46 protein-coding genes, 1 tRNA gene and 1 riboswitch (2 of these 48 only partly in view) are annotated in these 57,671 nt (G+C 68.9%); of the genes, 16 read left to right on the forward strand and 31 right to left on the reverse strand.

Going from position 1 to position 57,671, the window contains the following annotated elements; all coding sequences use genetic code 11:
- The 10 genes from AB0M73_RS15345 to cobM all read right to left on the reverse strand — a co-directional run.
- A protein-coding gene (locus tag AB0M73_RS15345; protein WP_363891236.1) for an EAL domain-containing protein crosses the window boundary here: on the reverse strand, positions 1 to 1,635 show its 5' portion. It extends 474 nt beyond the left edge of the window; the window shows 1,635 of its 2,109 coding nt (coding positions 1-1,635); the start codon lies at positions 1,633 to 1,635; its stop codon lies beyond the left edge, outside the window.
- A gap of 51 nt (positions 1,636 to 1,686) precedes the next feature.
- Positions 1,687 to 2,508 carry an SAM-dependent methyltransferase gene (locus AB0M73_RS15350; protein ID WP_363891283.1) on the reverse strand — a complete coding sequence of 274 codons (822 nt, stop codon included), beginning with the start codon at positions 2,506 to 2,508 and terminating at the stop codon, positions 1,687 to 1,689.
- Between the two features lie 7 nt (positions 2,509 to 2,515).
- Positions 2,516 to 3,322 carry an SAM-dependent methyltransferase gene (locus tag AB0M73_RS15355; protein ID WP_363891237.1) on the reverse strand — a complete coding sequence of 269 codons (807 nt, stop codon included), beginning with the start codon at positions 3,320 to 3,322 and terminating at the stop codon, positions 2,516 to 2,518.
- 90 nt (positions 3,323 to 3,412) lie between these two features.
- Positions 3,413 to 4,495 (reverse strand): hypothetical protein, encoded by a 1,083-nt coding sequence (locus tag AB0M73_RS15360; RefSeq protein ID WP_363891238.1) that lies wholly within the window; start codon positions 4,493 to 4,495, stop codon positions 3,413 to 3,415.
- Positions 4,496 to 4,499: 4 nt separating this feature from the next.
- The gene (locus AB0M73_RS15365) at positions 4,500 to 6,206 is read right to left on the reverse strand and encodes a CbiX/SirB N-terminal domain-containing protein (protein ID WP_363891239.1); all 1,707 of its coding nucleotides are present in this window, start codon (positions 6,204 to 6,206) and stop codon (positions 4,500 to 4,502) included.
- Positions 6,191 to 6,967: a cobalt ECF transporter T component CbiQ gene (gene cbiQ / locus AB0M73_RS15370; RefSeq protein ID WP_363891240.1), complete on the reverse strand. Its 777-nt coding sequence runs from the start codon at positions 6,965 to 6,967 to the stop codon at positions 6,191 to 6,193. Before cbiQ ends, AB0M73_RS15365 begins: the two co-directional genes overlap by 16 nt.
- Positions 6,968 to 7,037: 70 nt before the next feature.
- Positions 7,038 to 7,700 (reverse strand): energy-coupling factor ABC transporter permease, encoded by a 663-nt coding sequence (locus AB0M73_RS15375; protein WP_363891241.1) that lies wholly within the window; start codon positions 7,698 to 7,700, stop codon positions 7,038 to 7,040.
- Entirely contained in the window at positions 7,687 to 8,433 is a 747-nt protein-coding gene (gene cobA, locus AB0M73_RS15380; RefSeq protein ID WP_363891242.1) for a uroporphyrinogen-III C-methyltransferase, read from the reverse strand. Before cobA ends, AB0M73_RS15375 begins: the two co-directional genes overlap by 14 nt.
- Positions 8,430 to 9,197 carry a precorrin-3B C(17)-methyltransferase gene (gene cobJ, locus AB0M73_RS15385; RefSeq protein WP_363891243.1) on the reverse strand — a complete coding sequence of 256 codons (768 nt, stop codon included), beginning with the start codon at positions 9,195 to 9,197 and terminating at the stop codon, positions 8,430 to 8,432. The genes cobA and cobJ overlap by 4 nt, the downstream gene beginning before the upstream one ends.
- The gene (cobM, locus tag AB0M73_RS15390; protein ID WP_363891244.1) at positions 9,194 to 10,030 is read right to left on the reverse strand and encodes a precorrin-4 C(11)-methyltransferase; all 837 of its coding nucleotides are present in this window, start codon (positions 10,028 to 10,030) and stop codon (positions 9,194 to 9,196) included. The genes cobJ and cobM overlap by 4 nt, the downstream gene beginning before the upstream one ends.
- A gap of 52 nt (positions 10,031 to 10,082) precedes the next feature.
- A riboswitch (cobalamin riboswitch) is annotated at positions 10,083 to 10,256 on the reverse strand.
- 79 nt (positions 10,257 to 10,335) lie between these two features.
- Between cobM and AB0M73_RS15395 the strand changes: the two genes are divergently transcribed.
- Positions 10,336 to 10,872 (forward strand): precorrin-8X methylmutase, encoded by a 537-nt coding sequence (locus AB0M73_RS15395; protein ID WP_363891284.1) that lies wholly within the window; start codon positions 10,336 to 10,338, stop codon positions 10,870 to 10,872.
- Positions 10,873 to 10,953: 81 nt separating this feature from the next.
- The gene (locus AB0M73_RS15400; protein ID WP_363891245.1) at positions 10,954 to 11,703 is read left to right on the forward strand and encodes an SIS domain-containing protein; all 750 of its coding nucleotides are present in this window, start codon (positions 10,954 to 10,956) and stop codon (positions 11,701 to 11,703) included.
- A 41-nt stretch (positions 11,704 to 11,744) separates the two neighbouring features.
- Here the strand turns inward: AB0M73_RS15400 and AB0M73_RS15405 are convergent, their stop codons facing one another.
- Entirely contained in the window at positions 11,745 to 12,737 is a 993-nt protein-coding gene (locus AB0M73_RS15405; RefSeq protein ID WP_363891246.1) for a YafY family protein, read from the reverse strand.
- 15 nt (positions 12,738 to 12,752) lie between these two features.
- Positions 12,753 to 13,847: a crosslink repair DNA glycosylase YcaQ family protein gene (locus AB0M73_RS15410; protein ID WP_363891247.1), complete on the reverse strand. Its 1,095-nt coding sequence runs from the start codon at positions 13,845 to 13,847 to the stop codon at positions 12,753 to 12,755.
- Positions 13,848 to 13,933: 86 nt separating this feature from the next.
- Here AB0M73_RS15410 and AB0M73_RS15415 point away from each other — a divergent pair, with 86 nt between their 5' ends.
- Entirely contained in the window at positions 13,934 to 14,542 is a 609-nt protein-coding gene (locus AB0M73_RS15415; RefSeq protein WP_363891248.1) for a methyltransferase, read from the forward strand.
- On the opposite strand, the gene AB0M73_RS15420 is transcribed toward AB0M73_RS15415, so the two are convergent.
- Entirely contained in the window at positions 14,543 to 15,259 is a 717-nt protein-coding gene (locus tag AB0M73_RS15420) for an MgtC/SapB family protein (RefSeq protein WP_363891249.1), read from the reverse strand.
- A gap of 3 nt (positions 15,260 to 15,262) precedes the next feature.
- Positions 15,263 to 16,222, reverse strand: coding sequence for an RNA methyltransferase (locus AB0M73_RS15425; protein WP_363891250.1), 960 nt, complete (start codon positions 16,220 to 16,222; stop codon positions 15,263 to 15,265).
- Between the two features lie 72 nt (positions 16,223 to 16,294).
- On the opposite strand from AB0M73_RS15425, the gene AB0M73_RS15430 reads away from it, so the two are divergent.
- On the forward strand, positions 16,295 to 17,506 hold the full coding sequence (locus tag AB0M73_RS15430) for an alpha-hydroxy acid oxidase (RefSeq protein WP_363891251.1): 1,212 nt from the start codon (positions 16,295 to 16,297) through the stop codon (positions 17,504 to 17,506).
- A gap of 5 nt (positions 17,507 to 17,511) precedes the next feature.
- Positions 17,512 to 20,295, forward strand: a complete 2,784-nt coding sequence (locus AB0M73_RS15435) for a BTAD domain-containing putative transcriptional regulator (RefSeq protein ID WP_363891252.1) — start codon at positions 17,512 to 17,514, stop codon at positions 20,293 to 20,295.
- A gap of 4 nt (positions 20,296 to 20,299) precedes the next feature.
- Here the strand turns inward: AB0M73_RS15435 and AB0M73_RS15440 are convergent, their stop codons facing one another.
- Together AB0M73_RS15440 and AB0M73_RS15445 are read right to left on the reverse strand one after the other, a co-directional pair.
- Positions 20,300 to 21,769 (reverse strand): ketol-acid reductoisomerase, encoded by a 1,470-nt coding sequence (locus AB0M73_RS15440; protein ID WP_363891253.1) that lies wholly within the window; start codon positions 21,767 to 21,769, stop codon positions 20,300 to 20,302.
- A gap of 14 nt (positions 21,770 to 21,783) precedes the next feature.
- Positions 21,784 to 23,076, reverse strand: coding sequence for an MFS transporter (locus AB0M73_RS15445; RefSeq protein ID WP_363891254.1), 1,293 nt, complete (start codon positions 23,074 to 23,076; stop codon positions 21,784 to 21,786).
- A gap of 221 nt (positions 23,077 to 23,297) precedes the next feature.
- Here AB0M73_RS15445 and AB0M73_RS15450 point away from each other — a divergent pair, with 221 nt between their 5' ends.
- Positions 23,298 to 26,021 carry an AAA family ATPase gene (locus AB0M73_RS15450; protein ID WP_363891255.1) on the forward strand — a complete coding sequence of 908 codons (2,724 nt, stop codon included), beginning with the start codon at positions 23,298 to 23,300 and terminating at the stop codon, positions 26,019 to 26,021.
- Between the two features lie 294 nt (positions 26,022 to 26,315).
- Here the strand turns inward: AB0M73_RS15450 and AB0M73_RS15455 are convergent, their stop codons facing one another.
- A complete protein-coding gene (locus AB0M73_RS15455; RefSeq protein ID WP_363891256.1) occupies positions 26,316 to 27,149 on the reverse strand; it encodes an alpha/beta hydrolase in 834 nt (277 codons plus the stop codon).
- Between the two features lie 185 nt (positions 27,150 to 27,334).
- Here AB0M73_RS15455 and AB0M73_RS15460 point away from each other — a divergent pair, with 185 nt between their 5' ends.
- The gene (locus tag AB0M73_RS15460) at positions 27,335 to 28,168 is read left to right on the forward strand and encodes an enoyl-CoA hydratase/isomerase family protein (RefSeq protein ID WP_363891257.1); all 834 of its coding nucleotides are present in this window, start codon (positions 27,335 to 27,337) and stop codon (positions 28,166 to 28,168) included.
- Positions 28,169 to 28,172: 4 nt separating this feature from the next.
- Positions 28,173 to 28,631 carry a helix-turn-helix domain-containing protein gene (locus tag AB0M73_RS15465; RefSeq protein ID WP_363891258.1) on the forward strand — a complete coding sequence of 153 codons (459 nt, stop codon included), beginning with the start codon at positions 28,173 to 28,175 and terminating at the stop codon, positions 28,629 to 28,631.
- Positions 28,632 to 28,706: 75 nt separating this feature from the next.
- On the opposite strand, the gene AB0M73_RS15470 is transcribed toward AB0M73_RS15465, so the two are convergent.
- The 4 genes from AB0M73_RS15470 to AB0M73_RS15485 form a co-directional block, all read right to left on the reverse strand.
- Positions 28,707 to 28,901: a hypothetical protein gene (locus AB0M73_RS15470; RefSeq protein ID WP_363891259.1), complete on the reverse strand. Its 195-nt coding sequence runs from the start codon at positions 28,899 to 28,901 to the stop codon at positions 28,707 to 28,709.
- Between the two features lie 429 nt (positions 28,902 to 29,330).
- Positions 29,331 to 29,495 carry a hypothetical protein gene (locus AB0M73_RS15475; RefSeq protein ID WP_363891260.1) on the reverse strand — a complete coding sequence of 55 codons (165 nt, stop codon included), beginning with the start codon at positions 29,493 to 29,495 and terminating at the stop codon, positions 29,331 to 29,333.
- Between the two features lie 980 nt (positions 29,496 to 30,475).
- Positions 30,476 to 30,548 (reverse strand) — tRNA-Arg (locus tag AB0M73_RS15480).
- 147 nt (positions 30,549 to 30,695) lie between these two features.
- Positions 30,696 to 31,778: a LacI family DNA-binding transcriptional regulator gene (locus tag AB0M73_RS15485; protein WP_363891261.1), complete on the reverse strand. Its 1,083-nt coding sequence runs from the start codon at positions 31,776 to 31,778 to the stop codon at positions 30,696 to 30,698.
- A 94-nt stretch (positions 31,779 to 31,872) separates the two neighbouring features.
- On the opposite strand from AB0M73_RS15485, the gene AB0M73_RS15490 reads away from it, so the two are divergent.
- The gene (locus AB0M73_RS15490) at positions 31,873 to 33,075 is read left to right on the forward strand and encodes an MFS transporter (protein ID WP_363891262.1); all 1,203 of its coding nucleotides are present in this window, start codon (positions 31,873 to 31,875) and stop codon (positions 33,073 to 33,075) included.
- 90 nt (positions 33,076 to 33,165) lie between these two features.
- Positions 33,166 to 35,142 carry a cytochrome c oxidase assembly protein gene (locus AB0M73_RS15495; protein ID WP_363891285.1) on the forward strand — a complete coding sequence of 659 codons (1,977 nt, stop codon included), beginning with the start codon at positions 33,166 to 33,168 and terminating at the stop codon, positions 35,140 to 35,142.
- Between the two features lie 156 nt (positions 35,143 to 35,298).
- On the opposite strand, the gene AB0M73_RS15500 is transcribed toward AB0M73_RS15495, so the two are convergent.
- From AB0M73_RS15500 to AB0M73_RS15525, 6 genes are all read right to left on the reverse strand, one after another.
- Positions 35,299 to 36,150 (reverse strand): ABC transporter permease, encoded by an 852-nt coding sequence (locus tag AB0M73_RS15500; RefSeq protein WP_363891263.1) that lies wholly within the window; start codon positions 36,148 to 36,150, stop codon positions 35,299 to 35,301.
- Positions 36,151 to 36,172: 22 nt separating this feature from the next.
- Positions 36,173 to 37,114: an ATP-binding cassette domain-containing protein gene (locus AB0M73_RS15505; protein ID WP_363891264.1), complete on the reverse strand. Its 942-nt coding sequence runs from the start codon at positions 37,112 to 37,114 to the stop codon at positions 36,173 to 36,175.
- The gene (locus tag AB0M73_RS15510) at positions 37,111 to 37,746 is read right to left on the reverse strand and encodes a helix-turn-helix domain-containing protein (protein WP_363891265.1); all 636 of its coding nucleotides are present in this window, start codon (positions 37,744 to 37,746) and stop codon (positions 37,111 to 37,113) included. The genes AB0M73_RS15505 and AB0M73_RS15510 overlap by 4 nt, the downstream gene beginning before the upstream one ends.
- Before the next feature lie 88 nt (positions 37,747 to 37,834).
- Positions 37,835 to 39,232 carry a HAMP domain-containing sensor histidine kinase gene (locus AB0M73_RS15515; protein WP_363891266.1) on the reverse strand — a complete coding sequence of 466 codons (1,398 nt, stop codon included), beginning with the start codon at positions 39,230 to 39,232 and terminating at the stop codon, positions 37,835 to 37,837.
- On the reverse strand, positions 39,229 to 39,909 hold the full coding sequence (locus AB0M73_RS15520; protein WP_363891267.1) for a response regulator transcription factor: 681 nt from the start codon (positions 39,907 to 39,909) through the stop codon (positions 39,229 to 39,231). The genes AB0M73_RS15515 and AB0M73_RS15520 overlap by 4 nt, the downstream gene beginning before the upstream one ends.
- A 60-nt stretch (positions 39,910 to 39,969) precedes the next feature.
- Entirely contained in the window at positions 39,970 to 41,028 is a 1,059-nt protein-coding gene (locus tag AB0M73_RS15525; RefSeq protein WP_363891268.1) for a hypothetical protein, read from the reverse strand.
- Between the two features lie 287 nt (positions 41,029 to 41,315).
- Here AB0M73_RS15525 and ssb point away from each other — a divergent pair, with 287 nt between their 5' ends.
- From ssb to AB0M73_RS15555, 6 genes are all read left to right on the forward strand, one after another.
- Entirely contained in the window at positions 41,316 to 41,765 is a 450-nt protein-coding gene (gene ssb, locus AB0M73_RS15530; RefSeq protein ID WP_363891269.1) for a single-stranded DNA-binding protein, read from the forward strand.
- A 287-nt stretch (positions 41,766 to 42,052) separates the two neighbouring features.
- On the forward strand, positions 42,053 to 43,729 hold the full coding sequence (ettA, locus tag AB0M73_RS15535; RefSeq protein WP_043718115.1) for an energy-dependent translational throttle protein EttA: 1,677 nt from the start codon (positions 42,053 to 42,055) through the stop codon (positions 43,727 to 43,729).
- Positions 43,730 to 43,743: 14 nt separating this feature from the next.
- Positions 43,744 to 46,761 (forward strand): diguanylate cyclase, encoded by a 3,018-nt coding sequence (locus AB0M73_RS15540; RefSeq protein WP_363891270.1) that lies wholly within the window; start codon positions 43,744 to 43,746, stop codon positions 46,759 to 46,761.
- A gap of 166 nt (positions 46,762 to 46,927) precedes the next feature.
- Entirely contained in the window at positions 46,928 to 51,898 is a 4,971-nt protein-coding gene (locus AB0M73_RS15545) for an NAD-glutamate dehydrogenase (protein WP_363891271.1), read from the forward strand.
- Positions 51,899 to 52,039: 141 nt separating this feature from the next.
- Positions 52,040 to 52,471, forward strand: a complete 432-nt coding sequence (locus AB0M73_RS15550; protein WP_043718107.1) for a thioesterase family protein — start codon at positions 52,040 to 52,042, stop codon at positions 52,469 to 52,471.
- Positions 52,464 to 53,099, forward strand: a complete 636-nt coding sequence (locus tag AB0M73_RS15555; RefSeq protein ID WP_363891272.1) for a hypothetical protein — start codon at positions 52,464 to 52,466, stop codon at positions 53,097 to 53,099. The genes AB0M73_RS15550 and AB0M73_RS15555 overlap by 8 nt, the downstream gene beginning before the upstream one ends.
- Positions 53,100 to 53,150: 51 nt before the next feature.
- On the opposite strand, the gene AB0M73_RS15560 is transcribed toward AB0M73_RS15555, so the two are convergent.
- From AB0M73_RS15560 to AB0M73_RS15575, 4 genes are all read right to left on the reverse strand, one after another.
- Positions 53,151 to 54,986: a LamG-like jellyroll fold domain-containing protein gene (locus AB0M73_RS15560; RefSeq protein WP_363891273.1), complete on the reverse strand. Its 1,836-nt coding sequence runs from the start codon at positions 54,984 to 54,986 to the stop codon at positions 53,151 to 53,153.
- A 100-nt stretch (positions 54,987 to 55,086) separates the two neighbouring features.
- Positions 55,087 to 56,682, reverse strand: a complete 1,596-nt coding sequence (locus AB0M73_RS15565; RefSeq protein WP_363891274.1) for a glycoside hydrolase family 13 protein — start codon at positions 56,680 to 56,682, stop codon at positions 55,087 to 55,089.
- A gap of 102 nt (positions 56,683 to 56,784) precedes the next feature.
- Positions 56,785 to 57,168 (reverse strand): globin, encoded by a 384-nt coding sequence (locus AB0M73_RS15570; protein WP_363891275.1) that lies wholly within the window; start codon positions 57,166 to 57,168, stop codon positions 56,785 to 56,787.
- Positions 57,169 to 57,184: 16 nt separating this feature from the next.
- Positions 57,185 to 57,671 carry the 3' end of a mechanosensitive ion channel family protein gene (locus AB0M73_RS15575; RefSeq protein WP_363891276.1) on the reverse strand. Its footprint extends 503 nt past the window's final position, so only the last 487 of its 990 coding nucleotides appear in the window; the start codon falls outside the window, past its right edge — the gene reads right to left on this strand; it ends in the stop codon at positions 57,185 to 57,187.

A 57,671-nucleotide genomic window follows, 5' to 3' on the forward strand; every position in this document is an offset into this window, starting at 1 on the left:
CATCTTCACGCTCACGACCGGGGCGCGCTCGCCGAACTCCAGCTGCCATTCGCGCGCCTGCCGGCACACCTCCAGCAGCAGCCACTCGGACAGCCGCACCACCAGCCCGGTGCGCTCGGCCAAAGCCAGGAACTCCGCCGGCGGCAGCACGCCGTGCTCCGGGTGATCCCAGGCCAGCTGCGCCTCGACGGCCATCAGACGGTTGTCGCCGAGGGCGCGAATCGGCTGGTAGATGACGGTGAACTCGCCGTTGTCCAAGGCCACGGGCATGGTCAGCGCCAGCTGAAGCTGCGCGCGGTCACGGTCGCAGCGCTGCTTGTCGAACAGGGCCCACTGCGCCTTGCCGCCCTGCTTGGCCCAGTGCAGCGCCATCGTGGCGTCCCGCAGCAGTTCCGCCGGCTGTTCCCGACCGACCGCCCGCTCCACGATGCCCGCGCTGGCGTGCACGGACAGCCGGTGCCCGAGCACCGTCACCGGCTCGTTGATCAGCCGCATCGCCTCCTCGACGAGCGGCGTCACGGTCCGGGTGCCCTCGGACTCCTCGATCAGCAGCGCGAACTCGTCGCCGCCGAGCCGGGCGGCCAGCATCTTGTTGTCTTCGGCGTGATAGCGCAGCTTGGTGCCCAGCTTGAGCAGCACCTCGTCGCCGACCTCGGGGCCGAGCCCGTCGTTGATGGCGGCGAACCCGTCAATGCCGAAGACGCACAGCGCGACCCGCCGCGGCCGGTCCACACGTCCGAGCACGCTGTCCAGCCGGGCCATGAACGCCGTCCTGGTCGGCAGGCCGGTCAGCGGGTCCTGCATGCCGAGCGTGGCCATCGCCTGGTTCGCGTAGTGCAGCTCGGTGGCGTCCTCGACCATCGCCACCTGGTACGTGGCCACGCCCGTGGAGTCACGCACCGCGGACACGGTGACGTTGGCCCACAGCATGTCGCCGTCCTTCTTCAGCAGCCGCTGCCGGCTGCGGAACGACGGGTACTCGCCGCGGAACAGGCGGTCGTAGCGCTGGAGGGTGTCGGGGATGTCGTCCGGGTGCAGGATGTCCGCGCCGGTCAGCCCGTTGAGCTCCTCACGGCTGTAACCGAGCAGCTCCTGCAGCGCCTGGTTGGACTCGAGGATGTTGGAGTCGAAGTCCCCGATGGCCAGCCCGATCGGCGCCGAGTCGAACACGGCCAGGAAGCGGGACTCGCTGTCCTGTAGCCGCCGCTGCGCCACATCCGTGGCCAGCCACATGGCCTGCTTGATGACCTCCTGCTCCTCGAAGGTGCGCTCGCGCAGCGCCTCCGAGTAGCCGGTGCTGAGCCGTCCGAGCAGCTGGACGACCCGGTCCAGCAGCTTGAGGTCCTCGCTGGAGATGCCGGCCGGCCGCACCAGGCCGGTGCCGAGCAGCTGCAGTGTGCGGCCGAGCGCCTCCGGGGCGGTGAAGTGGGCGTTGACCAGCCGGGCCCCGACCTCGATCGCCGGCTCGGGGTCGAACGGCTCGCTGACCAGCGCGGTCAGCAGGTTGCCGGACAGGTCCAGCAGGAAGTCCTCGATCTCGCGCCGGGACATCGGCACGTAGCTGGTGTCGATGATGGCCGCGGCCCAGCCCTCGGCGAACTCGCGCAGTTGGGCGCTGCGACCGTCCTCGGTCATCGCCACCTCGCTCGTTCCGGCATCCCGGCCGGTAAGTGTATTCGGCATCGGCTACGGCTTCGCCGCCACCACTCCGTAGACGAGCGAACTCTCCGGGTGACGGCCGACGTCCGCGGCGGAGTCGGGCCGCCACAGCGGCAGATGGACCACACCGGGCGGCACCGGCTCGAAGCCGGCGATGATGCGCAGCAGGTCGTCGGCGGTGCGCAGGTGCAGCGGCTCCATGGTGTCCTGCACGATGTCGCCGACCGTCTGGGCCTCGGCGAGCAGCGCGCCGTCCGCGCCGGTGAAGCTCGGATGGGACAGCGCGACGTGGCTGCCGGGCGCCAGCGCGTCCCGGTAGCGGCCCATCAACCGCGCCGGGTCGGCGCTGTCCGGGACGAAGTGCAGCATCAGCAGCGTCAGCACGGCGACCGGCCGGTCGAAGTCGATCAGCGCCCGGACCTCCGGCGCGCCCAGCACCCCCTCCGGCGAGCGGAAGTCGCCCAGCACCGCCGTGGCCAGCTCGTTCTCTTGCAGCAGTGGCTCCGCGTAGGCGATGGCGATCGGGTCGTTGTCCACGTACGCCACGCGGCACTTCGGATCGAGGCCCTGGGCGATCTGGTGCACGTTGCCCACGGACGGGATGCCCGAACCGATGTCCAGGAACTGCGTGACGCCCTGGCCGACCAGATAGGTCACCGCCCGGCGCAGGAAGCTCCGGTTCAGCCGCACGGTGGCGCGCACCTGCGGCATCACCTCGATCAGGCGCTTGGCCAGCTCCCGGTCGGCCGCCGTGTTGCAGCCGCCGCCGAGCAGATAGTCGTACACCCGCGCCCCGCTGGGCCGGGTGAGGTCGATGCGTTTGGGCGCCCATTTCGGTCTGTCCAGCATCGGCACGTCAGCGCTTCCTCGCCACCACGCCGTACATGGCGGCCTCCTCGTCATGGTCGGCGTCCTCGGGGAACTCCGGTCGCCAGCGTGGCACGTACACGATGCCCGGCTCCAGTGGTTCGAAACCTTCGACCAGTGTGGCGACGTCGGCCAGGCCGCGCAGCGTGATCGGCGTCTGGTTGGCGGCGTACAGGTCGTAGACGGTGAGGATGTGGTCGGTGACGGATTCGTGGGTGGGGTGCGACAGGGCCACATAGCTGCCCTCGGGCAGCGCCTCGCGGTACACCGACATCAGCTCGGCCGGCTCGTCCTCGTCGGGGATGTGGTGCAGCAGCGCGAACAGCAGCAGGCCCACCGGCTGGTCGAAGTCGATCAGGTGCTGCACTTCCGGTGACGACAGGACGGCGCCCGGGCGGCGGAAGTCCTCCTGCACCACGGCGGCGAAGTCGTTGTTCTGCAACAGGAGTTCACTGTGGACGACTGCCGTCGGCTCGCGGTCGACGTAGACGACGCGGCAGCGCGGGTCGCGCGCCTGCGCCACCTCGTGCACGTTGCCGACGGTCGGGATGCCGGAGCCGATGTCGATGAACTGGTGGACACCCAGATCGACCAGATGGCGCACGGCGCGGCGCAGGAACGCGCGATTGGCCCTCGTCAGGTACTGCACCTCGGGCATCGCCTTGATGACCTGGCGTGCCAGCTCGCGGTCGGCCTCGGAGTTGGTGGCCCCGCCGAGAAGGTAGTCGTAGATCCGGGCCGCGTTGGGCGTGTCCAGATCGATGTAGGTGTGAGCCCAGCTCGTGTGGTCAAGCACGGCGCACCTCGTGGTCCGGTGCTGCGAACGGCGCGCACCCTGGCGTTTCGGTGGTAGCCCTCGGGAGTGTAGTGATCGGGGCCGGAACGTCTACCTGCCTTGAGGTGAAACCCCGTCCACACGGGCAGGGTCGTCTCCCTGCGTTGCCGTTACAGCGTCCGATCGGGTGATGTTCGGTGTCCGAAGCACCGTGATCACCACGCCCACGGCGACACCCGCTGTGATCGACACCAGCGCGCGGTCCAGTTCGACGGGCAGCGCCACGATGCTGGTCGAGCTCCACCACTCCGGCAGATCCTGGAGAAAGGCGAGGGCGCCCAGGCCCACCGCGGCCAGCGCCGCGAACCATCGTCCGGTGCTCCGATCGGCCGCCAACAGGGCCACCGCCGCTGCCCCGACCAACCAGGCGAGCACGACCGGCAGGTACTCGTGCGAAAGGACAGTCCACTGATTCTCGGCCTGACGACCGAGAATTGTGGCAATTCCGTGGGTGGCGGCGGCCAGCACCAGCACGGCCGTCGCGACGGCCAGCGGGCGCTGGCTGCGGCGGACAAGGCCCAGCAGCGAGGCGGCGATCGCCAATGACGCCGTGACCAGGATCCACGGTGCGGGCGACGGTCCCGGGATCCAGCGCAGCTCGCCGCGCACCTGGTAGGTCCTGCCGTCCGAGACGAGATCGACCTGCCAGGCCCGGATCAGGTGCTCGTGGCCCGGATCCGACACAACCTGCGACGGAAGTGTTGCGTCACCCCAGTGCGCGTAGTGATCGTGCCACTGCACCGCCGGATCGGCGGAGATGCGTTGCCAGCGCGGCGCCTTGGCCGCGTCGCCGGTCGGCTTCTCCGGGTCCTCGCTGATGTCGCCCGACGGCGTCGGCTCGGCCGGGAGGGCGGCGTTGACCGCCGCGCCGTCGGGTCCGATCTGGTAGCGCTGCGCGCCGTCCGGGTCGAGAACGACGACATCCGTTCGAGTGGAATTGCGCAGCCACAGGGCTTCGCCGTTCTGCAACACCTGGAACTGCACGCCCGACGGCAGCTCCTGGCTGGACTGGATCAGGGCGCTGCGCAGGTCTCCAACGCGGTCCGGCGGCGTGTGCGCGTCGGCCTCATGGGCGGACGCGGGCGCGGCCAGCGCCAGCAGCAGCACAGCGACCAGGGCGACAAGGCGGGCCACTTCGTCAGCCTCCCAAGGGATTGAAGCCGGCCGGCAGCTCCAGCCGGTGCGCGCTCATGAAGCCGGAATCGGCGAGGATCTCCCGGATCGCGCCGTCCGCGACGACCTGGCCGTGGTCCAACACCACGGCGCGGTGGCACAGTTCCAACGCGTACGGCAGGTCGTGGGTGACCAATAGCGTGGTCATGCCCAGTCGTTTCACCAGATCCGCGAACTCGCGGCGGGCCGCCGGGTCCAGATTGGACGATGGCTCGTCGAGCACGAGGACCTCGGGGTGCATGGCCAGCACGGTCGCGACCGCCGCGCGCCGGCGCTGGCCGAGGGAAAGCCGGTGCGGCGGACGATCGGCGAGATCGGCAAGGCCCACATAGGACAGTGCCTCGGTCACGCGCTCCTTGAGCTCGTCGCCCTTGAGGCCGAGATGGGCCGGCCCGAATGCGACGTCCCGGCCGACCGTCGGTGTGAACAGCTGGTCGTCGGGATCCTGGAAGACGACGCCGACCTTGCGGCGCACCTCCTTGAGCGTCTTCGGGCCGACGGCGGTGCCGCTGATCAGGACCTCGCCCGCCGACGGCGTGAGGACGCCGTTGAGTTGCAGCACCAGGCTCGTCTTGCCGGCCCCGTTCGGTCCGAGCAGCGCGACCCGTTCACCACGGTGGACAGTTAGGTCCACAGTGGACAAAGCGGACGTGCCGTCGGGGTAGTCGAAGCTGACGCCGCGGATCTCGATCGCGGCCCGCTCGTTCGAGGCCGTGGTGGAGGGCATGAACCGGCCGCGACGGACCTCGACCGTCGGCGCGAGGGACGGGGTGCGGATCGCCCGGCGGGCCTTCCGCTTGCCGCGCGCGGGCTCGTCGCCGTGCGGGGTAAGGGAAATCGGCAGCCCGACCTTGTCCTCGTAACCCGGCAGCTGGACCCGGTACGTGCACAGGTCGCAGTTCATCCGGACGTCCCCGTGCAGCGCCTCGCGGTAGCGCTCCAGGACGATTCGCGCCAGCCGCGGATCGGGGCCGAGGTGGCCGCCGCCGCGGACCATGATCTCCGGGTGCTCGGCCGCCCATTCGCCGGCCTGCTGGTGGATTCGCGGCACCAGCATGCCCGTGAACAGGAAGAACGGGCTGACCACGATGGTGGTCGCGCCGAGCAGACGGCAGCGTTCCATCGCCTCGGCGACGTTCGGGCGGGCGACGGACACGAAGCCCGGCTCGATCGTGCCGAGACCGCGCTTGTCGGCCAGCAGCCGGCCGACCTTCCACAGGTCGGAGCAGGCATCGGGGTCCGACGAGCCGCGCCCGATCAGCGCGACGCCGAGCTTCTCCGGATCCGCGTCGCCCGCGGCGTCGCGGATCCGCTCCTCGGCGATCGACAGGATCGTCGGCTCGATGCCCAGGTCCCGGGCCAGTCTGAAGTGGACGGACGGGTGTCGTTGGCGGGCACGGGCCATCGAGGCCGGGCCGTCGTTCTTGAGGTGTCCGGCGGCCAGCAGGACCAGCGGCACCACCACGATCTCGTGGGCGCCGTCCGCGACCAGGCGGTCGATGGCCTCGTCCACGCCCGGTTCGGCCAGTTCGACGAAACCGCAGCCGATCCGGAGATCCGGCGCGCTGGCCTTCACCGCCTCGGCCAGCGCCCAGTACTCGTCGACACCGTCCGCGTCACGGCTGCCGTGGCCCAGCAGCACCATCGCCGGCGCGGTCATGTCGTCGCCCACGCTGTCGCCGTCAACGCGGCAAAGATCGTCGGAACGGTCAGCGCCGCCGCCCAGGTCCCACGCTTGGCCGGCTCCCCGGTCAGCGTCGCCGGCAGCGATCCCTCGTAGCCGCGGGACGCCATCGCGAGGTAGACCCGTTCGCCCCGTTCGAAGGCGCGGACGAACAACGCGCCCACGCACAGGGCTGTGTCCCTGGCCTGCCACAGCCATCGCGGATCCGCGCCGCGGCAGGCCCGAGCCGTGCGCAGGCGGTTGAGCTCCGAGTTCAGCACCTCGACGTACCGGATCATGAACGACGCCACCGCGGTGAAGATCTTCGGCACCCGGAGCCGCTCCAGACCCGTGATCACCTCCGGCAGTGGCGTGGTCGCCGCCAGCACACCCGTGGCCAGCAGGCCGAAGCTGGCCTTCAGCACGATCGACGCCCCGGACTGCAGGCCCGCGATCGCCAGCGGAACGCCCAGGACGTGGATTGCCGGGCCGGTCGCGAGGAACGGCAGCAGCACCACGAAGAACACGAACGGGATCTCCACGACCAGCCGCCGCAGCAACATCGCCGCCGGGATCTGGGCGATGTACGCCGCCACGGCCAGCGCCAGGGCGTAGCCGAGGTACGGCCAGTACGTGTCCCGTGGCGTGCAGGCCACCAGCAGGATGCACAGCGCCGTCGCCGCCACCTTGCACTGCGGCGCCGCCCGGTGCAGCGGCGTGTCCGCCGGGATCAGCAGGTCCGCGCCCGGATTGTGGGCGGCTCCGCTCACTGCGACACCTCGCTAGCGCTCGGTGTCGGCGTTCGCGGACGCACTGCGTTGAATTCGCTCGTAAGCCCGCTCATGCGCTCGCCCGCGTCAGATGCCGGCCCACACGCACCAGATCCGGCCTCAGCCGCAGCAGCGCCGCCACGATCAGGCCCGTCACCAGGCCCTCGAACACCGCGATCACCGTGTAGGTGCCGATCGTCGTCACCGCCACCGTCACCGGCGGCACCGCCGTCGCGCCGCCTACCGCGTACTCCAGGCTGTACAGGACGGCGCCCGCAGTGACCGACACGAAGCCCGCCAGCCCGCAGGCGATCGCCACCCAGAGCTTCGTCTTCGGCAGCACCTTCCGCAGGCCCAGAATCAGCGGATAGCCCACCACAGCCGGGATCAACGCCATGTTCACGGCGTTGACCCCCAGCGCAGTCACTCCTCCGTCGCCGGCGAACAAGGCTTGCACCACCAGGACCACCGAGATCACCACCGGACCCAGCCAGGGCCCCAGCAGCGCCACCGCCAGCGTCCCGCCCAGCAGGTGACCGCCCGTGCCCACCCCGATCGGGAAGATCGGCGCCTCCAGCACCAGGAAGAACGCCGCCGCCAGCCCGGCGAGGGGGATGTCCCGGTCCCGCAGCGACGGCCCCAGGTTCCGGCTGCACAGCGCCAGCCCCGCCACCGCCACCACCCCGCCCGCGATGGAGACCGGCGCGTTCACGAACCCGTCAGGAATGTGCATCGGATCCCTCCACCGGTCCGTTGATGGCCAACAGGTCGAGCGCGGCCACCTCGCCGATCACGAAGGTCACCGGCGGGCGGAGCCGCGGGTTGGGCAGCGCGGCGAGGGTGCCGAGCTCGGTGCGCTGGTGCGGACGGCTCGCGGCGCTGATGGCCGCGACGGGGGTGTCGGCGGGCAGACCGCCGGCCATCAGCTGGGCGGCGATGTCCCGCAGCGCGGACCGACCGGTGAGAACGACGATCGTGCCGCCGACACGGGCGATGGCGCCCCAGTCGATGTGCTGGCGGTACTCGGGGTCGTCGTTGCCGGCGACGACCGTCAGCGTGGTGGCGACCTGCCGGACCATCACCGGAATACCGGCGAGCGCCGGTGCGGCGATGGCCGCCGAGATGCCCGGCACGATGTCGAACGGCACGCCGGCGGCAGCCAGTGCGACGGCTTCCTCGCCGCCGCGCGAGACGACGAACGCGTCGCCGGCCTTCAGCCGGACCACCTCGCGGCCGGCCCGTCCGAGTTCGACGAGAAGCTCGTTCACGTCGGCCTGGGGCCACGCCGGACGACTTCCTGCTTTGCCGACGCAATGCACAACTTCGGCGGAACTCGCGATGTCGACGATGTCGACCATCGACGGGCGGTCGTAGACGACAACTTCGGCGGACTTGAGAAGTTCGGCCGCACGGCAGGTGAGCAGACCGGGATCACCGGGGCCGGCGCCCACGAGGTGCACGGTCACCCGGCACTCCGCCCAGCACTCTGTCCGGCCGCCGAACGGGGCGTCACCAGCCAGTCGCCGAACCGCCGCGTGCTCGACGAACCGATCAGCACGGTGGTGGTCATGCCGACTTTGTCGCAGTCGAGGTCGGCGAGCGTGGTGAGCTCGACGCGCTGCCCGTCGCGGGCGATGTCGGCGACCAACGCCACCGGGGTAGTAGGCGCGCGGCGTTCGAGCAGAACTTCGCGGGCGCGGTCGAGCTGCCACGGCCGCCCCTTGGAGCGGGGGTTGTAGAGCGCGATGGCCAGGTCCGCCTCGGCGACGGCCCGTAGCCGGCGCTCCACTTCCTCCCAAGGAGTCAGCAGATCGGACAGCGTCAGGCAGGCGAAGTCGTGCGCGAGCGGGGCGCCGACCAGCGCCGAGGCCGCGAGCGCCGCGGTGACGCCGGGCAGCACGCGGACCTCAGGTCGTGCGGATTCCTCGATTTCGTACGCATTGCTCAACGCCAACGTCGCCATGCCGTACACACCGGCGTCGCCCGACGACACGAGCACCACCCGCCGGCCGCCGGCCGCGGCCTCGACGGCCTGCTCGGCGCGGAGCTTCTCCTCGGTCATCTGCCCGCGGACGACGAACTGGTCCGGGCGAAGGATGTCGTCGCAGGCGTCTATATAGGCGGAGTAGCCGTAGACGGCCTCGGCGTCGGCGATCGCCTCGGTCGCGGCCGGTGTGCGGTGTCGTGCGTCGCCGGGTCCGAGACCGACGATGGTGAGCACGCCGGTCATGGCAGCCTCCGCTTCTCCACCGGAATCGGCCGGCCCTCCGTGGTGCCTTCGGCCGACCGCCGCCGACAGCCATGCGAATAGGCCGGGTCGTACAACCTGGTGCGCTGGACCTCGCGGTCGGCGCGGAGTGCTTCGCCGACGAGCACCAGTGCGGCTGTCCGGATCCCGGACGCCCGCAGATCGGCGGCGAGTTCGCCGACGGTGGTGGTGACGATGCGCTCGTCCGGCCACGTCGCCTTCGCGACGACGACCGCCGGCGTGTCGGCGGAGTAGCCGTTCCCGTCGGCGAGCAGCTCGGCCTGCAACTGCTCGGGACGCTGCGCGGAGAGGTAGACGGCCATCGTCGTGCGGTGCGACGCGAACGAGGCGACCGTCTCGCCGTCGGGCATCGACGCGGCCGTCCGACCACCGGCCAGGCGTGTTAACACGATCGACTGCGAAACCATCGGTGAAGTCAGTTCACAACCAACGGCCGCCGCGGCGGCGCCGAGAGAGCCGACGCCCGGCACGATCTCGTACGGCCGACCGGTCCGCCGACACCAGTCGATCTGCTCGCCGATCGCCCCGTACACGGTCGGATCGCCGGAATGCAGCCGGACGATGGCCGCTTCGGGGTGGCTCGCGTAGACCTCGAGCACGTCCTCCAGCGTCATGCCGGCGGAGTCGTGCCGCTCGGCCGCCGGATTGGCGTGGTCCAGCACCTCGGCCGGCACCAGCGACGACGCCCACACCACGACGTCGGCCCTGGCCAGCCGGTCGGCGCCGCGGAAGGTCATCAGGTCGGCCGCGCCGGGGCCGGCGCCGACGAATGAGATCAGTCCGGGTGGGATCACCGCGGGAACCGCCCGAGGCGCAGCGCGATGCCAGCCATCACATCCTCCGTGCGACGCGTGTCAGTCGCGTGGCCGGTCTCCTGGCTCCCGGATCACCGCCGTCGCCGCGCCTTCCCAGGCGCACGCGCCCAGTGGCTGTTGCTCTGCGGGACGACTTCCCGGTCACAGTGGCGGGACCGCGCCGGATTCGCACCGGCTTCCCGTAACCACGCTCGCGGAGCAGGTTAACTGACGCGTGGGTGTGCCGACACCGCCGACTACGGTGTGAAACAGTCCAGCCGAGGGGAAGCCCAGTCGTGCCGCGAGTGCCTCATCCGATCGAGTCGGAGTCGTACGAAATTCTCCGCCGGCGCGTCGACACCGGGGGGATGGGGCCACTGTCGCGGGCGGTCGTCGAACGCCTCGTGCACACCACCGCCGACCCCACCTGGGCCGGTGACCTGCTGGTCGACGAACAGGCGCTGGCCGCTGGCCGGCAAGCGCTGGCCGACGGCGCACCGGTGGTCGCCGACGTCCGGATGGTGGCCGTCGGCATCACCAGCCGACCGGCGATGGTCGTCGCCGAGACGGCCGGCGGAGTTGAGGAGTTCGTACGAAAAGCTCCGGTTGGCGCGGTGTGGGCCATCGGGCAGGACGTGTCGATCGTCACCGAACTCGTCGCGCGTTGTCGGGCCGGCGAGATCCGGCCGGCATTGGTGATCGCGTTGCCGGCCGGGTTCGTCGGCGCAGTCGAGGCGAAGCGGGCGGTCCGCGAGCTCGGCGTGCCGGCGTTGACCAACCGCGGCGAACGCGGCGGCGCGGCGCTGGCGACCGCGGCCGTCAACGCGCTGCTTTACCTCTGACGCAGGCGTGCCAGGTGATCGGTTTGCCATTAACGTGACGAACGCTGACGTGGCAAGTTGCTGACGACGGGAGAGTGGCGCATGTCCATCGGCCAGGACGAGTTCGTGTCGGCGGCCAAGGACCTGATCGACCAGTTGGTGACCACGCAGCGTGAGGCCATCGCGGCCGCCGCCGCGTTGGTGGCCGACTGCGTGCTGGCCGACGGCGTGGTCCAGGCGTTCGGCACCGGTCACTCGCAGGGACTGGTGATGGAGATCGCCGGTCGGGCCGGCGGCCTGATCCCCACCAACAAACTGGCGCTGCGCGACATCGTCACCTACGGCGACGCCCCCGCCGACTCCCTCGGCCCGCACACCGAGCGCGAACCGGCGATCGCCCACCGCGTGTACGAACTCGCCTCGCCGCGCCCGACCGACCTGTTCGTCATCGCGTCCAACTCCGGCGGAAACGGCTCGATCGTCGAAATGGCCACGCTCGTCAAAGAGCGGGGTCACGGCCTGATCGCCTTCACGTCGCTGGCCCACGCCACCGCCGTCGAGTCGCGGCATCCGTCCGGCAAGCACCTGCACGAGCTGGCCGACGTCGTGATCGACAACTGCGGCCCGATGGGCGACACGCTCCTGCCGATGCCCGGCGGCGGCCAGGTGTGCGCGATCTCGTCGATCACCTCCGCCTTCGCCGCCCAGATGATGCTGGCCGACGCCTGCGCCCGCCTGATCGCCGCCGGCAAGACGCCGCCGGTCTACCTGTCGGCCAACGTCCCCGGCGGCGACGAGCACAACAAGTCCCTCGAAGAGCACTACTCCGGCCGCATCCGCCGCGACCCGTAGACCACCGACCCGCGAACGAACACCACCGGGCCGTTGGTCCGCTACTCCGGCGCCATCCGGGAGGCGGCGTAGAACTCGGCGAGTTTGGCGACGGTCGAGGTCACCTTGTCGCGGAGCTCGGCGGGGTCGAGAACCTCTAGTTCGGCGCCGAACCGGAGGAACTCGCCGTGGGCATGGCGGAGGGTTTCGATCGGGACCACGGCCTCGACCCAGCCTTCGGCATCGGGTGCGGAAAAGGTGGCAGTGACCAGGTCGGCGACCTGGCGGCCGATGAAATAGGGGAGGGCCCGCACGCCGTCGGGGGACAGCCGCACGCGGGCTCGCTGGCCGCGCATGCGGACCTCGAACTGGCCGGCCCAGTCGTGCCAGTAGGCGGCGAGGTCGAAGTCGGCCGGACGGGCGAAGCGCTCGTCGAGGGTCTGCACGGCGAGGACGTTGGAGACGCGGAAGGTCCGCAGGTCGGCGCCGGCCAAGGCGACGAGGTACCAGGTGCCGGCCTTGAGCACGACGCCAAGCGGGGCGAGACGGCGGGTGACCTCGCGAGGGGTCTGCCAGCGGCGGTAGCGGATCTCGACCATCCGCTCGTTCCAGACGGAATCGGCGATTTCGGCGAGAAAGGGAACTTCGTCGGCCTCCCGCAGCCAGCCGGGGGCGTCGAGATGGAAGCGTTCACGGATGCGGCTGGCCCGGGCCCGCAGGTCGGGCGGCAGGGCGGCGAGCATCTTGAGTTCGGCGGTGGCGACGACGGTGCCGAGCCCAAGCTCGGCGGCGGGACCGGGCATGCCGGCCAGGAAGAGGGAGTCGGCCTCGTCGGTGGTGAGTCCGGTCAGCCGGGTGCGATAGCCGTCGAGCAGCTGATAACCGCCGGTGGGACCGCGATCGGCGTAGACGGGCACGCCGGCGACGGACAGGGACTCGATGTCGCGGTAGACGGTTCGTACGGAAACCTCGAGTTCGTCGGCGAGCTCCTGCGCGGTCATCCGCCCCCTGGTCTGCAACAACAGCAGGGTGGACAGCAGCCGGCTCGCACGCATACCCCGCATTGTGGGTCAGACGAACCGGACGACCGCCGTCGGCACTCCACGAACGTCGGCGATCCGGTCGGCCTCGGCCTGCACGTCGTCACGCAGTGAGGGGTCGATGTCGGCGTCGAACGAGGTGACGGTGACCTCCAGCTTCTTGCGGCCGACGAGCCTCGCCCGCCACATTCCACCGATCTGGCCGTCGACCAGAAGTGCGCCCGGATTGCCGAGGATCGTCCACAGCGCCTTCTGCTCCGCCTTGTCGGGCACCAGCAGGTCATGGTCGCGGGCTTGGAGGAACGGGTCCATCGCCGGCAGCAGGCGGACGAGCTCCACTCGGTCGCAGTCGAGAAGTTCGTCGACATTTCCCTCGGGCAGCCACGCACGTCGACCGTCGACGGAAACCTCGGCGAGGCCGTCGGGCCAGATGTCGCGGACGTTGGCCGTCGACGTGTCGAGCCACTTCGCCACCTCGGTGGGCGTCGCCGGTCCGAGGAATCGGAGATAGCGGTGCACGAGTCCGTGCGGATTGGTGGATTTCGTCGGAATCGGTCCGCGCTTGGGCAGCGGCTCCAGCAGCAGCCCGGTCTCGCCGGCCCGCAGCCGTATGCCGCCCGGCAGCGCACCGAGCCGAAACGGCTGTTCGTATACATGTGTTGCCTTACACGCCGGACAGTCCTTCAGCTGGCCGGGCGGCATCAGCTTGGTGACCTCGGCGCTGGCCGCGCCCTTGGTCATCGGCTTGGTCACGACCTGGCGCATCGACTCCGCGATCAGCCGGTACGTCTCCAGCGCGGACAGCCCGTCGGTGACGGTCCGGGACTTCTGCCACATGAGCCGGGCCCGCGCGTCGGTGTCGCTCCACGGCCACAGCTCGCCGGCCCACCGCCGAAGTTCACCGGGCCGGTGGTGGTACGGGGCGCCACGCAGCGTCCACGCCAGCTCGTACCCGTCAAGACTGACCGGTCCGATGGTGCGGGCGGCCAGCGCGAGCTTGGCGGAGCCGGCCTGGGTGTCCTGAAGGCCGATGTCCAGCACGGCCGGATCCTCGCTGTCGCGGAGCAGCCCTTGCTGACGGACGCGGTACCACAGCACCTGGTCGCGGCTGACGGTTCTGGTCACCCGGCCATCATCACCCGAAAGACTGCCATCCGCTGTCAGGATCGGCGGCGCGAATCGGTGCGGACCGCCCTGACTACCATCGTCGCGTGACCGAGCAGCACCAGCACTACTTCACCGCCGATCCGAACGCGGTCAGCGACCCACGGCTGCTTACCGTCGAGCTGCCCGACCTGACGTTGAAGTTGACCACCGACGCCGGGGTGTTCTCGCCGAAGCAGCTCGATCCCGGCACGAGGGTGCTGCTGGAGAACGCGCCGGCGCCGACCGTCGACGGCCACCTGCTCGATGTCGGCTGCGGCTACGGCCCGATCGCGCTGACACTGGCCAAGCGCTACCCGGGCCGGAAGATCATCGGCGTCGATGTGAACACGAGGTCGCTGGAGCTGGCCCGTGCCAACGCGAAGGCGGCTGGCCTCGACACGATCACCTGCCTGCTGCCCGAGGAGGTTCCAGCGGACGCGCGGTTCGCGGCGGTCTACTCGAACCCGCCGATCCGCATCGGCAAGCAGGCGCTGCACGAGCTGCTGCTGCACTGGCTGGACCGCTTGCTGCCGGACGGCGTCGCGTATCTGGTGGTGCAGAAGAACCTCGGGTCGGATTCCCTGGCCAAGTGGCTGACCGAGCAGGGCCACTCGACCCGGCGCATCGCCACCGACAAGGGCTATCGCGTGCTCGCCGCCGGGCCCAAGACCTGATCACTCCTCGGTGTCGGCCTCGCCGGTGTCGACCGCCAGCACGCCGCGCTGATCGGACAGGCCGGTCACGAGCGCGGTCAGCTGCCGCGGGCCGACCAGCCGCAACCGCAGGTCGATGACGTTGGTCGACTCGTTCCGATTGGTCGAGGCGTGCTCGACGACGTACCCGGATGACGTGACGAGCTCCAGGATGTCGCGCAGCGCGCCTTCGCCGTCCCGGTAGCTGGTGCGCACCACGGTGGTCGCCGGACGCGATCGGGTGAGCAGCCGGACCAGCGGCGGATATCCGTACACCACCAGGAAATGCGCGGCGGTGACGAACGCCGCCAGCAGCGGCAGCCCGGCCGCGCAGGCGCAGCCGACGGCGACGCTCACCCACACCACGGCAGCCGTGGTCAGCCCACGCACGATGTTCTGCCGGACGAAGATCAGGCCAGCGCCGATGAAACCGATGCCGGACACGATCTGCGCCGCGACCCGGGACGGGTCCAGCACGATCCGGCCCTCGACCAGCACGTCGGTGAATCCGTATTTGCTGATCAGCAGGAACAGCGCCGCGCCCAGTCCGACCAGTGTGAGCGTGCGAAGTCCGGCGCTCTTCTGCTTGAGTTCCCGCTCAAGGCCGATCAGCGAGCACAACACGAGCGCGGTGAGCAGTTCGAAGATCTGCGTCCAACCCTGCCCGGACGGTTCGCCGAACGTCACCAGCTCGTTCATCGCTCACTTCTTTCGTCGCAGGTTCTCCCGCATGCGGCGGAGAAAGTCGCCGAACTGCGCCCGCTCCGCCTCGCTGAAACCGGCCAGGGCCCGTTCCTCGGCATCCTCTCCCACGTACCTGGGCTCCCGCAGCTCGGAGACGGCGCCGACGAGCTCGCCGACGACCGGCCCGAGCATGGCCAGCGCCATGCGGGTGCGCAGTTCGTACAGGCTGATGCCGGTGGCGACGCCGACGTTGAGCGACTCGACGTCGCCCGACATCGGGATTCGGACCACGTGGTCGGCCAGCTCCAGCACCTCGTCGCCGACACCGTCGGTCTCGTTGCCGACGATGAGGGCGACCGGCCGGCCGCTCAACGGCACCGACCCCTGCAGCGTGTCGGCACGACCCGAGGTGGCGACCACCTCGAAGCCGCGTTCACGCAGGTCACGCACCGCCTCAACCGGCGTGTCGTAGCGACGCAGGCGGGCCCGCAGCACCGCCGCCCGCGAGGCGTCCAGCACGCGGCGGCTGGTCAGGTCCGTCTCCGGGTCGGTGCAGACGATGTCGGCGACGCCGAGGCCGACAGCCGTCCGCACGATTGTGCCCAGATTGCCGGGATCGAGCACATTGTCCAGCACGACGGCGAAGTCCCCGTACGGCTGGTCGTCGCCGGCGACGGCGGCCAGCTCGGCGACGGCCAGCCAGGAGACGGCCCGGTTCAGCCGCACCGCCTGCCGCAGCACTGACTCCTTCACCAGCATTACCGGCACATGCGCCTCGGCCAGCAGCGAGGTCACCGGGTCGGCGGCGCCCTCGGCCGCGAGCACGAACCGCAGCGCCGCGCCGGCCTCCACCGCCTGGGTGATGAGCACGGCGCCTTCCAACAGGCAGCCGCCGGCCTCGGCCCGTCCCGTCCGGTTGGCGAGGGCCCGGACCTGCTGGAGGTGGTCGTCCTTGAGCGACGTGATGACTGCTGGCACGGCGACGACCGTATCGGCCGGTTCGGTCGGACCAGCGCTTAGGCTGTGTCCAGACAGTGAGGAAGGTGCGCCGTGACCGAACGCCGTCTGCCGCGTCCACGCGAGCTGGCGCAGTTGCTCCGGCCGAAGCCGCTCGTGCTGGACCCCACGGAGCGTCGGCTGGCCGCCGCGCACACGATCGCGGACCTGCGCACGATCGCCCGTCTGCGCACGCCGCGCGCGGTGTTCGACTACACCGACGGCGCCGCCGAGATGGAGGACAGCCTCCGCCGTGCGCGCACGGCCTTCCGGCGCGTCGAGTTCCGGCCCAACGTGCTGCGCGGTGTCGCCGACCCGGACACCAGTGTCGAGGTGTTGGGCCACCGCAGCGCACTGCCGTTCGCCTTCGCGCCCACGGGGTTCACGCGGATGATGAACCACGAGGGAGAGCGCGCTGTCGTCAAGGTCGCGCAGCGCGCCGGCATTCCGTTCGCACTGTCCACGATGGGCACCACGTCCATAGAGGACGTTGCGGCTGTCGCCCCCGACGCGCGCAAGTGGTTCCAGCTGTACGTGTGGCGTGACAAGGGCGCGGGCCGTGAGCTGTTGCAGCGCGCGCATGCCGCCGGCTACGACACGGTGCTGCTCACGGTCGACACGCCGGTCGGCGGTGCACGCATGCGGGACGTGCGCAACGGCCTGACTATCCCGCCCGCGTTGACGCTGCGGACCTTCCTCGACGGCGCCACGCATCCGGCGTGGTGGTTCAACCTGCTCACGACCGAGCCGCTGACGTTCGCCTCGCTCACCGAGTGGGGCGGCACGGTCGAGGACCTCATCAACTCGATGTTCGACCCGACACTGAACTTCGACGACCTGGACTGGGTGCGCGAGATGTGGCCCGGCAAGCTCGTGGTCAAGGGCATCCAGAACGTCGACGACGCCCGCGACGTCGTCAAGCACGGCGCCGACGCGGTGCTGCTGTCCAACCACGGCGGCCGGCAGCTCGATCGCGCGCCGACGCCGCTGGAGCTGCTGCCGCAGGTCGTGGACCAGGTGAAGGGGGACGCCGAGGTCTGGCTGGACACCGGCATCCTGTCCGGCGCGGACATCGTGGCCGCCCGGGCGATGGGCGCCGACCTGTGCCTGATCGGTCGCGCCTACCTGTACGGGCTGATGGCCGGCGGCGAGCGCGGCGTGCAGCGCACTGTGGACATCCTGCGCAAGGAGATCGTGCGGACGATGCAACTGCTCGGCGTGCGTGCCGTCAGCGACCTGCGACCCAGCCACGCGCGGCTGCGGTAGGCGCCGTGCTCGACTTCAGACTGCTTGGCCCGGTCCGCGGTTGGCGGGACGGGGAGGAACTCCAGCTCGGGCCGCCGCAGCAGCGCACGGTGCTGGCAATGCTGCTGCTGAGCGACGGGAAGCCGCAGACGCCGGAGCAGCTCGCCACTGCGCTGTGGGGCACCGACGCCCCCTCGTCCGCGGTCGCCACGGTGCGTACCTACATCCACCGCCTGCGCCGTGCCCTCGGCGACGACCAGCACCTGCTCGTGCACGACAGCAACGGCTACCGCCTCGATCTGCCGCCGACCGCCACCGACGTGGGCAAGTTCCAGGAGTTCGTGGACCGTGCCGCCGTCGCGCTCGACGAGGCGCGGCCGGACGATGCCGTGCGGGACTTCCGTGCGGCGATCTCGCTGTGCAACGGCACGGCGCTGGCGGGGCTGCCCGGCGAGTACGTGGAAGCCGAGCGCGCTCGCATGCGGCAGCGCCGGCTGACCGTCCTGGAGGACCTGTTCCGCGCCGAGCTCGACCTCGGCCGGCACGCCGAGATCGTGGACCAGCTTCAGGTCCTCGCCGCCGGCGAGCCGCTGCGTGAGTCCATGCACGAGCTGCTGGTGCTGGCGATGTGCCGCTCGGGCCGGCAGGCCGAGGCAATGCTGGCGTACGACCAGATCCGGCGGCAGCTGCGCGAGGAGCTCGGCGTCGACCCCGGCGCCCGCCTGCGCATGCTGTACGAGCACATGCTGCACGGCGATCCGGAGCTGGAACCGAAAGCGCGGCAGGCGTTACCGGCTGTGCCGCCCGCACAGCTGCCATCTGACCTGCCCGTCTTCGCGGGGCGGTCTCACGCGCTGGCCGAGGCGAACCGCAGCATGCCCGGCGAGGACGCCCCCGACCGCACGATCGTCACCGTCATCCAGGGCATGGCCGGCGTCGGCAAGACGGCGTTCGCGCTGCACTGGGCTCATGAGGTCGCCTCACGATTTCCCGACGGCCAGCTGTACGTGAACCTGCGTGGCTATGACCCGGTCGCGGTCGACCCGAACGACGCCGTGCGCGACTTCCTTCAGGCACTGGGAGTACCCGCTGCGCTGGTGCCCGCGGAGCCGGAGGCGCGGATCGGTCTTTACCGCAGCCTGCTGGCCGACCGCCGCTGCCTGCTGCTGCTCGACAACGCGCGGGAGTCCGCGCAGGTGCTGCCGCTGCTGCCCGGGCGTTCGCGTTCGCTCGTCATCGTGACGAGCCGAGGACGCCTCGACGGCGTCGTCGCCGCCACCGGCGCGCGGCCGATCACGCTGGATCTGCTCAGCCGTGGCGACGCCGTCGACCTGCTGTCGCAACGCCTCGGCGCGGACCGCATCGCCGCCGAACCCGACGCCACGGACGCGATCGTCGACCGCTGCGCGCGACTGCCGCTGGCGCTGTCCATTGTGTGCACGCGGATCCTCGCTCAATCGAGCGAGTTCCCGCTTGCCGACATCGTGGCGTCGCTGTTCGGCCCGCAGTTCTCCCTCGACGCCTTCGCCGCCTCCGACCCGAGCGTCGATATTCGTGCGGTGCTGAGATCTTCGTACGCATCCCTGTCGGACGGCGCGGCGCGCATGTTCCGACTGTTGGCGCTGCACCCTGGACCGACCGTTGGCCTGCATGCGGCGGCCAGTCTGGCGGCGGTTTCGGTGCGCGAGGCGTCAGCTTTGCTGCGTAAGGTTACGGACGTTCACCTAGTGACGGAGGTCGCGCCCGGCCGCTACGGCTGGCACGACCTACTGCGTGCGTACGCCACCGAGCAGTTGGAAGGCACGGCCGAATGCGAAGCGGCATTCGGTCGCCTCGCCGACCATTATCTGCTGACCGCCGACAGTGCGGCCCGTCGATTGTCGACGCAGAACGACGCCCCGGCGCCGTGCGAGCAGGCGGCCGGCGTCGTGCCGACGGACCTGGCCGACCAGGAGCAGGCCGTGCGCTGGTACGTCGACGAGCAGGCGTCGGCGATGCGCGTGCTGGAACTCATGGCCGCGTACGGACTGCACGAGCACGCGTGGCGCTTCGCGTGGGCACTTCGGCACTTCCAGGACCGCCAGCAGCACTGGTACGACCTCCTCGACGCCCACGCCATCGCCCTGCGGTCGGCGACGGGGGCCGGCAGCCGGATCGGCATGGCGTACGCCCATCGCGGGCTCTCTCGCGCCGACTGCCGGCTTTCGCGCCTCAAGTCCGCGCGCAAGCACATCGACGAAGCCCTCGCGTTGTTCGAGCAAGCCGGCTGCACCGCGGCGTTGGCGTACACGCTGCGGCAGTACACATGGGTCGAAGAGTTGGACCACGCCCCCGAGCGCGCGCTGGAACACGCCGCGCGCGCCCGTGACCTGTTCCGCGGGCTGGGTTGGGGCCCTGGCGTGGGCGTCGCGACCATGACGATGGCTCGGTACTACAGCATGATCGGCCGCGACGCGGAGGCCGTGCCGCTGGTGTACGAGGCGCTCCTGCTGCTGCCCGCCGGCGACACCGGCGAGTTGGTCGGCGCGTGGGAGGTGCTCGGCGAGGCCTACTACCGCCTCGGCCAGTACGAGGACGCGGTCGGCGCCTACCAGAACGCGGTGAAGGCCTTCGCCGAACTGCGGGCCGACGCCGACGAGGTCTCCGTGCTGCTGCGGATCAGCGCCTGCCTGCTGGCGCTGGAGCGGCGGGCGGAGGCCGGTGACGTCCTCCGCCGCGCCGCCGCCATTCAGCGCACGCTGTGCCCGGCCGCGATGGGCCCGACGATCAGGGTCGAGGACTGGGCCCAGTTGCTGACCGTCGAGCAGTGACCCGTCACTCGACGAAGATGTCGACGGACGGCCGCATGCCGGCGCACACCCGCAGCACCTCATGCACGACGTGGTTCTCGAATTCGCCGAACTTCCCGATGTCGACGGTCTGCTCGTCGTCGATGACGGGGTAGGCGCGCTGCGTCAACGCGTAGTCGAAGCGGGGCGCCCACTTGCGCGCGCCGAGCCGAGCGGTGATGGAGCAGTTGTCCACCAGGTAGGCGATGCCGCGGGCGTGCATGTAGGGGTTGAGGGAGTCCACGGCCTCGATCACCGACTCGTTGGCGATCTCCGAGTACGGGTGGCCGAACTCCAGCAGCGCGTCGATCTGCGCCATCATCACGCCGATGAACACGCCGGCGGTGAACGGGTCGAGCGGAATCTCGTCGGGCACCCGGTCGGCCCGCACCTTCTGGCCCACCCGCCACATGTCGGCCTGGTCGATCTTGCCCATCGGGAACCGCGGCAGCCGCTTGCCGGCCAGCACGACGCTGCGCACCTCATCGCCGGAGCGGACCTCGTCGTAGATCTCATGGATCAGCTCCAGTCCGACCGGGTAACTGACCGAGTACGCCTCGGCGAAAGTCTGCTTTTCGTCGGAGTCGAGCATTCGGTAGACGCCGAGCATGCCGTCGCGGGAGATGATGCGCGAGATCGGGCCGGTGACGGACTCGGCGGAGTGCCGGAAGGCATCCTCGTCGCTCATGCCGTGGTCGCGGAACCGCCGGTAGAGGCTCTCGACGATGCCGTGCAGGCCGCCGGCCAGGATGCCGCGCTCGCCGGACAGATCCGAGAGGTACTCGGAACGCAGCGTGGTCCGGAACGTGTACGGCGCGCCGAGGCCCACCGACCAGCCCAGCGCGCGGTCGACCGCCCGGCCGGTGACGTCCTGGTGCACCGCGAAACTGGCGTTGATGCCGGCGCCGTTGACGTCCTGCCCCTGGAGGTAGAGCGCGCGGACCGAGGCGCCCATGCCCTTCGGACAGACGGCGATCACGTCGACGTCGGCGGGGAACTCGCCGCCCACCAAGTCGAGGTGGCCGAGCAGGAAACCGTGCGACAGTCCCAGCGTGGTGCCGGGCTTCATCGCCGTGAACACCTCTTCATAGGTCTCGGCCATCGCGCCGTCCGAGATCAGCAGGATCACCATGTCGGAGTCGCGGATGACGTCGAACATCTCGCCGAGCGTGCCGTCCTCGGGTGAGAAGCCCGCCTGCACGGCGGCGTCCCACGACGCCGAGCCCCGCCGCAGACCGACGGCCACGCGCACAGCGTCGCCCAGCGAGTCGCGCAGGTTCTGCGCCTGCGCCGAACCCTGCGGGCCCCAGCCGATGACGCCCAGCTGCCGCACACCGTCGAAGGCCGCCGGCAGCCGGTCGAACAGGTGACGGCCGCCGCGCACGATCGGCTCCTGCCGGTCCGCGACGGCGATGTACTCCTTGTCGAACACCTTGGTGTCGAAATCCAGGTCCATGGCGGTGGTTCTCCTCAAGCGCCGACGCGGGCGGGAAGTTCGGTGGAAACGTGCCGGGTCTCGGGAAGCCCGAGCACGCACAGCAGGCTGACGACCGCCGAGCCCGCGACGTACCAACCGACGGCGGTCGTGCCGGAGCCGGCGGCCAGCGCGGCCGCGATGGTCGGGGCCAACGCACCGCCGAGCACGCCGCCCAAGTTGTACGCGAACGACGACGCCGAATACCGGTAGCGCGCGTCGAACAGCTCCGGCAGGAAGGCGCCGAGCGGCCCGTACACCCAGCCCATGACGGCCAGGCCCAGCGCGAACGCGATGCCGACCGACAGCGCGGTGCCGGCCCCGAGCAGCGGGAACATGACCAGGCCGATGACGCCCGTGGCCACGCAGCCGGTGATCAGCACCGGTTTGCGGCCGAAGCGGTCGCCGGCCAGGCAGGACAGCACCGTTGTCAACGCCATCGCCCAGATCGCCGCGATCAGCAGGCCCAGCGCCTCCGATCTGGGCATCTTCAGCGTGGTGGTCACGTACGACAGGCAGAACGTCGTGGTGACGTAGAAGATGACGTAACAGGTGATGATCGTGCCGCCGCCGAGCAGCAGCCGGGCCGGCGCCTTGCGCAGCATGTCGACCAGCGGCATCCGGCTCTGCTCACGCCGGCGCACCACCTCGGCGAACACGGGCGTCTCGGCCAGCCGTAGTCGCACCACCAGCCCCACGGCGACCAGCACGGCCGAGGCCAGGAACGGGATCCGCCAGCCCCACGCGTGGAACGCGTCGTCCGACAGCAGCGCGGACAGGCCGAGGAACAGTCCGTTGGCGGCGAAGAAGCCGATCGACGGCCCGAGCTGAGGGAAGGTCGCGTACCAGGATCGCTTGCCGGCGGGCGCGTTCTCCACGGCCAGCAGTGCGGCGCCGCCCCACTCGCCGCCGAGGCCGATGCCCTGGAGGAAGCGCAGCAGCACCAGGAGCACCGGCGCGGCGACGCCGAGCGTGGCATAGCCGGGCAACAGGCCGATGGCCACAGTGGACAGGCCCATGGTCAGCAGTGAGGCAACAAGTGTTGCCTTACGGCCGACGCGGTCGCCGAAGTGGCCGAACAGCAGGGAACCGAGCGGCCGTCCGATGAAGGCGACGGCGAAGGTCGCGAAGGCCGCCAGGGTGGCGTTCACCGGGGCCAGAGTCGGGAAGAAGGTGGAGTTGAGCACCAGCGCCGTTGCTGTGCCGTAGATGTAGAAGTCGTAGAACTCGATCGCGGTGCCGATGAAGCTGCCGACGGCGATCCGGCCGATGCCGGGCGTGCTGGTCACGCGGGCCATGCTGGGACAGCGCCGATGATGGGGCAACCCCACTGGCCGATCGGGTAACCGAACCGTGCCGCATCGGAGCCGGTTTCCCGGCATCTACGGACCGTATATGCGGGCTTGTTAGTTTCGTCGATGAAAGATCTGTCCGGTGGTGACGTCTTTCGACGCACTTCTCGGTTTCGCCGCGATCGAGAGGTGCGTCGACCATCGAAGGGGGAGAGCCGATGGCCCACGACGAGACGCTGGTCGGGCGGACGCACGACATGACACGCATCGGCGAACTCCTGGTCGGCGACGACACGGCGCTGTTGCTGTCGGGCGAACCCGGGGTGGGCAAGTCGGTGGTGCTCGATGCCATGGCCCGGTCCGCGGCCGATCGGGGCGTACGGGTTCTGCGCGCCGACGGCGTCGAGTTCGAGGCGGACATGGCGTTCGCCGGCCTCAACCAGCTGCTGCTGCCCGTCATGAACGCCGCCGACGGGCTCGAAGGACCGTATCGCGACGCCCTGAACGTGGCCGTCGGCCTCGGCGACGGTGTGGCCCCCGGCCGGATGGCCGTGTCCAACGCCGTGCTCACGCTCCTGCGGACCGTGGCCGTCGAGCGCCCGTTGTTGCTGGTCATCGACGATCTGCCGTGGATCGACCGGGCCAGCGTCGGGGTCCTCGGTTTTGTCGCACGCCGACTGAGCGGCACTCGGGTCAGCATCATCTCGGCGTCGCGCACCGGCGCCGAGGGTGTCTTCCCCTGCGGCACCATGCCTGAGTATGAGCTGCCGCCGCTCGACGACGACTCCGCCCGTCTGCTCGTCGGCGCGCGGTTCCCAGGACTGGCGGAGCGGGTGCGCCAGCGCGTGCTGGAGGAGGCGCGCGGCAACGCGCTGGCGCTGCTCGAACTCCCGGCGGCGCTGACCAGGCCGCAGCAGGCCGCGCAGGCCAGTTTGCCCGACGTGCTGCCGCTCACCGACCGGCTGCGGGCGCTGTACGCGTCACGGATCACGGGCCTGTCCGACTCGTGCCGACGCCTCGTGCTGCTGGCGGCGCTCGACGGCAGCAGCGACCTGCACGTCGTGTTACAGGCCGCAGACGTCCGCGACGACCTGCTCGGTCTGGCCGAGGCGGAGCACGGCCAGCTGATCCGCGTGGACGAAGGTCGAGGACGCCTCGCGTTCCGGCACCCGCTGATCCGCGCCGCCGTGGTGGAGGTGTCGACCAGCGCGGAACGCCGCGAGGCCCACCGTGCGCTGGCCGGCGTGCTGGAGTCGCAGCCCGACCGGCTCGCGTGGCACCTGGCCGAGGCCGTGCTGCGGCCCGACGAGCGTGTCGCCGAACTCCTGGAGCAGACCGCGCACCGCATGCTCCAGCGCGGCGACGCCGTGGGCGCAGTCGTGGCGCTGACCCGTGCCGCGCACATCAGTCCGCCCGGGCAGGGGCGCAGTCGCCGATTCGCCGAGGCCGCCTACATCGGCGCCGAGGGTGCCGGCGTGCTGGCCCACGCCTCCGAGCTCCTCGCCGACGCTCGCCGCGCGGGCCCCGAGACACTGCACGCCGCCATTGCGGCCGTCTACCTGCTCATCAACGACGACGGCTCCATGGACACCGCGTACCGGCTGCTCGTCGGCGCCATTGAGGCCGACCCGGACGACGCCGCCCTGGCCGACGCTCTGCACGCGCTGGTGCTGGTCTGCTGGTGGAGCGGTCGTGAGGAGTTCTGGCGGAGCTTCCACACGGCGATCGAGCGGCGAAAGTCCGAGCTGCCGCCGGAGCTGCGGCTGACCGCCCTCACGTACGCCGACCCCGCGCGCACCGGAAAGCTCGCGCTCGCCGACGCCGACGACCTGGTCGCCGCGGCGCACGGCGAGACCGATCCGGCGGTCATCGTGCGTATCGGCGTCGCGCTGTTCTATCTGGACCGGCTCGTGGACGTGCGCGACGCCATGTGGCGGGTTGTGCGGCACGGCCGCAGTGGCGGTCCGTCGCGGCGGCACCTCGCGGCGTTGATGATCATCTGCCTGGACCACTACCTCACCGGCGAATGGGAGGAGGCCGCGCGGTCGGCCGAGGAGGGCATCGCCGTGTGCGACGCCTCCGGGTACAGGTTCTTCCGCTGGTACTTCGACTACATCGTGATGTTGCTTGCGGGCGCCCGCGGCGACACCACCACCGCGTTCCGGCTCGGCGAGCGTGTCGTGCGGTGGGCGACGCCCCGCGGCGCCGGCACCGCCGTCGTCTACGCCAACCAGGCACGCACGCTCGCCTGCCTGGGCAGCGGTGACTACGAGCGCGCGTACCAGTACGCCACGGCAGTGACGCCCGCCGGCGAGCTCGCCTCGCACGTGCCGCACGCAATGTGGGGCTCCATGGACCTTGTCGAGGCGGCCGTGCGCACCGGTCGTCACGCGGAGGCCACCGCGCACGTCCGCGCGTTGCAGGATGCCGACATCGCCGCACTGTCGCCTCGGTTTGCGCTCATGGCGGCCGGCGCGGAGGCGCTGTGCGCGGACGACGACGAGGCGCTGCGGCTGTACGAGAAGGCCCTCGCCACGCCGGGCGTGGACCGCTGGCCGTTCGAGGTGGCCCGAGTGCGGCTCGCCTACGGCGAACGCCTACGCCGTACCCGCGCAATCGTCGAGGCCCGCGGCCCGCTCGCCGACGCCCTGGCGACGTTCGAGTGGCTCGACGCGCAGCCCTGGGTGCAGCGCACGCAGAAGGAGCTTCGCGCCGCCGGGCTGTCCACCGCGCCCAAGTCGGACGGCCCGCTTCAGAGCACTCTGACGCCCCAGGAGCTGGAGGTCGCCCAGCTCGCGGCGTCCGGGCTGACGAACAAGCAGATCGCCGAACGACTGTTCCTCTCGCACCGGACCGTCGGCGCGCACCTGTACCAGATCTTCCCCAAGCTCGGCATCACCTCACGGGCCGCCCTGCGCGACGCCCTGGCCGCTGTCGGCTGACCACAACTCCGCCGAACTTCTGCTTCTCGCCGAACTCCAGAACTTCGCGCGAACTTCTCAACCTCGTCCGGACTCCACGACTCCGTCCCGACTCCACGACTCCGTCCGGACTCCGCAACTCCGTCCGACTCCACGACTTCGTCCCGCCTTTACAACTTCGCCGGACTCCACAACTTCGCCGCACTTCTCAACCCCGTCGGAGTCCACGACTCGGTCCAACTCGACAGCTTCGCCGAACCTCTCGACCCCGTCGGACTTCTCGACCCCGTCGGACTTCTCGACTTCGTCGGACTTCTACTTTGCGACGAACTCCACCAGCGCGCGGGTGACCTCGTCGGCGTGTGTCCACAGCAGACCGTGCGGCGCGCCGTCGATCTCCAGATATTCGGCGCCCGGCAGCATCGCGCGCAACGGCCGCCCGGTGGCGTCGATCGGCAGTATCCGGTCGGCTGTCCCGTGCACGATCAGCGCCGGCACGTCGATCTGCTGAACGTCGTCGCGGAAATCGGTGATCCACGTGGGCACGGCCGCCGCCGACGCGTACGGCGATGCCTCGACCGCCACCTGCCAGCTCGCCCGCACGACTTCCTCGCTGACGCGGGAGTCGAGAAGTTCGTCGAAGTTGTAGAAGTCGGCGAAGTAGGCACTGAAGTACGCGTACCGGTCCCGTTTGACGGCGGCGAGCACGGCGTCGAGGACCGACAGCCCAACACCGTGCGGTGTGGCGGACGTTTTCAGCAGAAAAGGCTGCATGGCGGAGAGGAACGCCGCCTTGGCCACCCGAAGCGAGCCGTACGTGCTCAGGTAGCGGGTCACCTCGCCGGTTCCCATGCCGAAACCGACCAGAACAGCGTCTGACAGGTCAAGTGTCAGCATGAGGCGGTGTAGGTCCGTGGCGAAGGTGTCGTAGTCGTAGCCCGTGGTCGGCCGCGACGACTGGCCGAAGCCGCGGCGGTCGTAGGTGATGACCCGGTGGCCGGCGGCGAGCAGGCACGGCACCTGCTTCTCCCAGGAGCGACCGTCGAGCGGGTAGCCGTGGATCAACACCACCGGGCGGCCGGCGCCGTGATCCTCGTAGTACAGCTCGATGTCGGTCGTGTTCTCCTCGCCGACCCTGACGAACGGCATGGTGGCTTCCTTCTCCTGCCCGAGGTAGTCCCCACCCAGCATCGGTCACGGGCCCCCGCCTCCTCATCAGTCAAACAACTGCACCCTCCCCGGCGGATGAGGTGTCAGTGGCCACGGCGCCTGTCATCTAGTTGCAACTTTAAACTAGACCTGCCAGTGTTGGTCCCACGGTGAGAGGAGCCCCGATGACCACCTACCAGACGTTGCGCGTGCGCCCGACCGATCCCGGCGTGCTGACCGTGGCGATCGACGCGCCGCCGATGAATCTGATCGGTCCCGAACTCGTGCGCGACCTGGTCACGCTGCTGGGTGAGCTCGAGTCCGGCGACGACGTCCGGGTGGTCGTGCTGGAGACCGCCGACCGCGACTTCTTCGTGCCGCACGTCGACCTCACCAAGATCGCCGAGTACACCGCCGAGGCGGCCAAGGCCGGCGGTTCCGACGACGCCTCGCTCGGCATGCTGCTGCACAGGTTCAGCACCCTGCCCGTCGTTCTGATCGGCAAGCTGCGCGGGCGCGCCCGCGGCGCCGGCAGCGAACTCCTGCTGGCGTCCGACATGCGGTTCGCCGCCCAGGAGAACGCGATCATCGGCCAGCCGGAGATCGGCTTCGGCGCCCTGCCCGGCGCCGGCGGCATGCAGCACCTGGCCCGCCTGCTCGGACGTGGTCGAGCGATGGAGGCGATCCTGGGCGGCGACGACTTCACCGCCGAAGAAGCCGAGCGGTACGGCTGGGTCAACCGGGCGCTGCCCGATGCCGAACTGGACGAGTTCGTCGCACGCTTGGCCCGTCGCATCGCGTCGTTTCCGCCCGAGGCGGTCCGCGTCGTCAAAGAGACGCTCAACGACTTGACGCTTCCGCCGGCCGAGTCGATTCGCGCCGACGCGCGGACGTTCCGTCGGCTCGCCGCCACGGAGTCGTTGAAGGACCGATCGGCTGTGTTGTTCGCCGATGGGCTGCAGACCCGTGGCGTGCTCGAACTCGAGTTGGGCGACCGCATCGGCTCGTTGGGAAGCTGATCGCATGCGGAAGACCGACTTCAGCGGCAACACTTGTCCCATCGCGCGCACGCTCGGCGAGGTCGGTGACTGGTGGTCGCTGCTGATCCTGCGTGACGCCTTCGCCGGCCTTCGCCGGTTCGGTGAGTTTCAGGAGAGCCTGGGCTGCGCCAAGAACATCCTCAGCGCCCGACTGTCGAAACTGGTGGAACACGACCTGCTGCGTCGCGTGCCGGGCTCGGACGGCAGCGCGTACCAGGAGTACGAGCTCACCGACAAGGGCCGCGACCTGCGACTGGTCCTCGTCGCACTTCGGCAGTTCGGTGAAAATCACCTTTTCGGCGACGGCGAGGAGTGGTTCAGCCTCGTCGACGTCCGTGACGGCGAACCCGTCGCGCCGCTGGAGATGCGCGCGAGTGACGGCCGTCTGCTCCGCGCGGACGACGTCGAGGTCCGCACCGTGCGACGGAATTCCACATCGTGAAGTAGACGGATGATGGTCGACCGCATTGACGTGCGGATCGTCGAAGGCGGTGTCGGCGTCGGTCCTGCTGCACGATCATCGCAACCTCGGTGCCAGCACCGGAACGCCGCGTAGCGACGTCAACGTGTGGCCGCAGATCGCCGACTCGCGGCGGTCGTCGTACAGGTTCCCGTCATCGACGGTGCCGCCGCCGGTCAGCGAGGGGTTCCGCCGGACGTCCGCGTCGTGTTGGAGCAGGAGTTCGACGCCGACGAGCGCGGCCCAACTCACCGGCGAACCGCCGGTGACCCGCGCTGGTCAGCGGCGATCCTGCCGTCCCGGCCTTCTATTGCGACCCGGACGCCGTCTCGGCCTACCTAGGGCAGCTGCCCGACGGTGTCGAGTTCGAGAATCGGGTGACTTGAGGTCGATGGGCCGGATGTGGATGTACCGGCCTGGGCAGTGGACCGACCAGATGTCGCCAATCCCGGTACGGATCTCCAACTGCGGCCCTACGAGGATGCGCTGGAATCCAAGCGGCTCGTGCTGCTCGACGGCGACCACTTCGCCTCATACGTCGAGGAGCGCGCCCGTCGCTATAGGCGCGGCGGTAGAGTAGTTCTCCGGGCATCTCAAGCCCTGAGCTGAACGTTCTCCGGGCGGCCGCCGCCACGGAGAAAATTGCGGAGGCCGGTGTGCGGTTCTCGGTCGAGGTTGGCCTCATCGGGAGTTCCCATAGGCATCTGCGCCGCCGAGAATCATCCGGTCGATCATGAAACCGACCACTGGATCGGTATCCCGGTCGAGGCGTTCGTGGACGCGGAGGTCAGCCCGGTGGTTGGCCTCGGATCTGCCGATGACATGGTCCTCGGTGGTCGTGGCCACGGCCGCCGTCGTCGGCAAGCTGTCGGTCGGCGGAGCGTCCCCACGGTGCCCGATGCGGCGATCGTGGGAGGCCGACGCCCACTTCCTCTGATCAAGCCATTGGCAACGACAGGTGTGCTTGCTGTTCGTTGCTGGAAACGGTATGCGGCGTTTGCGAAATTATCGTTCGACCGTTCGCGTGTCACTAATGCATGTTCGCACAAAATTCGATTCCGGCTGATGTGCGATTGTGGGGAAGGTTGCCTCGGTTCTCCTGTTCAGAACTCGTCGTTCGAGTTCGATCTCCCGATACTCGGCCTCGGTTGCGCTTCGGTGGGCGGTTGCCCTTTGTCGGCACCTCCGCGTCGCCCCGGGCGACGAGAGGTGGTCTGCAACCGTCTCGGTCGTAATCGCCCTGGGGGCAACTGCCACGACGGCAGGCTGGGATCGGAGGGAAGGCCGGATTGGCCGTGGCTCGCCTCCGTGAACGCAGCCGGTGCGGCTCTGGTTGGGATCGGCTACGTCTGACAAACGGTCGACGCCATGATCGGCGAACAGCCGTGTGGGTGGCACCATTCGTCGCAATGACTGGCCGGGGGGTTGTCCGCGCTACTTCTCAGAGTGCGACGGTGCCGGCACTGTCGGTATTTCGCGCAGGTATGTTCGGAATCTCGACGATCGGCGCGTTTGGCCCTTGTTTTCCCGATATGCGCCCGACTGCGGTTGTGTGCTGACCACCCCGCAGCGGCGTTCTCTTCGACCCGCTACCCGATCGTGCCGTCGTTCGCGGCCGAAGAGTCGCACTCCGTTGTCGCGCCGCCTGCAGCGGTCGCGGCCGTGCGGGCCGGCGACTCCGCACCCGCCGTGGGCTGGGCGGACGCGAACCTGAACGGCCCGTCGGCGAGCTCGCATGTCCAGGGCTTGGAGAGGGAAGTCACAAAGGAGGCCATGGGCCTGTGGTCAACCGACCACAGGCCGTCATACCCGCAGGTGGAAAAGCGCGCCCCCGGCAGGACTCGAACCTGCGACCAAGTGATTAGAAGTCACTCGCTCTGTCCGCTGAGCTACGGAGGCTTGAGGCATGCCGGCGCACGCCCCGTGAGGTACATCGCTTCAGACGCCCAAGTCGTTTCCGGTTGACCCTCATTCGGATGATCACGATATGGACAACCACCGTGGGTGCCGATTTCTGTACGCGGTGTTGTCAATCCGTCTTCGGGTTCACCGGATCGGGGCGGCGCTTGAAGCGCGCACCACCAGTTCCACATCCAGCCTGACGGGTCTGCTCGGTCTGCCGCCGTCCAGCAGGGTCAGCGCCAGCTCGCCGGCGAGCCGACCCTTCTCGACCAGCGGCTGACGGACCGTGGTCAGCGGCGGATCCGCGACGCCGGCCGGCGGCGTGTCGTCGAATCCGACCACCGAGACGTCCTGCGGCACCGACAATCCCACGTCGCGGGCACCCTGGAGGGCACCCAACGCCAGCTCGTCGGACATGCAGAGCAGTGCCGTCGGGCGGGGGTTCTGCTGTAACAACCATCGGGCGGCCGTCCGGCCGTGCTCGCGGTCGCTGGTCGCGGCCTCCCAGACCGGCACGCCCTCGGGGGCGATCCCGATGGCCGTCAGCGCGTCGATGTAGCCGCTCAGCCGTTCGCGCGTCACGCGGAAAGGCGACCCCGTGCGACGCTCCGGAGCAGCCGGACCGTTCCGTCCGTCCGGCTGAAGGGTGAGCGAGATCACTCCGAAGTCGCGGTGTCCCAATTCCGTCAGATAACGGCCGGCCGCCTGGGTTCCGCCGAAGTCGTCGAGTTCGACGCGCGCCGCGCCGCCCGTCGCCGGCTGGTCCACGACCACCATCGGCAGCCGACGTTGGCGCACCGCCGTCAGTGCCGGTGCGGTGTCCGGCAGCGAGTAGGCCACGACAACATCCGCCTGCGCGCGAGCGACGCTGTCCGGGCGTGGTCCGCCCGACTCGTTGCCGGCCAGCAGCACCAGTGCGTGATCGCGGCCGTCGACGGTGGCGGCCAGGGCGTCGAGCATGATCGTCAGCGCCGGGTCGGAGAACGCGCTGGACAGGCCCGATCGCAGCATGAAGGCGACCGCGGCCGACTTTCGCGTCGCCAGGCTGCGGGCGACCGGGTCCGGACCGAGATATCCCAGCCGGTCGGCGACCTCGAGAATGCGCGTGCGCAGGCCGGCCGAGAGCTGGTTGGGCCGGTTGTAGGCGTTGGACACCGTGGCCCGCGAGACGCCGACGGCACGGGCGACCGTGTCCAGCGTCGGGCGGCGGGTTTGCTCGGTGTCCACGAGGTAGAGCGTAGTTGGCGCGGAGGGGTGGACCGACCCGCTGGACTCTTCTGAAGCGCTTCAGTACAGTCCGTTCCAGTCGAAGGGGGTACGAATGCTGGCCAAGAGCACCGCTGTCTTCATCGTGTTCGTGCTCAACGGAGTCGTGTTCGGTTCATGGGCCGCACGCGTGCCGGCGCTGGCCGCCCAGGTCGGCGCCACCCCGGCCGGGCTCGGGTTGTCGCTGTTCGGCGTCAGCGTCGGGCTCATCGTCGCCGCGCCGATCGCCGGACGGCTCTGCGCCGCCTACGGCTCGCGTGCCGTCATGGTGCTCGGCTGCGTCACGGGCTTCATCGTGCTGCCCGTGCTCGGCCTGACGACTTCGCCGCTGCAACTCGGCCTCGTGCTGTTCGCCCTCGGGCTGACTGTCGGCACCCTCGACGTCTCCATGAACATCGCCGCGGTCACCGTCACCCGGCTGCTCGACCGTCCGCTCATGCCCGTGTTCCACGCCGGGTTCAGCGTCGGCGGCCTGGTCGGCTCCCTCGCCGCCGCGTTCTCCGCCGCCCTGGCGTGGAGCCCGTTACGTCAGTTCACGATCCTCGCGGTGCTCGGCGTCGTCGCCGTGGCGGTCATCGTCACTTCGCTGCCCGCTGAGGCAGGGGAGCGGTCCCGTACCCGCTCGGGTGACGTCGTTGCCGCCGGTCCGTCGCCCATGCGGCGGCCCGTGCTCTGGCTGCTGGCCCTGATTGCCCTGTTCTCCGCCGTCGCCGAGGGCGCCTCGGCCGATTGGTCCGCGCTGTTCCTCGTCCGGGAACGCGGCGTGCCCGACTCCCTCGCCGCCGCCGGCTACTCGGTCTTCTCCATCGCGATGGCGTTGACCCGCCTCTCCGGTGAACGGGTGGAGCGCCGCTGGGGGCCGTACCGAATGCTCGGTTTCGGCGCATTTCTCGCCGCCGTCGGGCTTCTCGCCGCCGTCACCATTCCTGTTCCCGGCGTCGCGTACATCGGCTTCGCTTTCGCCGGAGTCGGGCTCGCCTACTCGTTCCCCGTCACCATGAGCCTCGCCGGCGCCGCCGGTCGCCGGGCCGACGGCACCGGCGGCGAGCGCGAGATCGGCTTCGTCACCACCATCGCCTACGCCGGCTTTCTCGGCGGTCCGCCGCTGCTCGGTCAGCTGGCCCAGTGGAGCGGCCTCGGCTTCGCGCTCGGCGCCGCCGCCGTCATCGCGGCGCTGATCGTGCCCGCCGTGCTTGTCGTGATTCGCGCCCGTCGTCGGGAATGCGCACCACCGGCAGTCGGTGCGCCGACGATGTGAGCTGCGTCGCGGCCTACCCTCAAGCACGTGGCCGAAGACGTCGTGACCGCCGAGCCCACGCCCGGCGCACTGGTTCGCCGACCCGCCGGCATGCTCCCGCTGCTGTTGATCAGTACCGTCATCGCCGCGCTGGTCGCGGCCGTGCTGACGCTGTTCTCCGGTAGCGAGCTGCTGTACACGAACCTGGGGCTGCCCGATCCCGGCGCGATCACCCGCTACGGCATCACCGTCGTGCGCGTCCTGACCGAGGCCGCTTCGACCGTGTGCGTCGGCGCCCTGCTCTTCGCTGCCTTCCTCACCTCACCGCAGCGTGTCGGCCGCCTCGCCGTCGACGGCTACGCCGCCCTTCGCACCGCCGGCTGGTCCGCCGTCGTCTGGTGCGTCGGCGCCCTGCTCGAGGTGCCCTTCACCCTCGCCGACGCCGAGGGCAAGCCGGTCAGTTTCATGCTCAATCCCAGCGTCCTGTTCAGCAGCATCAACATCGTTGAACAGGCCGAGGCCTGGGTCATCACCGCCGTCATCGTCTTCGTGCTGGCGCTCGGCTGTTTCTTCGTGCTGTCGTGGGGTTGGACCGCCAGCCTGTTCTTCGTCGCCCTGATCGGTCTCGTCCCCGTAGCCGCGAGCGGGCACTCGTCCGCCGGTGGCTCCCACGACCTCGCCACCAACAGCCTGCTGTACCACCTGATCGCCGCCGCCATCTGGGTCGGCGGGCTCGTCGCGTTGCTCGCCCACGCCCGCCGCCGGGGCGCCGACCTGGGCCTCGCCACCAGCCGCTTCTCCAAGGTCGCCCTGGTCTGCTGGATCATCATGGCCGCCTCCGGCGTCATCAACGCCCTGGTCCGGCTGCCCGTCACCGACCTGTTCACCACCTCATACGGCCTGCTCGTCCTGGCCAAGATCGCCCTGCTCGCCGTGCTTGGCGTCATCGGCTACTTCCAGCGGGAACGCGGCGTCAAGGCCGTCGTCGCCACCGGCTCGGGCCGTGCCCTCATCCGGCTCGCCGGTGTCGAGGTGCTGATCATGTTCGTCACCCTCGGCGTCGCCTCCGCGTTGGCCCGAACTCCACCGCCGCAGGACGTCTACAGCGCCGTCGGCGACGTCGAGCGGCTCATCGGCTACCCACTCGCCGGCCCGCCCACTGTGTTCCGCCTGCTCTTCGACTGGCGTTTCGACCTCGTGTACGGCACCGCCGCCATCCTCGGCATCGTTGTCTACCTGGTCGGCGTTCGACGACTGCGTAAGCGTGGCGACCAGTGGCCCGTCGGCCGCACCGTCGCCTGGGTCGGTGGCTGCGCCGCCATTCTCTTGGCCACCTCGTCCGGCATAGGCCGTTACGCCACCGCCATGTTCAGCGTGCACATGGGCGAGCACATGATGCTCAACATGCTCGCCCCGCCACTGCTTGCCCTCGGCGGTCCCGTCACCCTCGCCCTTCGGGCTTTGCCCACCGCCGGCAAGGACCGTGCGCCCGGACCTCGTGAATGGCTGCTTGTCGCCGTTCACTCGCCGATCGCCCGTGTCCTCACCCACCCCGTCGTCGCCCTGGTGCTGTTCGTGGGTTCCTTCTACGGCCTGTACTTCTCCGGCCTGTTCGACGCTGCCCTCAACTACCACTGGGCGCACCTCGTGATGAACGCCCACTTCCTCCTGGTCGGCTACCTCTTCTATTGGCCCGTCATAGGCATCGACCCCACCCCTCGCCGCCTGCCTCCCCTCGGGCGCCTGGGCATGGTCTTCGCCTCCATGCCCTTCCATGCCTTCTTCGGCGTCATCCTCATGAGCATGCAGACCGTGATCGGCCAGAACTTCTACCGATCGCTCTCTCTGCCTTGGGTGACCAACGAGCTCTCCGACCAGCATCTCGGCGGCGGCATCGCCTGGGCCGCAGGTGAGATCCCCCTCTTGGTTGTCATGCTCGCCCTTCTCGCCCAGTGGGCCCGCACCGACGAGCGCGCCGCCCGCCGTTCCGACCGACGAGCCGACTCCGACGGTGACGCCGACCTCAACGCCTACAACGCAATGCTCCAGCAGCTCAGCGAGGGTGGCGGCCCCACCAAGTCCGAGTAACCATCCACCTGCAGCCTCGCTGACTCTCGCTCCCGGACTTCACTGCTCAACCAGGGCGTCCGTGCAAGGCCTGACCACCACCACAAATCCGTGCTTTCGTCGGAAATGCGAACGACCCCGTCGGCACCATCGCCGACGGGGTCGTTCGCGCTCAGTTCAGTTCGTCCGACGGAAGTTTCGCGTCGCGATGTACCCGCCAACCAACGCGATCACTCCGGAGATAGCCAGCGACGCGAACAACGTGTACGCCGGGTTCGCTTCCCAGATCGTCGTCGCCAGCCCGCGCGAGGCGAAGATCGCGTAGCTCAACGGGTTGATGTTGGCGATCACCTGCACCCAGCCCGGCATCGTCGACACCGGCATGTAGGCGCTCGAACCGAACATCAGCGGGAACATCGTCAGGAACGCGACCGCCTGCATCGTCTCGGCCTTCTTCACCCACGTCGCGATCGCCAGGAAGAGCCAGCCCAGGCCCCAGCCCACGACCAGCGACACCAGCAGTGCGGCCGCCACACCCATCATGCCGCCGGCCGGCGTGAAGCCGAACAGCAGCGCCGCGGCGATCAACATGACGATCAGTTGGATCGCCATCCGCACCGTGTCCGACAGGCTTCGTGCCAGCAGCACCGAGAACAGGCTGACCGGCATCGAGCGGAACCTCGCGATCACCCCGTTCGACATCTCGGTCAGCAGACCCACCCCGGAGCTCATCGCCGAGGTCATCGCCGTCGTCACCAGAGTCGACGGCAGCAGGTAGTTGATGTACGAGCCCCACTGGTGCAGGCTGCCGAGCTTGCTGATCCCGCCGAAGACCTGGCTGAACAGCAACAACATCACCAGCGGCTGTAGCAGGCTGAAGAACAGCATTCTCGGGTCACGCAGGAAACTGTTGAGCGATCTCTGCGTGAGGACCCACACTTGCGTGGCGAAGCTGCTGCCGTGCCAGCCCAGGTCGTCACGCCGCGGTGCCTCGTCCGTCGGCGTCGTGGCTTGAACTGTCGTGGTCATGGGATTTTCCCCCTCATCCGGCTCAGGCGGCCGGGACTTCGGTGTTGACGGCCAGATACACGTCGTCGAGCGTCGGCTCGGTGAGCGCCAGTTCGCCCACCTCGACCCCCACCTCGTCGAGCGCCCGCACCACGGTCGCCAGGTCGGTCGACTTCTCCACCGGCGTCGAGACCGAATGCCGCGCCTTGTCGTGAACCGGGTGCAGTCCAGCCTGGGACAACGCGTTCAAGGCTGTCGCCGCATCCTGCGGCTCGGCCAGAACCACGCTCACCGTGCGCTTGCCGACGCCCGCCTTGAGCTCCGCCGCCGTGCCGGCCGCGACCACCTTTCCCTTGGACAGCACCGTGATGGAGTCGGCCAGTCGGTCCGCTTCCTCCAGGTACTGCGTGGTCAGCAGCACCGTGGTCCCGTCGCCCACCAGGCCCTCGACGATCTCCCACAAGCCGATCCGGCTCAGCGGGTCGAGGCCCGTCGTCGGTTCGTCCAGGAAGATGACGTCCGGCCGACCTACCAGGCTCGCGGCCAGGTCCAGCCGTCGCCGCATGCCGCCCGAGTACGTCTTCGCCGTCCGGTCCTTCGCCTCCATCAGGTCGAACGTCTCCAGCAGGTCACTTGCGCGCGCCGTCGCCTGCTTCTTGGTCGCTCCCAACAACCTCGCGATCAGCACGAGGTTGTCGAGACCGGACATGTTCTCGTCGACCGACGCGAACTGCCCGGTCAGGCCAATCCGCCCACGCACCTGGTCGCCCTGGCTCACCACGTCCAGCCCCGCCACCGACGCCGACCCCGAGGTCGGCTTGAGCAGGGTCGTCAGCACGTTCACCAACGTCGTCTTGCCGGCTCCGTTGTGGCCCAGCAGCCCAAGCACCGTCCCCCTCGGCACCGAGATGCTCACGTCTTCCAGCGCCTTCACGGCGCCGAACGCCTTGCTCACGTTTCTCGCTTCGATCATCACTTCGGTCATCGCGGGTCCTTCCCCCCTCGCTTCGCCTTGACGGCAACGGCTCCGTTCGTGAAGATGTCGACGATTTCCGCCACGAACGACTCCGGTTCCTTCTGGTCGAACTGCGCCGTCCGCATCGCCTGCATCCTCGTCATGAAGGTCAGGCCCATCAGATAGCCCGCCGCCCGATCGGCCGGCAGCCGCAACTGTTCCTGGCCCGACGACAACAGCGCCGAGATCGCCGTGGTCGTCCGCTCGAACTCGTCCATCATCGGCGGCTTCGCGTCCTTGCCCGACGCATCGTCCTTCTTGTGGTCTTCGTTCGGCCGATAGCCGGTGGCGCCCAGCGTGTGCATCAGCGTCCCCAACCGAGCCGCCATCTCGTCGATCATCGTCATTGCCTCGATCAGCCGGCTCGTCAGCGGCTGGTCCACCGAGATCGCGTCGATCCGCTCAACCAGTTCCCGCGTCCGAAACGCCCTCAGCACGCAGAAGTCCAGCAACTCCTGCTTGTCCTTGAAAACCCGGAAGATCGTGCCCTCCGCGATCCCCGCCGCCTTGGCGATCTGCCCGGTGGTGACATGCGTGCCGTGCTCGGCCAACAGGGGGATCGCTGCCAGGGCGATGGCCTCCTGCCGGTCCTCCGTGCTCATAGCAGGAGCGCGCCGACGGCGTGGGGGTGACTCGGTGGACATGCCATCAGCTTATGAGTGTGGACTCACTCACGCAATGAGTTATCACTCATAGGGCAGGCGCAGTCGGCCCCACCTGCGGAAGTTGGATCCACGCCTCGGTGCCACCGCCGTTCCGTCGGCTCATCCACGCCCGACCACCGTGCCCCTGCACGACCTGCCTGACGATCGCCAGCCCAAGCCCTGACCCCGGCATCTGCCGCGCCTCCTTCGTCCGGTGGAACCGCTCGAAGACCCGCTCCAGGTCGTCCTCCGCGATCCCTGGACCACGATCCGCGACCTTGACCTCCACGCTGGCGCCCCACTGCCGCACCTGTACCTCCACTGGAAGTCCTGGAGGCCCCCACTTGGCTGCGTTGTCCAACAGGTTCAGAACCGCGCGCTCGAGAGCGTTCGCCTGCCCTCTCACCATCGCTGGAGTCTCCATCAGCGTGAAGTCGACCTGCGGCGTCCTAGCCCTCGCGCGAGTCATGGCGGACCGCACGACCTCGGCCAGGTCGATCTCCTCGACTTCTTCCCCCGATCGCGGATCCCGCGCCAGCTCCACGACTTCTTCGATCAGATGATCAAGCTCGCGCATCTGGGCCTGCACGTCTTGGAGCAGTCGCTGCTTGTCCGCAGACTCCAGTTGCCGCTCCGGATGATTCTCGGCGCGCAGTAGCAGGTCGACGTTTGTGCGCAGGCTCGTCAACGGCGTGGCCAACTCATGGCTTGCATCCTCCACAAGCTGACGCTGAGCATCGCGTGAGGCGCCGAGCGCGTTGAGCATTGAGTTCATGCTCTCCGCGACACGCGTGACCTCGTCGGGATCTCGTTGATCAACCGACACCGCGGCGCTGAGATCCTGTGTGCTGGCAACATGTTCAGCGGCCGCGACCACCCGATTCACCGGCCGAAGGCCCGCACGCGTAAGCCAGTAGCTCAGCACGCCGGCTGCCGCGATGCCGACACCGCCCGTCAGTGCGAGCACCAAACCAAAGCTGGCCAGCGTTCCGTTCATCTCGCTCAGATCGATGGCGATCTGAACTGCGTGTCCGTTCGGGCCGGTCTGCTTCGTGCGAATCCAGCGAGTGAGAACGCGGTACGACGTGCCGTTGATCTTGACGTCTTCGGTCGTGTCGTAAAGTTCGCGCCGGGCGACCTGGCGGTCAGCGGCCGAGACGGGGATCGAGGCCTGTCCGACGGGCGTCAAAGACGATCCGTCCGGGAAAACCGTCTGATACAGCGGCGTGTCGGGACCACCGCTCTGCACGGTGGACCGCATTCCGGCGGAGTCGATCTTCACCGCGAAGACCACCTGCCGATCGAGTCGCTCGTTCACCACGTTGCTGAGCTGGTCGCGGAGAAGCAGCCAGGCGGCAACGGAAACACCGATCACGGCGACTGCGACCGCAGCCGCCGACACGACGCCGAGGCGCCGGCGCAGCGACGGTCGTCGTCCTTTCACGCTGTCTCCGACTCCTTGAGGACATAGCCGACTCCGCGAACAGTGTGCACGAGGCGTGCCTCGCCGTGCGCTTCCAGCTTCCGGCGCAGGTAGCCGATGTACACATCCAGGCTGTTGGAGCCTGTGCCGAAGTCGTAACCCCAGACCTCGGTGAACAACACCGACCGCGACAACACACGCCGTGGATGCCGCAGAAGCAGTTCGAGAAGGTCGAATTCGGTGCGGGTGAGCTCGATCAAACGTTCGGCCCTGAGCACCGTGCGTGCGGTGACGTTCAGTTCAAGGTCGCCGAAGGCGAGTTTCTCGCTACCGCCTGTGTCGGTACGCCGGAGCAGCGCCCTCAGCCTGGCAAGCAGTTCCTCCAGCGCGAATGGTTTGACGAGATAGTCGTCAGCTCCCGCGTCGAGGCCGGTCACACGGTCGCCGATGGCGCGCCGCGCGGTCAGCATCAAGACCGGCACTCGGTCCCCGGTCGCCCGTAGTCGCCGGCACGTTTCGAGCCCGTCGATCACCGGCATCATCACGTCGAGCACGACTGCGTCCGCCGGCCTGGCCGCTTGGGACTTGAGAGCTGAGTCGCCGTCTGCTGCGAGCTCGACCTCGTATCCCTCGAACCGGAGGCTGCGACTGATGGACTCGCGGACCGCGGGTTCGTCGTCTACGACCAGGACGCGCATGACGTCATCCTCACCGACATCCACCTCAGCCGCGATTGTTCACAGCAACCTCTCAGTTGCTCAGGCGGCGTCCGCGACCGGAGCTGGACCGATCGTCCAGATCGTGCTGCTATGACCGACCCGGATGCGGTCGACCGGGCAGTTCGTGAGAGCAGCGGCGTGTTCGTCGCAGACAAGACCACGGCCGAAAAGCGTGGATTGGCCGCCGTCGAGCCAGCGCACTGTGAACGAGATCTCGCGCGGCGACGCCTTGGCTGCGCAACGCTGGTGTATGCATGCACTGCCGTCGGTGGCGGAGTGCTCGTGCGCAATCGAGGAGCCATCACTCGAAAGTGGCAATGCTGACGCGTCTGGCCAGACCGGGCTGATGGCTACAGCCGGCTGCAGGTCTTCGTTGTGGTCAGGCGCTGCGGCCCTGTGCCGATCGCCGAGGTCGCTCGGTAGCTGACGAGCTGTGGCCTCCGCGCCTTCGTGTTGTGCCGAACTGTCGACGTCGTGGCTTCCATGAGCCTGCGATGCCGTGCTGGGGCTTGTGGCTTCGGGTGCGCTGGAGTGGGCTTCGGTCTGTGCGTCCGCGGTGTTTGTGGGTGCCGCCGGAAGCTCGGTGCCCTGGGGCTCTGACGCCGCCCGCGACGGATAACCCACCAGTTCGAGGCAGTGGGTGTGGACGACGCGTTGCAGCGCCTCCGGACTGGTACGGGTGGCGATCAGCTCGATCCAGTCGTGCTCTATGCCTTGGACTGTGCCGGAGCCCAGTCGATCCACAGCGCGGACAAGCGTCGTCGCATGGGCCCAAGTGATGGCGCCGGACTGCAACGCAACGAACGTGCACGGCAGCTGTTCGCGCAGCCGGATTGCGGACACCGCAAGTTCATTGGCTTCACGGCCAGAGAGATGACACTCGCTCCTGAGCAACGCGGCGGCCGTTGCGTGGCCAGTGCGTTCGTGGACGCCCTGCGCGATCGCGACTGCTACGGCATGACTCAGGGCTGCGCGCACAGTTGATTCCAGACGAGCGAGATCTCGCACCGTCTCGAGGAGTTCGCTGTCGGTTCGATCTCCTTCGGTAAGACTTAGTGCTTTGGCCAGCAGTGTGGGTACGTTCCATGGTTCCTGCATGGGCTACTCCCGTGAGTTCGGCTGTCATTCAAGCTAAGCGTCCGAGAGGGGTTTTGCAACTGTCCTGATTTGCCCCTGGTGTCGGCGGCCGCATATACCACGCTCAATCAATTCTTGAGCCAGTTCAAGATCGACCTGTGGATAACTTTTCTTGATCTTGAGTTGTCCACAGGCGGTGGTTGGGCCACTTTCGCCGCACGCTGCTGGCGTGCACAGTGGAGACGTCGGTGGTCGACGGGGTGTAGTGCGAGTCCGTGGACCGATGTCTATCGCGAAGGATGGGGCCAGTGTTCGAAACAACAGTGACTGTCGTGGGTAACGTCGCGACGGATGTCGTTCTACGTCAGACTCAGGACGGAAGTCCCTCTGTCGGCTTCGGTGTAGTCTCGACCGAGCGCTACCCCGATGCGAAGGCGGGTGGGTGGACTGACGGGAACAAGCTTTTCGTGTGGGTGTCCGGATGGAAGCGGCTCGCGACTGGAGCTGCCGCATCCTTGAAGAAGGGCGACCCTGTCATCGTCACAGGCAAACTTCGTGTGGAGGAATACGAGAAGGAAGGCGAGAAACGAACACTGGTCAAAGTCGCCGCGACGGCAATCGGACCGAATCTGGCGTTCTGCACGGTCGATGCCCGGCGGAACGGCCCCGAGGACGTCCCGCCGTTCCTGCGGTCGATCGACCTCGACCAGGTCACTGGCGAGCAGTTGCCGCCTTCGTTGTCTGCGGTCGCTGTGTGAGGTAGGTCGGCGCATCGGCCGATCGCGGCCCCCGGCGCCCCCGCTGCCCCTGATCCCGGTCACGCCTGCGTGACCGGGATGTCAGCAAGAGTGAGGTCCGCCACCCCGCGCTAGGTGGACACGTCCGTCGTCCTCGCCTGACGGGTCGTCACCGCAGGTGAGATGGGCCGAACGGCGGTACGGGACATCCTGGACGTTCCACGTTCGCGTCAACTTCTCTGACTCGTCCCGCCCGTTCGTGGCTACCGAGGTTCTGGTCCTCTCCTCGTCGCTCTACGATCGCGCCCATGGCCGAGTACATCTACACCATGAAAAAGGCGCGGAAGACGCATGGGGACAAGGTCATCCTCGATGACGTCACCACCGCGTTCTACCCGGGCGCCAAGATCGGTGTCGTCGGCCCGAACGGCGCTGGCAAGTCGAGTGTCCTCAAGATCATGGCCGGTCTCGACCAGCCGAGCAACGGCGAGGCCTTCCTCAGCCCCGGTTACACCGTGGGCATCCTCCTCCAGGAGCCGCCGCTCAACGAGGAGAAGACCGTCCTCGGCAACGTCGAGGAAGGCGTCGGCGACATCATGGTGAAGCTTCACCGCTTCAACGAGATCGCCGAGCTCATGGCCACGGACTACTCCGAAGAGCTCATGGACGAGATGGGCAAGCTCCAGGAGGAGCTTGACCACGCCAACGCATGGGACCTCGACTCCCAGCTCGAACAGGCCATGGACGCTCTCCGCTGCCCGCCGCCCGATGCGAACGTGACGCAGCTGTCCGGTGGTGAGCGCCGCCGAGTCGCGCTGTGCAAGCTGCTGCTGAGCAAGCCCGACCTGCTGCTCCTCGACGAGCCCACCAATCATCTGGACGCCGAGAGTGTGCTCTGGCTCGAGCAGCACCTCGCCCAGTACGCCGGCGCCGTCCTCGCCGTCACCCACGATCGCTACTTCCTCGACAACGTGGCCGAGTGGATCATGGAGGTCGACCGTGGCCGAGTGATCGGTTACGAGGGCAACTACTCCACGTACCTCGAGAAGAAGGCCGAGCGGCTCGCCGTCCAGGGCAAGAAGGACGTCAAGCTGCAGAAGCGCCTCAAGGACGAGCTCGACTGGGTGCGGTCCGGCGCCAAGGCCCGCCAGGCCAAGTCGAAGGCCCGCCTTCAGCGCTACGAGGAGATGGCCGCGGAGGCCGAGCAGAACCGCAAGCTCGACTTCGAAGAGATCCAGATCCCGCCCGGCCCGCGTCTGGGCAGCGTCGTGGTCGAGGCCAATGACCTGCGCAAGGGCTTCGGCGACCGCGTTCTCATCGAGGGCCTGTCCTTCGACCTGCCGCGCAACGGCATCGTCGGCGTCATCGGACCGAACGGCGTCGGCAAGACCACGCTGTTCAAGACCATCGTGGGTCTGGAGAAGCCGGATTCGGGCACGGTTCGGATCGGTGAGACCGTGAAGCTGTCCTACGTCGACCAGAACCGCTCCGGCATCGACCCGAAGAAGACCGTGTGGGAGATCGTTTCCGAAGGTCTCGACTACATCCAGGTGGGTCAGACGGAAATGCCGTCGCGCGCCTACGTCAGCGCCTTCGGCTTCAAGGGCGCCGACCAGCAGAAGCCGTCGGGCGTGCTGTCCGGAGGCGAGCGCAACCGCCTCAACCTCGCGTTGACCCTCAAGCAGGGCGGCAACCTGATTCTGCTCGACGAGCCGACTAACGACCTGGACGTCGAGACGCTCGGTTCGCTGGAGAACGCCCTCGAGCAGTTCCCCGGCTGCGCGGTGGTCATCTCCCACGATCGGTGGTTCCTTGACCGCGTCGCAACGCACATCCTGGCCTGGGAAGGCACCGAGGAGCAGCCGGCGAAGTGGTTCTGGTTCGAGGGCAACTTCGAGGGGTACGAAGCGAACAAGGTCGACCGACTGGGTATTGACGCGGCCCGTCCGCATCGCGTGACCCACCGGAAGCTGACACGAGACTGAGGCGGCAATCGATCGTGGCCGGCAGTGGCGAGGCGCAGACGGATGCGGAGGTTGGCACGCTCAGCGTGCCCGCCTGGCAGCTGCGTTGGCGGGCTCCGGAGCTGAGCCTGGTGCTCAGTGAGCGGGCATCCGCACTTGCCATGGGGCGCCGGGACGAGTTGGAGCGGTTGAGGGCGGAGACCCTCACGGTGTTTGCCCTCAACCGACTCGACAAGGGCGTCCAAGCGGTCGAGCGTGCGGTTACGGCTCTCAAGGCCGCCGAGGCCGGCAACCATGTCGAGCTCGGTTGGCGCCTCCGCGTCGAGCTGGCGGCCTGTGCGCGTGCCGCGGGAGTGCCGCTGACCGGGTTTGGAGTGCTCAAGCCGGTTCTGCGGGCCGAGGGCGTGTCGGCTGAAGTGCGGGCGTCCGCACTCGTCGCGTTGACGGACTGTCTGGTGTTGGTCGGACGGAGCAAGGAACTCGCGGACGCGCTGGACCAGGCCGATCAGCTCTACGGTGAGGACACAGCCCTCGACGCCGAAGCAAAGTTGCTGTCGAGGGCGTTGCTTCGTGCTTCCGCGGCACGGCAGCACCGTCGATGGGGCGACCTGAAGGCTGCCGTTGGAGCGGCGCGCGATGGCCTGGCGTTGTTCGTTGAAGCGGGCGGCGCGAAAGCTGATTCCGGGTACGTCGCTAGCCGACTAATGCTGGAACTCGTCTGCGCGCTGATGGATTCCGAACAGCTGACGGACGCGACGGCGGCCGCTGAGGAGCTGCTCGAACGACCTGTGCGGGCACCGTCCGCAGCTGCGGTTGGCTGGCTCAAGTTGGCGCTGGCGACACGGGTGCATCTGCCGGCCGGCCGAACGAGCATTGCGAACGACCTGTTGCTCGATGTCGCCGATAGTGCCGTGCGGCATCAGCTTGACCCGCTGCTGTCGGAGAGCATGCTGGCGTTGTCGCACGTCCACGAGATGGCGGGTCAACTCACCGAAGCGTTGACCTGTCTGCGGACCGCGCACACGGCGGAGCGCCGTCGGACCGCTGCCCTGTACACCGTGCGAACGAAGCTCGCCGAGGAGTTCGCTGCCGCCCACCGGGAGAGCTCGGGGCTCAAGGAACAACTCCCGAGTTTGATCAAGCCGCGGGCGACCAAGCCGGAGCCGACTCTGGACACCGACGCGGTGACCGGGCTGTTGAACCGCAGTGGATTCCGCCGGCAGGTGGACGCAGTCGTCAACGGTGGCTACATCGACCACACATTGTCCTTGGTACTGCTGGATGTTGACGTCGCCGCGTCGAACGGTGCCGGCACGGCGTCGGTGGACGACCAGGTCATGCGCAAGATCGCTGATCGTGTGCGCGACGTCGCTCCCGGCAAGGCGGCGGTCGGCCGAACCGCTGGTGACGAGCTGGCCGTGCTTCTGCCGGACACGACACGTGATCAGGCACAGCAGTGGGCCGAGGCACTTCGGTCCGACGTGTCGCCGCGCTTGGCCGTGACGATGACGACGGGGGTTGCTGAATACCGCCCCGGAAGCGGCGGCGAGGCGCTACTGACGGAAGCGGATCAAGCGCTGACGCAGGCGCGACACGGCAGTGCCGCTACAGGCGGAGCCGTCGATCTGGGTGGTCGCGGAGCTGTGTCAGCACCGGAGACCACGGCTGAGCGGATCGATCCCGCACTTCGTCCGACTCCGGCACCGTCGGACGACCTGCCCCGCCGCAGGGTGAGGCGGGCTGACGAACAACCTGCGGGATTGTCGTCCGCGTGGGCTCAGGCAGCTGACCGGTGGCGGATGGGCAATGTGGGAATGCCGTCCAGCCCGGTGGACATGTCGCAGTCGGCGGACATGTTCTCGGACGGGACCAAAGCCTCGGAACGCGACCGGACGCAAGCACCCGGTGCCTTGGCGGCGTTCTTCCGAGCTGCTGCCGAGTCGACCTCGACCACGGCGGAGCCGCCGCAGGCTGAGTCCACTGGTGGTCGGCGTAGAGCTGAAGATCGTGAAGCGGGGTCAGGAAAGACACCGCAGTCCCGGCACGCCAACGATGAGGCAAACCGGCCGGATCTGGCCTCGTTGGTGGAATTGCTGGCCGCTGCTGGCACTGGCGGTCGACGTCGTGCGCCGGAGCCGCCCGAAGCAGAGACGCCCGCCTCGGTCGAGCAGGCCGCCAAGGCGCAGCCTGAGCAGCCAGCCGCCACGGGCCGGCGCCGGCGCGCCGAGTCATTTGAACGCAGCGAGATCGTCGACGAACTTCGGGCTGATTCGGGGCGGTGGCGGCTTGAGCCCCCTTCGGCTCGCGCAGCCAAGCAGGCATCTGCTGTTGAGCCCATGGAGGTTCAAGCGCCCTCGTCGCCGGCCGCGCAGGTCAAAACTTCCGCTAGGACCACCGAGACGCCAGCTGTTGCTGAGGTTGAGCCAGCGGGAGTCGGGGATCAGGCGGATGCCGATACGGTTCCGTTCACTACGCATGCTGGCTTGCCGCACGAGGTCTTGGGGCGGGACCGTGGCGTTGAGCGTGAATCGGAACGTGCCTCCACGCCGGAGGGCGCAGTGGCGACCGTTGGAGCCGACGCTGACGCATCGGTGGCCGATCGATCGGTCGAGGGGCCTCCAGCAGTGAGCGGAGGGCGACGACCGCGTTCGGAGTTGGCGGATCTTTTGGCCGAGGCGCTGGTTGCCTTCGAGTCGACAGAACACGCAGTTCACACGCACTTCGAGGAGGAACCGCCGGCTCCGCGGCCTCACCGGGAACCGTCGGCCGTCGACCAATACGACTGGCAGCCGGAACGGTCGGGTTCGCGGCACCGGCAACCCGAGCCGGACGACCGTATCGAGGTGCCGACCGCTTCGTCCGAACCGCCGATGTTGTCCGATTGGATGCTTTCGGGCAAGGATGACCATCCGCCGCGACCTGACACGTCCGGGTTGGACGACTGGACGCCGTCGCCGTACCGGGAGGACCGGCCGGCGATCGATCATGATCCGCGGCCGGTGGAGCCGGAACGGGACTGGTCGGACTGGACGTGGACGCCACCGGAACGCTGACCAGGCGAAAGCCAACTCGTCAGTAACCTCCGGATGTGTGTCGGTGGCACCCGTCACAAGGTTCGATTCAGCTGCAACCCCTAGGCGTTTGCGGTGCGGTGACCCATCTAGGGTGGACTACGGTCCCGGCGCACCGAGGCGCCGGATAGCGTGGAGCCGCCTGAAAATGAGCTCGACTGGAGCCCCGTCCCGCCCTGCGACCGCCGATACCGGCGTGAGCCGCGAAGACCGGCTGGACAGTCCCGAACAGGTACGCGATGAGCTGATCGGCGGCGCAGTCGCCGCCGCACCGGAACTCGCAGAACTGATCCGCCTCTACTACCGCTACGTGCCCGCCGAGGAAGTCATCGACGACGACCCTGGCGACCTGGTCGGCGCGGTGCGATCCACCTACCAGCTGGCGGACAACCGTGTCCCCGGCCGACCGGTGGTCCGCATCCTCAACCCGACCCGGTCCCAGGACGGGTGGACGTGCCCGGTGACGGTCGTGCAGATTGTCACCGACGACATGCCCTACCTGGTCGACTCGATCTCCTCGGCGCTGATCCGCAGCGGGATCCAGGTGCACCGCGTCGTGCACCCGATCGTGGTGGTGCGCCGGGACGTGACGGGTGCGCTCCGCGAGGTGCTGCCGGAGGCCGATCCGGGGGAGCCGCCGGCGGACACCCTCGCCGAGTCGTGGATGCACATCGAGGTCGACCTCATCACGGACGCCGAGCGTGGCCGCGAGCTCGAGAATCGGCTGATCTCGGTGGTCAACGACGTCCGTGAGGTCGTCGAGGACACCGACAAGATGGCGGGCACGGCCCTCCAGCTGGCCGATCAGCTGGAGCAGGCGCCGCCGAGGCTGGACGCCGAAGAGGTCGCCGACGGCATGAGCCTGCTGCGGTGGCTGGCTGAGGGGCACTTCACCTTCATCGGCTACCGCCAGTACGAGCTCGTCGAAGACCCCGCGGGCGGCGAGGAGCCGGCGTTGCGTGCGGTTCTCGCTTCTGGCCTGGGCGTGCTGCGCCAGGACAGCCTGGCGGCGCGAAGCCTGACCGCAGGACCGGACACGGCTGCGCAGGCGCTGGCGCCGGAGTTGCTGGTGTTGACGCAGGCAAGTGCGCCGTCCGCGGTGCACCGCTCGATGTACCCGTACTACGTGGGCGTGAAGACGTTCGACGCCGAAGGCAATGTCAGCGGCGAGCACCGGTTCCTCGGCGTCTTCACGACGTCGGCGCTGCACGAGGACGTGCTGGACATCCCGGTGATCAGCCGTCGGGTCCGCAACGTCATCCACCGCGCCGGCTTCCCGCTGGAGTCGTACTCCGGCCAGCGGATGCTCGAGGTCATTCAGAACTACCCGCGTAGCGAGCTGTTCTCCACCGACGCGGACACGCTGTACGACATCGCGACCGGTGTGCTCGCCCTGGCCGAGCGTCGCCGGCTGCGGCTGTTCCTGCGGCGCGACCCGTACGGGCGGTTCTACTCGTGCCTCGTCTATCTGCCGCGCGACCGGTACACGACGACGTCGCGGTTGGCGATGCAGGAGGTTCTGCTCGCCGAACTGCAGGGCAAGAACCTCGAGTACAGCGCGCTGATCGGCGAGAGCCCGCTGGCGCGGGTGCACTTCATGGTGCACACGGAGCCGAGCGAAGCGGCAGAACCGAATTCCGCTCGCATTCAGGCCCTGCTGGGTGAAGCCACCCGCAACTGGGACGACCGCATGGCGGACGCGATTCTGTCCGAGCACAACGAGCCCGAGCAGGCCTCGGATTCGGCGAGCCAGCTCGGCGCGGAGTCCGCCACCGAGCAGGGCCAGCGCTTCGCGATGGCCTTCCCGGAGAGTTACAAGGAAGACTTCACCGCCACCGAAGGCCTTGCCGACCTGCGCCGGATCCAGCGGTTGTCTGAGGGCGACCTGGACATGTCGTTCTACCTGCCGGCGGACGCCGAGCCGGGGGAGCGGCGGTTCAAGCTGTACCTGGCCGGCGCGCGGGTGACGCTGTCGCAGGTGCTGCCGGTGTTGCAGCGTATGGGCGTCGAGGTCGTCGACGAGCGTCCGTACGAGATCCAGCGCGAGGACGGCACGCAGTGCTGGATCTTCGACTTCGGCCTGCGCATGGAGCAGGGCGTGCTGGACCGCCTCGCCAAGCAGAACCTGGACACCGTTCGCGTCCTGTTCCAGGACGCGTTCGCGGCGGCCTGGCGCGACGAGGCGGAGGTCGACAGCTTCAACGCCCTCGTGCTGCGCGCCGGACTCGGCTGGCGGCAGGCCTCGGTGCTCCGCGCGTATGCGAAATACCTGCGCCAGGTGGGAATCCCCTACAGCCAGGACTACATCGAGGATGCGGTCCTGCGCTACACGAACGTCGCCGAGGCACTGGTGCGGCTGTTCGAGTCGCGCTTCGACCCGGCGCTGTCGGACGACACCCGCACGGGTGTGGTCACGGCACTGACGGCCGAGATCACCGAGCTGATCGACGAGGTGACCAGCCTCGACGCGGACCGGATCCTGCGCCAGCTGCTGTCGCTGATCAACGCGACGCTGCGGACGAACTACTTCGTGCGCAATGCCGATGGCGATGCGCGGCCGTACCTGGCGGTCAAACTGGACTCCCGCTCGCTGCCCGAGCTGCCGGACCCGAAGCCGCGCTTTGAGATCTTCGTGTACTCGCCTCGTTTCGAGGGCGTGCACCTGCGGTTCGGCCCGGTCGCCCGGGGCGGCCTGCGCTGGTCCGACCGGCGGGAGGACTTCCGCACCGAGATCCTGGGTCTGGTCAAGGCACAGGCGGTGAAGAACGCCGTGATCGTGCCGGTCGGCGCCAAGGGCGGCTTCGTGTTGAAGCGCCCGCCGGCTCCCAAGGGCGACCCGGGCCTGGACCGCGAGGCGTTCCTGGCCGAGGGCATCACCTGCTACCGCATGTTCATCTCGGGCCTGCTCGACCTGACGGACAACCTCGACGCGGGCACGGTCGTTCCCGCCCCGCAGGTCGTCCGGTACGACGGCGACGACACCTATCTGGTCGTCGCGGCGGACAAGGGCACCGCGACGTTCTCGGACATCGCCAACGAGGTCGCCGGCAAGTACGGCTTCTGGCTCGGCGACGCATTCGCCTCCGGCGGGTCGGTCGGCTACGACCACAAACAGATGGGCATCACCGCCAAGGGCGCGTGGGAGAGCGTCAAGCGGGCGTTCCGGGAACTGGACGTCGACACCCAGACGCAGGAGTTCACGGTCGTCGGCGTCGGCGACATGTCCGGTGACGTGTTCGGCAACGGCATGCTGCTGTCCGAGCACATCCGGCTGGTCGCCGCATTCGACCACCGGCACGTGTTCCTCGACCCGAGCCCGGTGGCGGCGCCGTCGTTCGCCGAGCGGAAGCGCCTGTTCGAGCTGCCGCGCTCGTCGTGGGACGACTACGACCGCAGCCTGATCAGCGACGGCGGTGGTGTGTGGCCGCGGACGGCCAAGTCGATCCCGCTGAGCCCGCAGGTCAAGGAGGCACTGGGCATCGACGGCGACGTCGACCACATGGCCCCGACCGATCTGATCAAGAAGATCTTCCTGGCGCCGGTCGACCTGCTGTGGAACGGCGGCATCGGCACGTACGTGAAGTCGGCGACCGAGTCGCACGCGGAGGTCGGCGACAAGGCGAACGACGCGGTCCGCGTTGACGGCGCCGACCTGCGGGTGAAGGTCATCGGTGAGGGCGGCAACCTGGGGTTGACGCAGCGTGGCCGGATCGAGTTCGCCCGTGCGGGCGGGCGGGTCAACACCGACGCGTTGGACAACTCGGCCGGCGTCGACTGCTCCGACCACGAGGTCAACATCAAGATCCTGCTGGATCACCTCGTCACCGAGGGACAGCTGGACCGTGAGCACCGCAACGAGCTGCTGGCCGAGATGACCGACGAGGTCGGCATGCTGGTGCTGCGCGACAACTACTGGCAGAACGCCGTGCTGGGGGTCAGCCGGGCGCACGCGGCGCCGATGCTGTCGGTGCACGCGCGGCTGGTCGCCGACCTGGAGGCGAACCACGGTCTGGACCGCCATCTGGAGGCCCTGCCGTCGAGCATGCAGTTCAAGGCGCTGGAGAAGGCAGGCGACGGTCTGACCTCGCCGGAGCTGGCGACGCTGCTCGCGCACGTCAAGCTGGCGATCAAGGACGAGGTGCTGGCCAGCAACCTGCCCGACTCGGACGTGTTCGTGCGCCGGCTGCCGGAGTACTTCCCGAGCAAGCTGCGTGAGCAGTTCGGCAACGCGATCGGCTCGCACCCGCTGCGCAAGCAGATCACCACGACGCTGTTGGTCAACGAGGTCGTCGACGGCGGCGGCATCTCGTACGCGTTCCGGCTGGCCGAGGAGGTCGGCGCGAGCTCGACCGACGCGGTTCGGGCGTACGCGGTCGTGACGAACGTGTTCGGGTTGCCGCAGATCTGGCGCGAGATCGACGAGTTGGACAACAAGGTCTCGACGGATCTGCAGAACTCGCTGATGTTGGAGACCCGCCGACTGCTCGATCGCGCGTCCCGGTGGCTGCTGTCCAACCGGCCGCAGCCGCTGGCCGTTGGCGCCGAGATCAATCGCTTCTCGACGATGGTGACCGAGCTGGCGCCCCAGGCGCTGTCCCTGCTGCGTGGCCGCGAGCGGGAGATCGTCGCCGGCCATGCGGAACAGTTGGTCGACCAGGGCGCTCCCAACGACCTGGCGGAGCGCGTCGCCGCACTGCTCTACACGTACGGCCTGCTGGACATCAGCGAGGTCGCGGAGCTGGCGGAGCGCGAAGGGCTGGGTGTCGAGCGCACGCACCAGGAGACGGCGGAGCTGTACTACGCGCTGTCGGAGCACCTGAACATCGACCAGATGCTCAGCTCGGTCAGTGACCTGGAACGCGGTAACCGCTGGCACGCGCTCGCCCGGCTGGCGTTGCGTGACGATCTGTACTCCTCGTTGCGGGCGATCACCCTCGACGTGCTCAGGCACAGCGATCCCGGGGAGAGCCCCGAGGTGAAGATCGCCAACTGGGAGCAGTCCAACGCGTCGCGCCTCGGCCGTGCCCGGGCGGCACTCCAGGAGATCAGCCGGGTCGGCCGGCTCGACCTGGCGACGCTGTCGGTGGCGGCGCGGCAGGTGCGCAGCATGATCCGCTGATGTCGACGGACAACGGGGCCCCGCCGGCGAACGTCGCCGGCGGGCCCCGTTCTGTGCGGGCAGCTGTCCGCGAAATGGTCTCCGAGCTGGCTGGGTAGGATCCAATACTGAATCTGGGCATCAGCCAGGGAGGCGTTGTAGTTGGGTGTCTTCGTCGCGCAGGTGCGACCGCGGTGGTCCGACATGGATGCTTACGGGCACGTCAACCACGCGAACACGGTCACCCTTCTGGAAGAGGCACGAGTCGCGCTCGTGTTCACCGAGGCGGCGCGGCAGGGTCTCGTCGACATGTCGCGCGGCATGGTCGTGGTGAAACTGGCGGTGGACTACCGCGTTCCGTTGGTGTTCGACGGGGGATCGGTCGACATCGAGATGTCGGTGCGCGATCTGAGGGCGTCGTCGTTCATGTTGGACTACTCCGTGCGCAGTGGTGGAAACGGCTCGTCGACGGTTGCGGTGACGGCGGAGACGCTGATCTGCGCCTACGACGTTGAAGAAACGAGGCCGCGGCGGTTGACCGACTCCGAACGGGACTTCCTGGCGAGCTGGCACTCTGGGGGCGCACGTGGCTGAGCTGGTGTTTGCTGACACGTCGGAGCGCGACGACCTCGGCGCGTTCGTGGCCCGGGCCGTGCGCTTGGACCAGCAAGGGGTCGTGCGTCTGCGCAACCGCGGCGACGATCGGGTCGAGGCGTGGGTTGCGACGCCGTTCGACGTGCTGGCGACCCGGACCGTTGCCGGTTCGGCGACGCCGTCGGACGTGGCGGTCGCGGGCAGCGAGCTGCTCTCCGGCCTGGCGATCCTGCGTGGCGACCGGGTGGATCCGGGCGCGTCGAAAGATCTGATGTGGCGCAGTGCCCTGCCGCCGGCGGAGGGATGGAAGCAGGTCGACGACCTGCCGGTAGCCGTGATGACGGAACTGGCCGACCAGGGCGTGGCCGTCGCGCGCGAGAATTCCGGCCCGCACGGGACGCCGCCGGCGTCGCTGTTGGACCAGACGGTGCTGACCGTGAGCGGCAGCGGGCTGGACGTCAAGATTCCGCTGCGTTGCCTGTTCGCGCTGTCCGGGATGGGGTTCCTGGGATCTGGCGACCTCGAGGGCAATGTGCGGGTGACCGCGACGGACGCGTGGCTGCGTATTGACGCCCGGTTCGGCGCGGTCGTGCGTCGACGCCATGCCTTGCTGCCGCTGCTGGTGTGAAGTCGACTTCGCCGGTCGAGTTGGTGTCGGCCGGCGAAGTCGACCTGGTGGTCAGCGGAGCATGAACTCGTGGGCCGACAGAGCGCGGTCGACAACGCGGACATCGCCGATCCAGCCGTAAAAGCCCTGGTCGACGGTACGGTCGTAGTCATAGGCGCCGAGCAGCCAGTTGCCGGTGCCGGAGATGCCGGTGGCCGGGGTCCTGGGGTTCCTCAACACTGGACAACCATTGACGAACATTGACGAGTGTTGACCAGTGTTGACGAGAGCAACGTGCCACCACTGGTCGAGGGGCAGCTCGTGGCCCCAGCAGGTGGAGATGCCGGCCTGGTTGAGCGGGAAGACGGCCCACTGGAACTGGGCGCCGTCGGAGAGGGCCAGGGTGGCGGCGGGCTCGAGCGGATCGTCGCCCGTCTTGCCGGCGTCGCGGCCGCGGCACAGGCGGGAGAAGATGCCGCACCAGGCGTGCAGGCCGTTCTTGAAGTCGCCGGGGACCTTGACGAAGGCCTCGATGGTGTAGCCGTGTTGGAAGTTGGCGGCATTGAGAGGCGCGGCGTCGACGGTCTGAAGGTAGGCGCCGTGGCCCGGGTTCTTGCCGCCGTCGAAGCGGAGGCTGCCGTGCGCGGGGGCACCGGGGTGGAAGTCGGCGGACCAGGTCAAAGCTGACGCACCACTACCGGGCATGGTGACCCGGATGAGGTCGTTGCCGTGACCGGAAAGGTCGCTTTGCACAAGACCGTCGGCGAAGGGCGTGCCGGCGGCGGGGCCGTTGTCGAACCGCCAGTAGGCGAGGGTGCCGGGGATCAGGACGTCCCGCGCCGGGCGGGAGACAGGCGGGGGAACAGGGGCGAAGCCGCTGAACCGGGCGGTGAAGTCGACGTCGAGCGTGAAGCGGTTGACGGGGCCGGTGAGCTCGATCTCCCGGCGGTCCAGCTCATTGAGCCGGGAGGAGTTCTGGTCGAGCAGCCAGGGCGAGATGGTCGACACGTCGATGACGTTGCGGGCCAGGTCGAAGCGGTAGAGCCGGATCATGGCGCTGCCGCCGTAGTAGTGGTCCTGGTAGTTCGTGATGTGCACATGGACGTCGTGCCCGGCCTTGTTGCGCAGCACGGCCCGCCCGGGCGGCCAGAAGTGGCCGTTGAGGGTGAGGAAGATCTGGTCGTTGTCGTTGATGAGCTGGTCCCACAGCTGCTGCCCGTAGTCGGACAGCGAAGCCTGGCCGGCGTCGTCGGCGTAGGCGAGTTCGTGGGTGGTGAGGATGACCGGGGTCTTCGGGTGCTGGCGGATGACCGAGCGGGCCCAGTCGAAGCCGGCGGGGGACAGCCGCCAGTCCAGGGCGAGGACGAGCCAGTCGCGGCCGCCGCCGCGGAACAGGTGGTAGCTGTTGTAGCCGTCCTTGGACGAACCGCGGAATGTCGGCGAACTGCGGAACCGCTGCGGACCGAAGGTCGACAGCCACGGGCTGCTGCCGCGCTGGTCGTCGGTTGAGGAGTTCACGTCGTGGTTGCCGGCCAGCACGCTGTAGCTGACGCGGTTGCGGTCGAGCGCCTGGAACGAGTGGCCGATCTGGGCGATTTCGCCGGCCTCGCCGTGTTCGGTGAGGTCGCCGAGATGCGACAGGAAGACAACGTTGTCAGCGCCGCCGTCGAGGACGTGGCGCAGCGAGGCGTCCAAGGGCGTGGCGTCGCCGCGGTCCTCGTCGAACAGGTACTGCGTGTCCGGCATGACGACGAGCGTGAAGCGTGGGTCGTTCGGATCGGGGCACCAGCCGGCCGTCGATGACGGACCCGCGGCCGCGGAGACAGTGCCGAGCGCACCGGTCGCCGCCACCCCCGCACCGATGAGCCCAGCACCACGCAGGAAGCTGCGACGACTTGAGTCACTCATGGGCGGGAAGTTAACCGCCGATCCCCAACGCAGGCGGAACTGCCGGTGAACGGCGCCAGGCCAGCGGCTACGGTGCGGCCCCGACGGGACGAGAAAGCCGTCACACCAGCCAGACGGCGGTGTCCGGAGGCAGGAGGTCGGCGGCCATCGGCCCGCTGGCCAGCAGCACCTGCCCGGGCGGCAGGGGCACGGGGGCGCTGCCGGTGTTGAGGGCGCAGATGAGGCCTCCGCCCTTGCGGCGGAAGGCGAAGCAGCCGGGAGGGGCGCCGTACCACTCGAGGCTCTCGCCGCCGAAGGCCGGATGGGTCTTCCGGAGCTCGAGGGCCTGGCGGTAGAGGGACAGCATCGACCCGGGGTCCTCGAGCTGGGCCTCGACGGTGAGGCCGGCCCACTCGTGCGGCATGGGCAGCCAGGTGGCGACGCCGGAGGAGAAGCCGAAGGGGGGCTGGTCGCCCTCCCAGGGAATGGGCACGCGGCAGCCGTCGCGGCCCCGGTCGGTGTGCCCGGACCGAAGCCAGATGGGGTCCTGGAGGGCCCAGTCGGGCAGTTCGACGTTGGGCAGGCCGAGTTCTTCGCCGTTGTAGACGTAGACGACGCCGGGCAGGGCGAGCTCGACAAGGGCCATGGCCCGGGCGCGCTGACGGCCGAGTAAGCCGTCGCCGTAGCGGGTGACGTGCCGGACGACGTCGTGGTTGGACAGGGTCCAGGTGGCGGGGGAGTCGACGTAGGTGACGGCGGCGAGCGAGGAGTCGATGGCGTTGCGGACGGAGTCGGCGTCGAACTCGGCTTCCACGAGGCGGAAGTTGAAGCCGAGGTGGAGCTCGTCGGCCCGGAGGTAGCGGGTGAACCGCTCGTTCTCCTTGACCCAGATCTCGCCGACGGCCATGGCGTTGGGGTACTCGTCGAGCACCTTCCGGATCATGCGGTGGATCTCGTGCACGCCGTCGTCGTCGAACCGCGGGTCCAGGGTGTTGTCGTGCAGCACGCCGGCGTCGATCTCGGCCCGGGGGTCCATGTCGGGCAGCCCGTACGGCTTGGCCATGCCGTGGGCGACGTCTATGCGGAAGCCGTCGGCCCCGCGGTCGAGCCAGAACCGGAGGGTGCGCTCGAGGTCGGCGCGAACCTCGGGATGGGACCAGTTCAGGTCGGGCTGCTGGGGCGCGAACAGGTGCAGGTACCACTGTCCGTCGGCGACCCGCGTCCAAGCGGGCCCGCCGAACACGCTGGTCCAGTTGTTGGGCGGCAGGGAGCCGTCGCCGCCCCGGCCCTCACGGAAGTGGTACCGGTCCCGCTCGACGCTGCCGGGCCCGGCCCGCAGCGCGGCCTGGAACCACTCGTGCTGGTCGCTGGTGTGGTTGGGCACGAGGTCGACGGTGACCTTGATGCCGCACTTGTGCGCGTCGGCGACGAGACGGTCGAACGCGGCCAGGTCGCCGAACTGCGGGTCCACGTCCCGTGGATCGGCGACGTCGTAGCCGTGGTCGGCCATCGGCGAGCGGTAGAACGGCGTCAGCCAGAGCGCGTCGACCCCGAGCAGCTCCAGGTAGCCCAGTCGGGACCGGATGCCCTCGAGATCGCCGACGCCGTCGCCGTCCGAGTCCGCGAAGGACCTGACGTACACCTGGTAGAAGACCGCGTCGCGCCACCAAGCCGACTTCTCGGCGATCTCGGTATGAACGTCAGCGGATCGTCGCACGGGGTGTCATATTGCCATCCGTCCGGGATCGGTTGTCCCTTAATGGGTTACGCCAGGCGGAAAACCGTGGTCAGCCGCGAAGTGATCGTTCTCACCGGGATCTCACACCCAGGTGTTGAGCAGGCTGTTGGCCGCCATCTCCAGGTACTCCCACAGCTGCTGGCGCTCGGCCTCGGGCAGCCGCTCCTCGTCGACGGCGATCCGCATGCAGCGCAGCCACGCGTCCCGCTGGATCGGACCGACCGTGAACGGCGCGTGCCGCATCCGCAGCCGGGGGTGTCCGCGCTGGTCGGAGTACGTGTGCGGGCCGCCCCAGTACTGGATCAGGAACAGCCGCAGACGCTCCTCGGCCGGCCCGAGGTCCTCCTCCGGATACAGCGGACGGAGCACCTCGTCCTTGGCGACCTCGGCGTAGAAGCGGCCGACGATGCGGCGGAACGTCTCCTCGCCGCCGACGGCCTCGTAGAAGTTCTGCGGCGTTCCCACGTCTCTATCCTCGCACTCAGCTTTCCGGGGCCGACGCCTTGGTGTCCTCGAAGCCGGTGCTGCGCGGCCGGGCCGGTGCGGGCTTGGGTGGCTCCTCGGCCGGCTTCGGCGGCGTGCGCACGAACGGCAGCTCGATGCCGGCCGCCACGAACGCGCCCATGATGCGGGCCCGCAGCGCCCGCTGCGTCGCCCACTGCCGGCCGGGCCGAACCTTGACGGTCAGCCGCAGCGTGATGCCCTCCGACGTGACCTTCTCCACGCCGAGCACCTGTGGCGCGTCCATCACGTCGTCGGCGAGCGGCGCCTGGCTCACCGCCTCCTCGGCGGCCTCGCCGAGCACGGACAGTGCCTCGTCCACGCTGCCGTGGTGGCTGAGCGGCACGTCGACGACGGCGACCGCGAAGCCCTGGCTGGAGTTGCCGATCCGGACGACCTCGCCGTTGCGCACGTACCAGACGGTGCCGTTGACGTCGCGCAGCGTGGTCACGCGCAGGCCGACTGCC

The organism is Kutzneria sp. NPDC051319 (assembly GCF_040682195.1).
Classification (GTDB): Bacteria; Actinomycetota; Actinomycetes; order Mycobacteriales; family Pseudonocardiaceae; genus Kutzneria.

Coding starts and splice junctions, on each gene's coding strand:
- AB0M73_RS15350 (WP_363891283.1), bottom strand. CDS start 2,508: ATGCTGGACAGACCGAAATGGGCGCCCAAACGCATCGACCTCACCCGG.
- AB0M73_RS15375 (WP_363891241.1), bottom strand. CDS start 7,700: ATGCACATTCCTGACGGGTTCGTGAACGCGCCGGTCTCCATCGCGGGC.
- cobJ (WP_363891243.1), bottom strand. CDS start 9,197: ATGACCGGCGTGCTCACCATCGTCGGTCTCGGACCCGGCGACGCACGA.
- AB0M73_RS15400 (WP_363891245.1), top strand. CDS start 10,954: ATGTCCATCGGCCAGGACGAGTTCGTGTCGGCGGCCAAGGACCTGATC.
- AB0M73_RS15405 (WP_363891246.1), bottom strand. CDS start 12,737: ATGCGTGCGAGCCGGCTGCTGTCCACCCTGCTGTTGTTGCAGACCAGG.
- AB0M73_RS15420 (WP_363891249.1), bottom strand. CDS start 15,259: ATGAACGAGCTGGTGACGTTCGGCGAACCGTCCGGGCAGGGTTGGACG.
- AB0M73_RS15440 (WP_363891253.1), bottom strand. CDS start 21,769: ATGGACCTGGATTTCGACACCAAGGTGTTCGACAAGGAGTACATCGCC.
- AB0M73_RS15450 (WP_363891255.1), top strand. CDS start 23,298: ATGGCCCACGACGAGACGCTGGTCGGGCGGACGCACGACATGACACGC.
- AB0M73_RS15455 (WP_363891256.1), bottom strand. CDS start 27,149: ATGCCGTTCGTCAGGGTCGGCGAGGAGAACACGACCGACATCGAGCTG.
- AB0M73_RS15460 (WP_363891257.1), top strand. CDS start 27,335: ATGACCACCTACCAGACGTTGCGCGTGCGCCCGACCGATCCCGGCGTG.
- AB0M73_RS15465 (WP_363891258.1), top strand. CDS start 28,173: ATGCGGAAGACCGACTTCAGCGGCAACACTTGTCCCATCGCGCGCACG.
- AB0M73_RS15490 (WP_363891262.1), top strand. CDS start 31,873: ATGCTGGCCAAGAGCACCGCTGTCTTCATCGTGTTCGTGCTCAACGGA.
- AB0M73_RS15495 (WP_363891285.1), top strand. CDS start 33,166: ATGCTCCCGCTGCTGTTGATCAGTACCGTCATCGCCGCGCTGGTCGCG.
- AB0M73_RS15500 (WP_363891263.1), bottom strand. CDS start 36,150: ATGACCACGACAGTTCAAGCCACGACGCCGACGGACGAGGCACCGCGG.
- AB0M73_RS15505 (WP_363891264.1), bottom strand. CDS start 37,114: ATGACCGAAGTGATGATCGAAGCGAGAAACGTGAGCAAGGCGTTCGGC.
- AB0M73_RS15510 (WP_363891265.1), bottom strand. CDS start 37,746: ATGAGCACGGAGGACCGGCAGGAGGCCATCGCCCTGGCAGCGATCCCC.
- AB0M73_RS15520 (WP_363891267.1), bottom strand. CDS start 39,909: ATGCGCGTCCTGGTCGTAGACGACGAACCCGCGGTCCGCGAGTCCATC.
- AB0M73_RS15525 (WP_363891268.1), bottom strand. CDS start 41,028: ATGCAGGAACCATGGAACGTACCCACACTGCTGGCCAAAGCACTAAGT.
- ettA (WP_043718115.1), top strand. CDS start 42,053: ATGGCCGAGTACATCTACACCATGAAAAAGGCGCGGAAGACGCATGGG.
- AB0M73_RS15545 (WP_363891271.1), top strand. CDS start 46,928: ATGAGCTCGACTGGAGCCCCGTCCCGCCCTGCGACCGCCGATACCGGC.
- AB0M73_RS15560 (WP_363891273.1), bottom strand. CDS start 54,986: ATGAGTGACTCAAGTCGTCGCAGCTTCCTGCGTGGTGCTGGGCTCATC.